Genomic DNA, 57671 nt, shown 5'->3' with positions numbered 1-57671 from the left:
GGATTCTCCAACCAATCCACATTCAACAGGGTCTTTAAGCAAATAGAGGGAATTACTCCTTCAGAATACATACAGCAAAACTTAAAAACGGATACCAACGATAGTGCGTAGAAAATATTTATCTTTGGGTAAATTTTTTATATGAAAGTTTTGATTATAAACGGGCCTAACCTGAACCTTTTAGGCACCAGAGAACCTGAAATCTATGGAACGATTTCCATGGAAAGCTATTTGGAAAATTTAAAATCCGAGTTTCATACCTATGAATTAAAATACTATCAATCCAATATTGAAGGAGAGCTTATTAACAGACTTCAGGAAGATGATTTTGATGCTGTAGTGATGAATCCGGGAGCTTTCACCCATTATTCTTATGCGATTGCTGATTGTTTGAAAAACATTCAAAAACCGAAAGTGGAAGTCCATATCAGTAACATCTACAAGAGAGAGGAATTCAGGCAGAAATCTGTAACAGCAGCCAGCACGGATGCCGTTGTATCAGGTTTTGGAATGGACGGCTATAGATTGGCTATCTTAAGTTTGAAATAGTTTTAGAATTTATATCTTTCCCACAGATCGCACAGATTTTCACAGATGCATATTGACCATTAGAAAATGATTCATGAAAATAAAGGATAAGATTTAATATAAATACATTGGCTACATCTGTTCGAACAAAAATACAAAAGCCTCATCATTGATGAGGCTTTTGTATGCTATGAGCAACTATTAGATAGTCTGTTCCTGTAATTGAGGCCCTGAAGCAACTAATTTTTTACCTTCCTCAGTATCACAGTACTGCTCAAAGTTTTTGATATATCTTGAAGCAAGATCTTTTGCTTTCTCTTCCCACTCTGAAGCGTTCTCATACGTATCTCTAGGATCTAAAATACCTGTAGAAACGTTTGGTAATTCAGTTGGGATCTCAAGGTTCATGATTGGAACCTGAGTTTTAGGAGCATTATCAATAGAACCATCGATGATAGCATCAATGATCGCTCTTGTATCTTTAAGAGAAATTCTCTTTCCGGTACCATTCCAACCTGTGTTCACTAAATACGCTTTAGCTCCATGCTCCTGCATTTTACCAATCAATGTTTTAGAATACATGGTTGGGTGAAGGGTAAGGAATGCTTCCCCGAATGCAGGTGAAAAAGAAGGCTGAGGTTCAGTGATTCCTCTTTCAGTACCTGCTAATTTTGAAGTATATCCACAAAGGAAGTGGTATTGTGCCTGATCTTCATTGAGGATAGAAACCGGAGGAAGTACCCCGAATGCATCTGCAGACAGATAAACAATCTTCTTGGCATGTCCTGCTTTAGAAGGCAATACAATTTTGTTGATATGATAAATAGGATAAGAAACCCTTGTATTTTCCGTGATAGATCCGTCTGTATAATCTGCTACTCCATTGTTTACAACAACGTTTTCAAGAAGCGCATCTCTTTTGATTGCAGCGAAGATATCCGGTTCTTTTTCTTCTGATAAATCTATCACTTTAGCATAACATCCACCTTCATAGTTGAATACTCCATTGTTATCCCAACCATGCTCATCATCACCGATAAGGTATCTTTTCGGATCCGCAGACAAAGTGGTTTTTCCTGTTCCTGAAAGACCAAAGAATAAAGCTACATCACCTTTTTCTCCTACGTTAGCAGAACAGTGCATGGAAGCCATACCTTTTAACGGAAGGTAATAGTTCATCATAGCAAACATCCCTTTTTTCATTTCACCTCCGTACCAAGTACCACCAATGATCTGTAATTTTTCAGTAAGGTTGAACATGATGAAGTTTTCAGAATTCAATCCTTGAGCTTCCCAGTTCGGGTTTGTTGTTTTAGAACCGTTGATTACTGTGAAATCTGGCTCTCCAAAGTTTTCAAGCTCATAGTGAGAAGGACGAATGAACATATTAGTCACAAAATGTGCCTGCCATGCTACTTCAACGATAAATCTTACTTTAAGTCTTGTATCCGCATTCGTTCCGCAGAATGTATCTACTACGTAAATCTTTTTAGATTCAGCAAGCTGGTTCAGCACTAGTTCTTTACAAGACCCGAAAATTTCTGCTGTAGTCGGTAAATTTACTTTACCATCCCAGAAAATAGTATCTCTTGTAACATCATCCTGAACAATATATCTGTCTTTAGGTGAACGACCTGTGAAAATTCCTGTTTTTACTGATACCGCGCCAGATTCTGTAAGTTCAGCTTTCTCAAATCCCTGATTTTCAGAAGAAACTTCAGCCTGGTATAATTCCTCATAAGAAGGATTGTACACTACTTCAAAGTTTCCTTTAATCCCTAATTTCTCTAAATCCTGGATGATTTTAGTGTTTTTCATTTTACTTATATTTTCTATTTCTTTATTGACTTCAACAAAAATAATATTAATTATTTGTTAAAGGTGGTTTAAATATACTGATATAAGTCAGAATGACAAATAAAAAAACAGGATCGTAAAATATTGATTATAAATTAATTATATTTTCCCACTCAAAAATAGTTGTAAAACCTTTCTCCGAAAAATAGTCTTTAAAGCCCCCAAATTTGGCACTCATTACAAAATCTCCGCCCCATGCCCCCAAACTTTTGACAAAAGAAGGGCAGTCAGGGAATATTTTTTCTTTAACTGTAGGAATTTCAAGAAAATCGGCAATTTTCCTCTCATGAATCATCATTAATTCCGAAAAATTATCCAATTCACTGCATAACAAAATTTTCTTTGTGATATTCGAAAATTCATTAACCAATTCAGGATACTTGGTTTTGGACTTATATAAATTGATTCCTTCACGGCTGTCCTGTTTCTGATTCAAATGGATAAAGATCAGTTCATCTTTAAAGGAAGGATCAAAATTTACCTTTTCATATGCAATTTCCGGCTTGCTTTGAAAAAGCACGGCAGATTTTTCTTTTGCAACAGCAATATCATAACCGCTGCCTCCCAAACTGACAGCATTCAGATGAAAAGGATCGATCTGGGCCCATTCCGCCAGATTGTTCATTAAAGTAGAACTGCTTCCGAGTCCATAATCCGCAGGAAACTGAAGATTGGTTTTTAAGTGGTAAGTAAGGTTATCTTTGAATTTAAGTGTCGAAAGCTGCTGAACATTTTGTAATGTTTTAAGAATAAATGCAGCGGCCGAAGGAATATTGGTTTCCAGAACCTGCCATTTTTCATAATCAATAACAGCTGTTAACCATAATGTATTCTGATGGTAAGCTTTCCAAAGAATCAAAGATCTTTCATCGTCGTTTTCTTCAAAGAAAAACTCTTGTCCTAGCCTGGTAGGTACCGCTAAGACAAGAGCTCCATCGATTGCGAAATATTCTGATGTAAGCATAAGCTTACCCGGTGAAAAAATCGCGCTCATATTTTTTTATAAAATGGCGGAGGCAGCTTCTACCGATCCGTCAATTTTTTTGATCAATCCCTGAAGGGTTTTTCCCGGTCCTACTTCCACAAAGTTGGAAGCACCGTCTTTAATCATATTCTGAACGGACTGCGTCCACTTTACAGGCCCCGTAAGCTGAGCGATCAGGTTTTGTTTGATCTCATCCGGATTGGTTACTGCAGTAGTCGTTATATTCTGATAGACAGGAATGGTTGCTTTTCTGAATTTTGTTTTTTCAATAGCTGCCGCCAGTCTTTCCTGTGCCGGTTGCATCAATGGTGAATGAAAAGCCCCGTTTACCGGAAGCAACAGTGCTCTTTTCGCCCCTGCCTCTTTCAGTTTTGCACAAGCCTCTTCTACAGCAGGAGTTTCTCCTGAGATCACCAACTGTCCGGGACAGTTATAATTGGCAGGAACTACTATGCCACTGATTTGAGCACAGATTTCTTCTACCTTAGCATCGTCTAAGCCTAAGATCGCTGCCATCGAACTTGGATTGGCATCGCAAGCATCCTGCATCGCCTTAGCTCTTTCTGATACCAGCTTCAAACCGTCATCAAAAGATAAAACGCCATTGGCAACCAATGCAGAGAATTCTCCTAAAGAGTGTCCTGCTACCATTTCAGCGCCAAGACCGTTTACTGCTTTTAATGCTGCTACTGAATGTATAAATATTGAAGGCTGGGTAACCTCTGTTTTCTTAAGATCCGCATCGGTACCGTTAAACATAATGGAAAGAATGTCGAAACCTAAAATCTCATTGGCAGATTCCATCAGATCTTTAATATCTTTTCTGGAATCATACAACTCTTTTCCCATTCCTACAAACTGAGAACCCTGCCCGGGAAATACAAGTGCTTTCATGTATTGAATTAAATATTATGCAAATATAACTATAATGTTAACAATATCCTTTGAAACGGGAATAAATCATTATGGTACCAACCTGATTACTCGATACCCTGTATTTACATAGGCTCCGTTCGCTTTAGATTTTACAAACTCAAATTTTGTGGCAAGTTGAGTCTGAACTTTATTCATCTGTTTAAAGATTTCTCCTTTTTTGTTTTCTCTGGTCAACATATCATTCACCACATCAAAACCTACTATCGCATACTTCGGAGGCGTTTTACAGTATTTGCTTTTATACGCTGCTAAAATTTCTTTCTCAAAGCTTCCGTCAGTATTGATTTTTCTGTCCATCAGATAAACCAGATTGGCCTGGCTCAGCTCATCTACTTTCTTTTCAAAAACCGGAGAATAGAACATACTGAATGCTTTTACTCCCTGAGCTTCTTTGGAAAGAGCAATTACTTTGTTGGCAAAAGCCTCCCCCATATCATCATTGGCCAGAACCGCAATAACAGGAGCAGCCTGCCCCGTCATCATGTTCTGATCCAGCTGAATATCCGCCGGAGAATTGACAATCACAATATTAGGATTTTTCACCGCCTTTTCAAGGCCTGCTTTGATGTAATTTGCATTTTCTTTTTTAGAGTCTGCAACGATATATATTTTCTGATCAGAATATACCCCTTTTACTTCTTCAACAATTTTATCAGCATACGTCTGATTATTGGTTTCTACTATAATCAGGTTGCTGTAATTGTACAGCTCGGGTGTATTGGCAAAAGGAGCCACCACCGGAATTTTCTGATTTTTTGTAAAATCGAGAACGTCAATAACATTGGATTTAAAGAAAGGTCCAATGATCAGGTCTGTATTATCAGGATTGATCTGGGTAAGCGAATTTTTAAATGAAGATTCATTTCCGGAATCCACTACTTTGATATCCAGTTTCTGTCCGCCTCTGGCATTTCTTTCAATGGCAAGCTTAGCTCCTGTCAAAAAGTCAAGGGCCATTGCTCTGTATTGCGTTTCATTGGTACTGTACCCAAACGGAAGCATCAGTATAACGCTCAGGGCATCACCACTTTTCTTTACATAGGCAGCATCCTGCTTTTTGATTTTTAGCACCATTCCTGTTTTCAATCCTTGTGACAGATCAGGGTTAAGCGCAATAAGTTCATCAATGGAAACTCCAAATTTATTAACAATAGAGAATACAGTATCTCCCTGCTGAACAGTATATGTTACATAATCATCTCCCGTTGCCACATGGGAAACAGAAGAGGACTTTTCATTCCCTGACTCTACTTTTACTTTGGAGTGCACAGGTTCAGTAACAACAGCTGTGGCGGATTTTTTTATTGTAATGGTATCACCAGGTTTCAATCCTTTTTCTTCCAATCCCGGATTCAAAGCAAAAAGGTCCTGCTGGCTGATTCCAAACTGTTTTGTAATTCTATAATAATTATCTTTAGCTTGTATCACATAGTTTTCCCCTTCTACAGCGGCCACAGGAGCAGTTACTGTCTTTTCCACAGGAACTTCAGCAGGTTTTTCTGCCACTGCCACCTGTTGTGCGCCTCCATATTTTTTTATGCTGGCGAGAGGTAATGTAATCTCATCTCCGATCTTCATGTGAGAATCCAGTTCAGGATTTAGTTTTCTCAGATCAGTTTCAGAAATTCTATATTGTTTTGTAATTCCGTAAATGGTTTGCTTGGGCTGTAAAACGATGGTCCCCACAGCACCTGCTCCCGTATTTACTTTTTCAGCAGTCGCTGTTTTTGTAACCACCGGAGTTGCTGTTTTTTCTGACTTAATCATTAAAACATCACCAATAGCAAGCTTACCATCTTTATGTTTAGGGTTTAGCTTCAGCAATTCATCTACAGTTATTCCATACTTTTTAGCAATATTGTAAGGATTATCACCTTGTACAACGGTATGTGATTTCTGGGCTGAAACTCCCAAAACCATACATAAACTGGATAGAATAAAAAACCTCTTTATCATATTCGATAATTATAATTTACAAAAATACTTCTTTAAAATTAAATGGCAACAATTATTAATTTGGATTCTTGAACCACCATTTCTTCCAAACAATTTTCAAGCCATGAATACCCGTAATCTGAAAAGAACACACTAAAATTGTATACCCTTTCCTGCCAGGTTTTAGCCGGATGAACATCTAAAAATAGATTCTCTAGCCTTTCCAGCAACTCATTCTGTTTTATTTTTTCAGCATGCAGCAGACGTTTCTTCATTCTCTTAAAAGAGTTGAGTTGTCTTACTTCCTCCGCTTTTACCAGATTTCCAAAAGATCTATCAGTAGCTTCTGCTGAAGTTTTTAATGTTGAAAAATTGTTGATCAATACCCCTTCCTGCTCTTCCAGTAATTGCAGGGTCACATTATCCTTCAAAATTTTATGATTGGTAATCACGGTAAAATTTTGGAAGAAATCTTCTATTTTAAGATTCAGCTTTTCAATCTTCTTCACTGTTTTTTCCTTTAGAAAGAGCATAGAATTTCTCGGGATCAGGATTGGAAAAGGAATATTGACTGCTGAGAAATAGTCTTTCAATTCCAGCCAGTACATGATCTCGGCATTACCTCCGATATAAGCAAGATTGGGAAGTACTTTTTCCTGGTATACAGGACGCATTAATGCATTGGGACTGAATCTCTCAGGATGATTCTCCAGTTCTGCCAGGATTTCCTCCTCTGTAAACCGGATATCGGTATCTACAACGATATATTTCTGCCCGTCGAATTCAATCCTGTCTCTGGTCTCAGAAAGATAGAACAAATTGATTTCGCGGGGATTCACCTGTACTTTACCATATTTCTCTGTCAGAAAATCTACTTTATCTTGTGAGGCTTTTTGTAAACCAAATTGAAGAAGTTCATTTCTGAATATTTCTTTCATCTGACTTTTAAGCGCGCTGGAATCACCATCTACAATCAAAAGCCCAAATTCTGAAAACAGACGGTTGACTAGAATTTTAATAGCCTGTGTAAGCGTGTTTCCCGGCTGATATGCTTCTTTGAGCATTAGAATCAATTCTGTTCCAAAAATGGAATCTTTGAATTCTTTTTCAAACTCAGAAATAAAATAGGTACCGCTGATCTCAATTCTTCCCACGGGGCCACCTGACTTTTCATGGGTCTCGTAATAATTATTTTCTGTTTTAAAATGATTGATTTCTGCAAAATCATGGTCCTCGGATGCCATCCAGTACACCGGAACAAAGTTAAAATCCGGAAAATTTTCTTTAAGATAAGAACAGGTCTTTATGGTCTGTAATATTTTATAGACAAAGAAGACAGGTCCTGAAAAAAGATTCAGCTGGTGGCCGGTTGTAATGGTAACGGTGTTGGGAAGCTTAAGATGCTCCAGATGCGTCTTTTGTTTAGAAGAAAGGTTTAAATCGGAAAGCTGTTCTTCAAGCACCTCAGAAAGTATATTTCTTTGTGCTGAGGCAAAAGAGTCCGTTTTAAGATGAAGCTGCTCTTTGAAATGATCCAAAGAGAATATCTTCTGTTCAAAACCTTCAATTTTTTGATTTAAAAAATCTTTTACCAATTGAGGGATGCTTCCTATATCGTTAAATGGTATTTTATTAATTGTTTTCAACCTGTACTGTTTTTTAGTTGAACAAATACCACACAATCCCAATGTTTAATCTGAAGTCGTACACCGGATAATGTGGAAATGCGTATGCTTTATTGTTGGAAATAACAGTTCCTATTTGCTGTCCTTCTATGAAAAAGAACATTTTCTTAACTTTCATATTGATATAAAGATCCAGGATAGGCTGTCCACCGATTGAAAATGCGTCTGCATTGGGAAGAATATATTCATTAAGAACCGGAAAATAATCTCTGGAAGCAAACTTAGAGAAATAATAAATTTTAAGACCAGCCTGAATTTCCGCTGCTTTTTTAAAAGCCTGAGTCTGATAGAAAATATTGGCTCTACCGATAAAGCCAGGCAGTGGAAGCAGGTTTTTATTAGTCAGGGTATTTTGAAAATGGAGCCTCGTATTCAAATGAAATTTACCATAGCTGAATGTTGCGTCACCTCCGATCTGAGAAATATTCAAGGAGTTTGCACTCTGCTTCGGAGTTCCGTTGCTGTCAAAATAAGCATAATTATCAATTCTGAAATAATTGGCAAAAATTTCTGTTTTAAACCACTTCAGGTTGATGCTCCCTCCCACTTCCATTACTGATTGATTCTTTGCATTTTCAAGGTAATAGTTGAAATTTCTGTACACAGAAGTATTCAGCAGGTAATTGAAAGACGGGTAAGCACTTTGGAAATTCACTTTAGCATTGACAAAATAATCTTTGATGGGTTCAAACTTCAGATTATTTGTGGTTCTAAGATAACTTTTGAACTGGCTTCCGTTGGAAAACTCTAAAAATGAATTCAGCTGAATTTTATCCCAAAGCTTTACCTCTAGATTTCCCACTGCTCCTATTCTGTTTTCTTTAAGTTCACCTGGAAATGGCACACCGTTCACTACAACCATATCTCTTATCCCGAATTTAATCATCTGGTAACGAACTCCGGCATCCAGTTTGAACTTTTCATTATTGAAAACCAGACTTAGCGTATTGCTGAGATTATCAGAATACTTTTTGGTAGTGAGCGGAAAACCATTGACAAGGTCAGCAGGTGCACTGTACCACTTAGTTTCCAGCGCTCCCTGATTATAAAAATATTTATTTCCCTGATGAAAAATCGTGTGTCTGACGCTGAACGGGAATTTTTCCGAATTGAATGGGGTAAACTGATGACTCAGATAATATCTCCTGTAAGAAAACTGTGAACTCGTAGATGCCAGGTAAACCTGGGCATTCTGCCTGTTACTGTAATTACTGTCACCATTCTGAAACAGGTTATCTTCTGTGATCCCACCACTTTCCTGATTGTTTACATTCTGGTGAAGATAGTGCGCAAAAAGCTCATACTTACCGCTTTTTGAAATATAGTGTCCTGAAAATACGGTGTTATTATTGGACGCCAGTGAATTTCTATACAGTCCCTGAGAACGAAGTCCCATGTACTCAAGAGCAAAATTGAATCTTTTGCCAATGTTCTGAGTATAGGTAGATCTTAATGCTGCCCCATTTCTCAAGGCATTATGATAAATGAACGTAGCAGTAGGGGTTTTTACATCATAGTATTTGATATCATTGGCCCCAAGAATCATATAGGATTTATTGGAGGGCAGCAAAGATAAATTCTGCTCTGCATTCACTTCAAAAACAAGCGGATTAAATCCTGCTCCTATATTGGCAGGTTGTATTCTTCCGAAGTTGTCATTATTGTTATACTGAGAAAATATATAGGTTTTATCAAAAGTCATGACCGTATCAAAAACTTTCTTTTCTGCAAACTGGGTCTGAAACTGATAATCGTTAATGGTTGGTTTGAAAATTTTTAAAGAATCTTTCTTTCCTGAGTCTATGACCAGTGTATCTTCTTGTTTTTGCTGAAGCTTTTGAGTCTTTATGGTATCAACAACCTGTGCCTTAGCTGCACAACTGAAGAAGGTGATTATGAAAAGGATATATTTCATTATTCATTATTGTACCGCAAATTTAATAAAAAAAAGGCTGTCTCATTTTTGAGACAACCTTTTTAGTTAAATAAAAAGAAATTTTTCCTTTTTTGACCTTTTCTATAGATTAGAAATGAGGGTTATTTACAATTTCTTCCTGTGGAATTGTTAAAGAAACTCTTGGGTCATTGTAAGGGAAAGCAGTACCTACGAAGAACAAGTGGTTGGAACCTCTTGTAACGGTAGCTTTGTTTCTCTTAAATGCTAAATAAGCTTTACCTTCACCCCAGAACTCAAGTCTTGTTTGGTTGTAGATTTCCGCCTGAAGTGCAGTACCTGTCATAGTATCAAGGAAGGCATTAACAACAGGGTTAACTCCTGGAACAGGAACTGGAGTTGGATCAGTATATCTATTATTTAATACTTGCTTCAAGATGGTTTTTGCTTCAGCATCCTGACCAATCTTAGCTAGAGATTCAGCAGCAAGGAAATAGAATTCGTCCACTCTCATGAAAACATAATCCGCAGTTACCTGTCTTTGTCCCTGAGCAATTCTGTTCAGATCAAAGAATTTATTTCCAGGGAAGTTTCTTGCAGGAGTAGTTGCAATAGGAGTTCCCTCACTATCAGCTATAGTACTCATTACAAACTGATTTCTTCTAATATCTTCAGGTCTCATGCTATTGTAAAGACCTAGATCTATTCCTTTTCTAGTTCCTACAGAAGCATAGCTATAGGTGAACATATCCACCTGACCCCACCAGCTTACAAGATCTAAACCGTTAACAACTGCGATATCAAACCCCCACATCCAGCTTGGTGTTTTAAGATCGTTAAATCCACCTCCACTTACTACGCTAGATCCAGCAGAATGAGCCATTCTTACTGTCTCAGTTTTCGATGTTGATGTATATCCGTAATCATTGATGATCTCTTTAGATAAAGCAGCAGCTTGTGCTGGCTGATCTATAGCAGCATATGTATATGCTAAAAGTCCTTTGGCAACAGACTGATCAATCATCCCCTTGTTTGTTCTTGCGAAACCTTCCAAATAGTCAACCGACTTGGTAAGGTCATCCACGATAAGAGCATAAACCTGAGCCTGAGTCGATTTTGGCTGTGCCGGCATCCCTGCTTTAGTATATACTGGAATGGCAGCCTCTCCTGGAGTATAGCCTTTGGTATAGAATTGCATCAGATAGAAATATGCATAAGCACGAAGCGCTTTAGCCTGTCCCATCGCATATTTATCAGCATCACTAGCAGGAACTGAATTTGTACCACCAAGAGCATCGATAATTTGGTTGGCCCCAGCAATCATTCTGTAATAATATCTCCATGGCTTGTAGTTCATGGTATTGGTAAAGTCTGTCTGAGCACTCATATTGGCCATGGCAACATACCATCCGTAAGATGTCGCCTCAAGCGCCATATCCTGAGAAAGCATGTCACTGTAAATATCGTATCCTTTCTGACCGAAGTCGTCATGATCCAGATCCGTTCCTCCCGTTCCTGTATTAATCATCATCACATACAAACCATTCAGTTTTGTTTGTGCAGGAGCATCAGCAATCGTTTCCGTAGGTGCAGATTCAAGAAATTCTTCACGACATGAAACAGTCAATGCTGATAACGCTATACTTAATAATAATATCTTTTTCATTGTAAATTAATTGTTAGAAGTTAATTTTTGCTCCAAAAGTTATAGTTGAAAGCGGTGCATACGAGTAAGTACTACTCGATCCTGTTTCAGAAACACTTGGATTAAATCCTTTTCTTTTTGTTGCAATCCATAAGTTATCTCCACTTACGAATAAGTTAAATCCTGTAAGACCGATTGCTTTTACAAAGTCTTGTGGGAGGTTATATCCTAAACGGATATTGTTAAGTGCCAAATAGTCAGACTTTACTAAGAATCTGCTTGATCTAGCATTCTGGTTAACATCAATGGCTGCGTTGGATGACATTCTTGGAACATCCGTAACGTCACCTGGGTTCTGCCATCTTTGTCTGATATCAGTATGCCAGTTATTGTTACCTACTACACCATTCCCCATTAATCCAGCGTAAAGCCCGTCATACGCATATCCACCAAGACTGTATAGGAATTGTACGCCTAACGTAAATTGCTTATATCCGAAATCCAAGTTGAATGCACCTCTGATAGAAGGAATAGCAGACTTATCTAAGAATTTCTGAGTAGCCTGAGAATATACAGTAGTTACCCCTGTTCTGATATCTGCGTTAGGATTCAGCTTCTGGAATTCATACAATGATGTGATTTGCTCACCTGCATCGAAGCTTCCGTTTCCGTTGGTATCTACATAGTGAACAGTCCATTGAGCAGCACCGGTAGCAGCATTTACTCCTGCGTACTCTCTCATATAATAATCATATAATGATCTTCCTTCAGCTCTACCAAAGCCAGCTTCAGATAAGTCAATGATTTTAGCAGCTCCTGTAGATTGGTCTAATGGCATCTGAGTAAGTTTGTTACGCAAGATTTCTCCATTTAATCCGAAATCAAGGAACATATTATCCTTATTGATGATATGTGCTTTTAATGTAAATTCAACCCCTTGATTTACAAGTTTACCATCGTTTACTTTAAGAATTCCATTACCTGTAGATGGAGCAAGTCTGTTATCAAAGATCAGGTCATTCGTTGTTCTGTGGTAGTAATCTACTTCAAGCTCTAATGCTCTGTTTTTGAATAATCCTATTTCTACTCCTCCCTGGAAGATGTTTGATTTTTCCCAAGTTAAGTTAGGATAACCGTCTCTGTCATAAGTGGCACCTGGAAGTCCCATGAAGTTTCCTGGATTATAAACATTATACCCTGGATAGTATCCTCCATTCTGAGCTGAAGCAGCAGCACTTCCTACAATTGCCTGGTCTCCTACCGTACCATAACTTGCTTTTAATTTTAAATGCTTGACGATCTTGTTATCATTAAGGAAGTCTTCTTTCGTAACTAACCAGCCAATACCTGCAGACATGAAGGTATCCCACTTGCTGTTCAGGAATCTAGAAGTACCGTCTCTTCTGATTGTTCCATTGAAGAAGTATTTCCCTTTGAAATCATACGTTAACTGACCGAAATAAGACTCAAGCGTATAGTTGTATATATAAGAGTTTGCTAATGACTCTCCTACCCCCTGATTCAATTCAGGAATCATGTCAATAATAGTTGGTCTTCCTGCAGAAAGAAACTTTTGTTCCCAGCTGTTACTTTCATGGGCAGCAAAAGCCATAATATTATGGTCACCAAATCTTTTCTGATATCTTAATAACTGTAGCCAGTTATAAGCCATCAATTCAGTTTTAGTTTTGTAGATATATCCGTTCTGACTGGCAGCATTCCCATAGTACGGGTTGTCTACCTGGTCATTACTGTTGTTATAGTACTGACCACCAACTCTTGTTTCAAAGCTTAAATCTTTTGTAATATCCGCTTTCAAGAACATGTTGGCATTGATCTCGTGCTTGTAGAAGTTATTGATATTGTTGGTTGCATCACCAATTGCATTGGTAAGACCTCCAAATCCTCTACCATAATCTCCTAAACCATAATCAAACTGGTAACCGCCAAAATATGGATCTGCAATTCTGTTTCCTGCAGCATCACGTGAAAATAAAGGATAAATAGAAGGGATATTATCTACGAACCAGAAGATACTTCCTGAATCACTTGTCTGACCGTTTCTTTTTGCTTTTGAGTAAGCATATCCTAAATTAAATTCTCCTTTTAACCAAGGTCTTGCCTGGTGTGTTAAGTTTAATCTACCGTTATATCTTTCGAAGTTTGAATTGATAGAATATCCTTTATCACTTAGGTAACCAATGTTTGTATAATATGTTGTTTTACCGCTACCTCCACTGATGGATAAGTTGTTTTCTGTCCTCGCAGAAGTCTGGAATGCATAATCTTCCCAGTTTTCCGGATCGTATATTCTACCTATTCCAGGTCTAATCTGACCTGTAGCAGGATCGATCAGGTTGGCTGCCGGTGTACCCCAGATGTTATAATCCGGGCTGATCCCTGCAGTACTGAAAAGTCTTGTATTAGCATATGCATCTGGATTAGCATTTCCAGCAAGTCTACCCTGATTTCTCAAAGCCTGCCAGCTTAACCCCAGATATTCTTCAGGAGAACTAATTCTTGAATATCTTGGAAGTAATGACATGTTGAAACCAACTTTTGATTCCAACTGGATTACAGATTTATTAGATCTACCTTTTTTAGTATTGATAACAACAACCCCATTCGCACCTCTTGCACCATAAATAGATGTAGCGGTAGCATCTTTAAGGATTACCATATTCTCGATATCCTCAGGGTTGATTGAACTTACGTTCCCTGTAAAAGGCATACCATCTAGTACGTACAATGGGCTTCTGTTTCCACTCATTGAACCAAAACCTCTGATACGGATCGTTGCATCTGTTCCCGGCTGTCCAGAAGTATTGATTACTCTTACCCCTGCAGCCTCTCCTGCAAGCGCCTGGCTCACAGTAGATACGTTTTTCGAATCAATTGACTTAGCATCAACTTTAGATGCTGTTCCAACATAGCTTTCTTTTGGAACCTGGCTATAACCTATCACAACAACTTCCTCAATCGCTGTTTCTCCAGCTGTTGTATCTTTAGGCTTTTGCTGTGCGTAAGCAGCCTGCCCTAGAAAGAACAATGCTCCAGCACTTAGTACACGTAGTTTAACATTCATATTAACAAATTTTAATATATTTTAGCGACAAATATGTTAATAAATATTAACACTAGCAAATTTTTAACTCAGTTTAGACTGTATATTTTTAACAACAACCGTACAAAACAATGCAAATTATAAATATTTCACAATTTAAACCTCAAAAAAATACTTAAAATTTAAATCCAAATCAATATTGTACACTTTTGATAACAAATTTATAAATTGATATTTTTTTATTTATAATGATTCTAAACTAAAATATCGAATAAAATTAGCTTTTAAACCCATATTAATGATACAATAAAGTCAAATCCGACTGTATGATTCATAATTTTAACACAATAAACCTACAAAACAACATAAAAAGAAGATTTACACCAGAGCCGTAAACTCATTTGCGACCTTATCACAAACCCGTTCATTTAAAGCATTTTAGAAAAAACTACAGAATAGAGCATCTCAATAAGTCTGCCTTTTACATTTCCTTATATTGTGAAAAAAATTAACATATTAAAAATAAGCAGTTAAAATGTCGTCATCAATCCAGATCGCGACGGCCAGCACAAAAAAAGCACCCTCTTACGAGGATGCTTTTTATTTACTATTTATCTGATTATTATTTCAGCTTTTTCTTCACCGCCACTTCTTCGTAGACTTCAAGAATATCTCCGACTTCAATATCGTTGTATCCTTTAAGGTTCAGACCACATTCATAGCCCTTTGTAACCTCTTTTACGTCATCTTTGAAACGCTTCAAGCTCTCAAGCTCTCCGTCAAATTTAACGATGCCGTCTCTCAACACCCTTACTTTGGAGTTTCTTGTTACTTTCCCGGTAAGAACCATACATCCAGCAATAGTACCCACCTTAGAGATTTTGAATACCTCTCTGATTTCAACATTACCAATTACCTGTTCTTTGATTTCTGGAGAAAGCATACCCTCCATTGCTTCTTTTACTTCATCGATAGCAGCATAGATCACAGAATATGTTCTGATCTCAATTTCCTCTTTATCTGCCAGCTCTTTGGCATTGCCACCAGCTCTCACATTAAACCCGATGATAATAGCATCAGATGCAGTAGCAAGGTTAACATCAGATTCTGTAATCTGACCCACCCCTTTGTGTAAGATATTGACGCTGATTTCCTCAGTTGATAATCTTTGCAACTGATCTGATAATGCTTCAACGGAACCATCCACGTCACCTTTTAAGATAATATTCAATTCCTTGAACTCACCTAAAGCAATTCTTCTTCCAAGTTCTTCAAGCGTAGTGTGCTTCTTCGTTCTGATCGATAGTTCTCTCTGAAGCTGCTCTCTCTTATTAGCAATCGTTTTAGCTTCACTCTCGTCAGCGTATACTTTAAATTTATCTCCGGCAGTAGGAGCTCCATCCAATCCTAAAATTGTAACAGGAATTGACGGACCGGCTTCTTTAAGGTTTCTACCTCTTTCATCCAGCATCGCTTTTACCTTACCGTGGTTTTTACCGGCAACTACATAGTCTCCCACTCTTAAAGTACCGGTCTGTACCAGCATTGTGGCAACATATCCTCTTCCTTTGTCAAGTGAAGCTTCGATAACAACACCGTGAGCAGTCCTGTCCGGATTAGCTTTAAGGTCAAGCATTTCTGCCTGAAGCAATACTTTCTCCAATAGAACATCCATATTGTTACCAAACTTAGCAGAAATTTCCTGCGCCTGTACATTTCCACCCCACTCTTCTACCAGAATATTCATCCCGGAAAGTTGCTGACGGATATTATCAGGATTAGCGCTTGGTCTGTCCACTTTGTTTAATGCAATGATCATTGGAACTCCTGCAGCCTGCGCGTGAGAAATTGCTTCTCTCGTTTGTGGCATTACATCATCATCGGCAGCAATCACGATAATGGCAATATCTGTGATCTGAGCACCTCTGGCTCTCATCGCGGTAAACGCTTCGTGACCCGGTGTATCCAGGAATGTAATTCTTTGCCCGTTTTCAAGTTTCACATTATAAGCACCAATGTGCTGTGTGATTCCTCCTGATTCACCGGCAATAACATTTGTTTTTCTTATGTAGTCAAGTAATGAAGTCTTACCGTGGTCTACGTGTCCCATTACAGTTACAATCGGAGCTCTTGATACAAGATCTTCTTCGTTGTCGATTTCATCTTCAGTATCGTTTTCTTCCAGATCAGCATCGGAGAATTCAATTTTATAACCGAATTCATCAGCTACCAGTAATAGGGTATCCGCTTCAAGTCTCTGGTTCATGGTCACCATTACACCCAGTGAGAAACAAGCAGAGATTACTTCAGTTGGTGAAACATTCATTAAGCTTGCTAATTCACCTACTGTAATAAACTCAGTTACTTTCAGGGTTCTATCCTGTGCTTCAAGCTCCTGCTGACGCTCATCCTGCTCTCTACGGAAAGTTCTCTTGTCTTTTCTGTGTTTTGCAGATTTAGATTTACCTCCTTTGTTGGTAAGCTTTTCTAAAGTTTCTTTAATCTGGTTTTTAACTTGCTCGTCAGTTAATTCAACCGGCATCACTCTCTGACCAGGTCTGTTGTTCTGACCACCTTTCTTGAATCCACCACCTTGGCCTCCCGGACGGTTTCCACCTTGGTTGTTTCCGAAACGGTTTCCACCCTGGCCACCCTGACCTTGAGGACGGTTCCCCTGACCTCCTTGTCCCTGGCGGTTTCCTCCTTGTCCACCGTTATTGTTCTGACGGTTTCCTTGGCCCTGGCCACCCTGGTTATTATTTCCTGAGTTTTGATTATTCCCCTGGCCTTGCTGATTATTCTGCCCACCAGGTTTTTCAATTCTCTTTCTTTTCTTTTTTGCCCCGGCACCTGGTTTCGGTGCAAACTGAGTAAGGTCTATCTTCTCGCCGACAATCTTAGGACCATCGAGTTTTTGATATACAGTCTCTATTTTCTGAGGTTCCTGAGATTCCGGTTCAGCATCTGCTTTTGGAGCTTCCACTTTCTTCTCCTCTACAACAGCAGGCTTTGGAGTTTCTTTTACGGGTTCTACAGGTTTTTCTTCTTCTTTTTTCTCCTCCATTTTTGGCTTGTCTTTTTTAACAGGTCTGTTTCTAGATTCTATTTGAGACAAATCAATTTTATCCAAAACTTTAAATTCCTGCTTTTCAGGAGCTGCTTTTACTTCCGGTTGTTCTTCTTTCACGATTTCTTCTTTCTTTTCTTCAACCGGGGTCGCAACAGGAGCCACAGGAGCTTCAGGAGCTTCTTCTGCTTCAGGCTTCTTAGGTTCTAGATCTATTTTACCTAAAATTTTAGTTTCTGGTTTATTTGCTTTAGCTCTTATCACTTCAGGGGTTTTCTTTTCTTCAATTTCCAGTTTTTCTTCCGGAACTTTAGTAATCACCACCTCATGGGAAGCCTTTCTTTGTTCGCCGTCTTTAGCAAACTCAGCCTCCAATGCAGAATATGCCGCTTCTTCCAATTGAGCGTTAGGATTGCTTTCAACCTCGAATCCCCTTGACTGTAAAAACTCTACTAATCTGGACATCGAAATGTTGAATTCCTTAACCGCTTTATTTAATCTAATTTTTGGCATCTATATTATTTACTGTTTTTTAATTTTTAAAATTAAAGTATTTCCTTTTTACTGTTTATTAAAATTTATTTAAATCTTAATCTTCAAATTCTTCTCTCAGAATACGCTTCACCTCTTCGATTGTTTCTTCTTCAAGGTCTACCATATTTAAAAGACTCTCAGTTTCTTTATCCAATACTGATTTTGCAGTCGTAAGTCCTACTTTTTTAAACTCATCCAAAATCCACTGCTCGATATCGTCATTAAATTCTCTCAATTCAACATCGTCATCCTCGCTGGACTCTCTGTATACATCAATTTCATATCCAGACAACCACGAAGCCAGTCTGATATTCTGTCCTTGCTTTCCAATAACTTTAGAAATCTCTTCAACAGGAGTATATACTAATGCATAGTTTTGTTCCTCATTGATGTCAATTTTATTGATGGTAACATTTCCTAAAGCTCTCTTCACCAAAATTTCAGGGTTTTTAGACCACTGAATAACATCGATGTTCTCATTTCTCAATTCTCTTACAACGCCATGAATTCTGGATCCCTTTACCCCAACACACGCTCCTACCGGATCGATTCTGTCATCATAAGCATCTACTGCAATCTTCGCCTTTTCACCAGGAATTCTCACTACTTTTTTCAGCATGATCGTTCCATCTTGGATCTCAGGAATTTCCAGCTCCAATAATTTCTCAAGGAATTTTGGTGCAGTTCTGGAAATAATAATCTGCGGTTTTGAACCTTTAAAATCTACTGTCTCAACAATAGCTCTGATATTCTCACCCTTTTTAAAGAAATCGGATGGGATCTGATTTTCTTTTGGCAAAATAAATTCATTCTCTTCATCATCCAGCAAAATCACGTGCTTGTGACGGATATGGTGGATTTCCCCAACAACGATTTCCCCAATTTTATCTCTGAACTGCTCGTACAGCATTGCATTATTGTGCTCCTGAAGTTTGGTAGCCAGAATCTGCTTAAGGGTAAGAATATTTCTTCTTCCCAACTGTGCAACAGGAATTTCCATTGTAAAGTCCTCACCTACTTCGAAGGTAGGATCAATCTTCTTTGCTTCAGAAATTTCAATTTCCAAATCATCATCCTCAGACATTTCGTCCTCTACAATTGTTTTATTTAAAAATATCTGAAAATCTCCTTTATCCGGGTTTACAATCACATCAAAATGATCATCTGAATCAAATCTTTTTCTCAAAAGGGTCTTCAGTGAATCTTCAATAATTGCCATAAGATCAATCTTACTGATCCCTTTTTCGTCTTTAAAATCACCAAAGGATTCAATCAACGCTATATTATCCATCTATTCTTTTTTCTTTTTAAAATTTAATTACTACTAATGCTTTTTTGATCTCAGAGTACGCAATTTCTTTCTCCTCTTCCACATCCACTTTACCTTTCCCAATATCTTTTGGCTTACGGTAACGCAGAACAAGTGTGATCTTTTCATCGTCTACTTTTGACAATTCGCCTTCAATTTCAGAAGAATCCTGCAGCATTACCTCAATCTCTCTTCCTATGTTTTTACCGAACTGTCTTGGTGTAACCAATGGCTCGCTCAGTCCTGCAGACATTACCTGAAGGCTGAAGTCATGCTCTTCACGATCCATATTGAATTCTATTGCACGGCTTGCATCAAGGCAGTCCTGCAGTGTAACTCCATTATCACCATCTAAAATCACTGTAACATCATCCCCTGCAGAAATTTTCAGATCAATAAGAAACAGATCTTTTCTGGTCTCAAGGAATTCATTTAATAATTCTTCAATTCTTTTTCTAAACTCCATATGTTGTATCTTGATTTACAGTACGAAAAAAGGCTTTCTTCCGAAGCCTTCCCATTTTTTCCGTAAATCCAATGCAAATATACGCATTTTTTCTAAAGTTGCAAAATTATCTTAGTATCAAGCAAATAGCGAAGATTTCATTTACAATAAATTAAACAGGCATATGAAGGGATTTTTATTATTTTTGTCTCTGAATTTAAAAACCAAACATTTTGAATATAACAATTGTAGGAACAGGTTATGTGGGACTGGTGACAGGAACTACCCTTGCAGAGCTTGGCAATTCAGTATACTGTGTTGATATTGATGAAAAGAAAGTAGAAGGTATGAAAAACGGCGTAGTTCCCATCTATGAGCCGAATCTTGAAGAAATGTTTCTTAGAAACATTCAGTCTGAAAGATTATTTTTCACAACTCATTTAAAAGAAGCCCTAGACAAAAGCGAGGTTATTTATCTTGCACTCCCTACCCCTCCGGGCGAAGACGGGTCTGCAGACCTGTCTTATGTATTGAAGGTAGCTAACGATATCGGTGAAATGATGACAGAATATAAAGTCATTGTGAACAAAAGCACTGTCCCTGTAGGCACTGCCGACAGAGTAAGGGAAGCTATTTCTTCTAAAACAGATATCCCCTTTGATGTAGTTTCCAATCCTGAATTTTTAAGAGAAGGATTTGCCGTAGAAGATTCAATGAATCCTTCACGGGTTGTGGTCGGAGCAAGTTCTGAACGGGCAAAAGATATAATGTCTAAAATCTACCAGCCATTTACCAATACCGGAATTCCGATTATTTTCATGGATGAAAAATCATCTGAGCTTACAAAATATGCCTCCAACTCATTCCTGGCGGTAAAAATTACTTTTATGAATGAGATTGCCAACTACTGCGAAAAAGTAGGAGCAGATGTAGACAAGGTAAGACTGGGAATGGGAAGCGACGACAGAATCGGACACCGGTTCCTTTTTCCCGGGATAGGATACGGCGGAAGCTGCTTTCCGAAAGACGTAAAAGCCCTGATAAAATCAGGAAAACAGGAGAACTTCAATTTCCAGATCCTGGAAGCTACTGAAAACGTAAACACCAACCAGAAAGTGATTCTTGTTTCAGAAATAGAAAAATATTTTGGCGGAAATATCACAGGCAAAAAGATTGCAATGTGGGGACTTGCTTTTAAAGCCAATACAGATGACATCAGAGAAGCTTCATCACTGGACAATATTGCATTATTATTACAGAAAGGTGCAGAAATTATAGCCTATGATTCAATTGCAGAAAGCAATGTCCAAAAGCTTCTTGGTGACCAGATACAATATGCCAAAGGCATGTATGATGCTTTAGAAGATGTGGACGCTTTATTTATCGCTACTGAATGGCCGGAATTCAAAAACCCTAATTTTGAGCTGATGGCTAAAAAAATGAAAAATAAAGTTATTTTTGACGGAAGAAACATGTATCCGCTGGAAGTTCCTGAACAAAACGGATTCTATTATAAAAGTATAGGCAGAAAAACCATTTCAAAATAATGAAAAATATAATTATTACAGGAGGAGCGGGATTTATTGGATCCCATGTTGTAAGAGAATTTGTGAAAAACAATCCGGAAGCAATGATCATCAATCTTGATGCGCTCACCTATGCCGGAAACCTTGAGAACTTAAAGGATATTGAAAATGAGCCCAATTATGTTTTCGAAAAGGCAGACATTACGAAACCTGAAGAACTGAGAAAGGTTTTTGAAAAATACAATCCGGACGCCGTTGTGCATTTAGCTGCCGAAAGTCATGTAGATCGAAGCATTACAGATCCAATGGCATTCATCAACACCAATGTAAACGGAACGGCCAACCTTCTTAACCTCTGCAAGGAGTTCTGGACATTAAATCCAGATCATACCCACGGAAGATTTCCGGATGAAAAAAGAACCAATCTGTTCTATCATGTTTCCACGGACGAGGTTTATGGAAGTCTCGGTGAAACAGGGTTTTTCCTGGAAACAACATCATATGATCCGCAATCGCCATATTCTGCGTCAAAAGCTGCTTCTGACCACTTGGTAAGAGCATATGGAAATACCTATGGAATGCCATTTATCGTATCCAACTGTTCCAATAACTACGGACCCAACCACTTTCCTGAAAAGCTGATCCCGTTGTGTATTTCAAATATTATCAACGAAAGACCCTTACCCATTTATGGAGATGGAAAATATACCAGAGACTGGTTATTTGTCATTGACCATGCTAAAGGAATCCACCAGATTTTTAACGAAGCTAAAACCGGAGAAACATACAATATCGGAGGTTTCAACGAGTGGCAGAATATTGATCTGGTAAAAGAGCTTATCAAACAAATGGATGCTAAGCTGGGGAAACCGGAAGGTTACTCTGACAAGCTTATTACTTTTGTGAAAGACAGACCGGGGCACGACAAACGTTACGCCATAGATGCCACCAAGCTTAATAAGGAGTTAGGCTGGAAACCTTCAGTAACTTTTGAAGAAGGATTAGGAAAGACCATAGATTGGTATCTTGAAAACAAAGAATGGCTTGAAAACGTAACCAGCGGAGATTATCAGAAATACTACAACAAACAGTACCATTAGAATGATAAAGCCAATTTTTCTAATGCTTTTTATAGCGGCAGCTTCTTTTACCCAGGCACAGGCATTCCCTCCGCCTCCTGCAGTGGCTAATTCCTCTCAAAAACAATTGATTGATGAGTTTTTAGAAGTTTCCCGATATAAAGAAGCATTGATTAATTATGCCAAAGAGTATCTTGAGCTGAAAATGTTTGATTACAACGTAGATCCTCCTAAGGAATTACTCACCAAAGAACAGGCACGTACCATCATCAATCGTTTTGATTTTGATGATTTTAAACCATCATTACACAGCTCGCTTTCTTTTATTTCAGAAAAAAACTTAAAAGAACTGATCCAGTTTCATAAAGGTATAGGAAGTACATTATCCCGTGACAATTCTGTATTTCTGATCACACCTTCTATTGATCTGAATATTAAAAACCAGATCGATTATGCCATCGAAAACATAAAAAAATAAAAAAAGATGAAAGGAATAATATTAGCCGGAGGATCCGGAACAAGACTTTACCCTCTTACCATTGCAGTGAGTAAACAGCTGATGCCTGTTTATGACAAACCCATGATCTACTATCCGCTTTCTACGCTACTTTTGGCGGGAATCAAGGATATTTTGATTATTACAACACCCCATGACCAGGCAGGATTCATCAAACTTTTGGGAGATGGCTCGCAGATTGGCTGCAACATCGAATATATTGTACAGCCAAGCCCTGACGGATTAGCCCAGGCTTTTATCCTTGGCGACCAGTTCATCGGAGATGATTCAGCAGCTCTTGTTTTGGGAGACAATATTTTTTACGGATCGGAAATGGGAACGCTTCTGAAAAACAAGACCAATCCTGATGGCGGGGTTGTTTTTGCTTATCATGTTGCAGATCCTGAGAGATACGGCGTTGTAGAGTTTGACAACAACTTGAAAGCTGTTTCTATTGAAGAAAAACCTTTGAAACCCAAGTCAAATTATGCCGTTCCCGGACTGTACTTTTATGACAATGATGTAGTGGAGATCGCCAAAAACATCCAGCCTTCTGCAAGAGGAGAACTTGAGATCACAGACATTAATAACGTCTACCTGCAAAACGGAAAACTTGAAGTGGGAGTATTAGACAGAGGTACAGCCTGGCTGGATACCGGTACTTTTGACTCTCTTCATGATGCTTCAGAATTCGTGAGTGTCATCGAAAAAAGACAAGGTTTTAAAATCGGATGTATTGAAGAAATTGCTTTCAGAAATAAATTCATCAACGAAGAAAAACTGCTGGAAACTGCTGTAAAGTACGGGAAAAGTGGTTATGGGGAATACCTGAAACAACTCGTCAGCAAATAACAACACATTTTATAAAATTCATACACTATTGGCTTTATGGCCAATAGTTTTTGCTTATAACAGCAAATATCAATATATTAGTTGTTGCTTTTTGTTTTTACGTGAATAATAATTCACAGACATAAAAAAATGGTAAGAATTAATTATTATAAATTTGCAAAAACTTACACAAATGAATGAACCACAGCAAAAGTGGACAGAGACGATTGATGCTGATCATTCGCTATTTGACTTGAAGCTAAAAGAAGTCTGGAAATACAAAGATCTTGTCTATATGTTTGTCAAGAGAGATTTCGTATCCAGTTTTAAGCAGACGATTTTGGGACCGGTCTGGTTCTTTATCAATCCTATTCTGACAACGATCGTTTATCTGATTATTTTCGGAAGGATTGCTAAATTGCCTACAGACGGAGCCCCACCACTACTTTTCTACCTCGCCGGCGTTACGCTGTGGAATTATTTTTCCACTTCACTGCTGGCCACCTCCTCTACATTTTCCGGAAATGCGGGAATATTTGGGAAGGTATATTTTCCACGACTGGTTACCCCTATTTCGATCGTTATATCCAATCTTATGCGATTGGGAGTTCAGTTTCTGCTGTTTCTTCTCGTATGGGGATATTACCTGAGCCAGGGGAAAGTTCAACCCAATTTATGGATTCTTGCCACTCCTTTTCTGATTCTGCTGATGGCCTTTTTCTCTCTCGGACTAGGCATGATATTTTCTGCACTTACGACAAAGTATAAGGATCTCAATATGCTTTTAGGATTTGGGGTAAGCTTATATATGTATACTACTCCGGTTATTTATCCTACTTCTTCATTGAGGGGTGTTTTCAAAGATATTGCGTTATATAATCCTTTAACGGGTATTTTCGAATGCTTTAAATATGCATGGTTGGGTGTGGGTAATTTCTCTCCTGTGATGCTTGGTGCAAGTACAATCAGCATCCTCATCATCATGGCTGTAGGAATTGTGATCTTCAATAAGGTTGAGAAAACCTTTATGGACACGGTTTAGTAATTCCCTTATTTAAAAATATAAATTGAAAAAATATGCTGGCTTTAAAAGCAGAAAATATATCTAAACAATATCGCCTAGGACAAGTGGGAACGGGAACGCTTTCTCATGACCTGAACCGGTTCTGGTATAAAGTGAGAGGAAAAGAAGATCCTTATCTGAAGATCGGAGAAGCTAATGACAGATCAACAAAAGGGGATTCTGAATATGTATGGTCTCTGCGTGACATTAATTTTGAAATAGAACAGGGAGATGCGGTAGGAATTATCGGCAGAAACGGGGCAGGAAAGTCTACTTTGCTAAAATTACTGAGTAAGGTAACCAAACCTACTACCGGGAAAATATATACCAACGGAAGGATTGCTTCTCTATTGGAAGTAGGAACCGGTTTTCACCCGGAGATGACAGGCAGGGAGAATGTCTTTCTGAATGGGGCCATTTTAGGAATGACCCGTAAGGAGATTAAACGCAAATTTGATGAAATTGTTGCTTTTTCCGGGGTTGAAAGATATATAGATACACCTGTTAAGAGATATTCGTCAGGAATGTATGTGCGTCTCGCCTTTGCTGTAGCTGCCCATCTTGAATCTGAAATCCTTATCGTAGATGAAGTATTGGCGGTTGGAGATGCTGAGTTTCAGAAAAAATGTCTGGGTAAGATGAACGATGTCACCAAAGGAGAAGGCCGTACAATTCTTTTTGTGAGTCATAATATGGCAGCGGTAAAGCAGCTTTGTACCTCTGGTATATTGCTGAAAAACGGACAGGTGGCCCATCGGGGAGACATCAACAGTGTTCTTGAAAATTATATTATCAATGAGCTTTCTCCGAATAGCGAGTTCAGATATATTGAAGACCTCAACAAAAAAGCCCAGATCCGCAAAGTAAAGGTGTATAACAACAATGGTGTAGAAACTACAGAGTTCGGCCATAGCGATGATATCAATCTTGACATCAGCTTTATCAACCGGGAGGTAAAAGGCGGTATCAGAGTCAACATTGCCGTTTTAGATAAGTTTGAAAATGTAATCTTCGTCACCAGGAAAGTGTTTGAAGAGAAAAATGAAAATAATTTTACCATAAAAATTGAAGGTGGAAAATTAATTCCCAACACCTATATGCTTTCTGTAGCAATCGACACCCCTGCGGTAGAATTGTATGACATCATAAAAGGCGGAATACAGCTGAATATCATTGAAACAGGACATGAAAATTTCCTTACCGGAGATACAGAGAACGGAATTATCACGCCTCCGGTTTTATGGATATAAAAATGAGTAAAAAAGTATTAATTTTATCTACAGGGGATGTAAACGGCGCATACGAAGCGATGTATAAAGTGGCTCATATCATGAAAAATATGGGACACGAAGTAGCCATGTGCGTAAAACATAAAACCAAAAACGAGGAATTTATTAAGGCCTACAGCCACCCTTCTCCTGTTGCAATACAGCCAGGCCTTCTGGCTAAGGTCGTCAATAAAGCTAAAACAAAACTCAGCCTTACAAAACCCCAGGAGGTAAAAAAGACACTCAGTACAGACAAAAAATATTCTTTTTTCAGTAAAGATGAGCTTAGCGAGAATATCCATGTAGAAAGCTTATTGAAAGCTGTGGGCTTTATTCCTGATTTTATTTTTGTAGGGATGACTATCGATTTTCTCAACACCACAGATCTTCTCAATATCTATAATGCTACAAAGGCAAAAATATATAATATTACTGTAGATATGAACCACTTCACCGGGGGATGTCATTTTTCATGGGGTTGTGAGGGGTATATAAGAGGCTGTGATGAAACATGTCCAGCCATTATAAAAGAGGATGAAAAGATAATTGCTAAAATTAATTTCGACAGAAAATACAGCAATGCCCAAAAAGCAAACTTTCAGATTATCGCAGGTTCAGGGCTGACATTGGAACAGGCTCAGAAATCAAAAATCTACAGGGAACAGGAAACCATTTATAATATCAACAGTTTAATTGATACCCAATTGCTCAATGACAGGAATAAATCCATAGCCAAAAGGATCTTTTCGCTGTCTGATGACCGCTTTTATATTCTCACAGGAGCTCAGAATATGGAAGATCCCAGAAAAGGTTTTGTGTACCTGATGGAGGCGCTGGAAATACTGGACCGGGAACTACCTCAGGAACTAAAAAATAAGATCGTTCTGCTGGTGGTTTCCAATAGCGTCAACGAAGAGTTTGACCGCGTTACCTTTACCAAGCAGAAAATCGATTATATTAAAGATTACAGGCTGCTGGCTTTACTGTATCAGGCTGCCGACCTTTTTGTCAACTCCTCTATTGAAGATTCCGGACCGATGATGGTCTCGGAGGCCTTAGCCTGCGGAACACCTGTGGTAGGTTTTGATACCGGAGTTTTAATCAATATGGTCATCGATGATTATAACGGGTATAAAGCACCATTAAAAGACAGTAAAAAATTAGCAGAAGGAATCAAAAAGATCTTTGAGCTCAATAAAGATGCTTACCAGACCTTTTCTAAAAATGCTGTACAGCAGGTAGAAGAATTCTCTTCTTATGAATATGCTGAGGAAATTTTTGCCAACATTTTAAAATAAGCAATGATCAAAAAACTTTATAATAAAAAAATCTCAGGCCTCGGACTTTCCATATTCAGGATAGTCTACACGGTGGTATTGCTTTGTGAAGTGATCCAGTTCAATTACTTCAGGCATCTGATCTTTGATAAAATACCTTTTCTTGATCCGGCGGAAATAGATTTTGGCATTCCTATAAAGATATGGATGGTGGCCCTGGTTTTTATTATATTCGGGCTTTTTACGAGGCTGGCAACGATTATTAATTATCTGATGACCATTATTCTCGTAGGAAGTATCAATACCTATGAGTACCATATGTTCTATGCTTACTTGGGAATTAACTTTTTGATGCTGTTTTTACCCGTTTCCAGAAACCTATCGCTGGACCGGCTTATCCAGAAGTATAAGTACTCCAATACGCGGTTCCAATATGACCCTCCAAAAAAGGTAAGTATTTTATGCTATTATATTCCCATGTTTATAGGAGTAGCATTTGTCTATTTCGATTCTATATTTTATAAATTTACTTCCGCGTACTGGACTCAGGGCTTAGGGATGTGGTATCCGACAAGCATACCTTTTACCAACTTTATTTCGATTCCTACTATACTGGATCAGAAATATCTGATGTTGTTCTTCGGCTATCTTACGCTTGTTTTTGAACTTGTTTTTATTTTCACGTTCTTTCGCAAAAAATGGAGAGTTCCTCTATTGATTATTGGAATGGGCCTGCATCTGGGGATCCTGATCTGCTATCCTATTCCATGGTTTGGATTGGGAATGTGTGCCATTTACCTTTTAATGGTTCCTGTTTCCTGGTGGGAAAAGCTATTCAGTGTCCGTAAAAAACCTGCAAAGCTTACTTTCTATTACGATGGAGAATGTCCTTTGTGCAACCGTACAAAGATTACAATTCAGCATTTTGATATTGCAAAAAGAATAGACTTTAAAACAGTACAATATTATGCAGAACAGAATCCGCTATTGAAAGATATCCCAATGGATGAGCTTTTAGATGACATTCATTCTGTACAGGATGGCAAAGTATACAAAGGACTGGATACCTACATCAGGGTATTTAATGCCATCACCTACTTAAAGCCACTTAGCTGGATATTGCGTATTCCCGGGATCTACCATATTGGAAAAGCAGTATATACTTTTGTTGCCAAAAACAGAAATACCGAAAGATGTACGGAAGACAATTGCGGATATACACCGCCCGCACTTCCTGTAAATGATGATCAATTTAAAATTCTCCAGAACTATACCTTAAGTGACCTTAAAATTTCACTGATCAGCCTGGGGCTGGGAATAGTAATCCTTCTACAGATTATTGTGTCTTACAACTCCATCGGAAATAAAGGTGGTTTTGAGAGAACTGCTTTAGGAAAAAAAATAAGCAGGTTCTCTGACAGGGTGGAAAAACCATCAAAAACCTACCTTGGAATTACCCATCATGCTGTTTTTATGGATTATCACTTCAATGAATACAACCATATTATCTCCCTTGCCTATCTCGATAAAAATGAACAGGAAATCTGGCTGCCAATCATTGAAGAAGACGGTACTTCAGGAAAGTATCTCTATGGACCAACCTGGATCAAATGGTCTTTCCGTACCACAGATAATGTGATCAATCAGAAAAACCTGAAAACCGGGATCCGGGATTTCACAGCCTTCTGGGCAGCAAAAAATAATGTCGATCTACGGGATGCGAAATTCATTATCAAAGTCAAGAAGATCGATACGACACCTCATCATTGGGAAAAAGGCTTCCTTTTAAGGCAAATGAATAAACCTTGGCATAACATCGGAACAGCTGAATGGAACAATAAGGAATTTTCAATACAGGTTCCGGAAATTGAAACGTTATAACAAAGTACCTCTTCAAATTTAAATATCAGTTAAATAGTGAAAAAAATTGCAATATTAGGAGCCAGCTACTTACAAATACCTCTTGTGCAAAAAGCAAAAGATAATGGGTTAGAAGTTCATTGTTTTGCCTGGGATGATGGTAAAGCAGTATGTAAAGAATATTCAGACTATTTTTATGATGTTTCTGTTCTGGAAAAAGATATTATTCTTGAAAAATGTACAGAAGTAGGGATTGACGGCATTGTTACCATTGCTACCGACATCTGCGTTCCCACAATAGCCTATGTAGCCAATAAGCTCAATTTACCCGGAAATAGCATTGAATGTTCATTACTCACTACCAATAAATCGTTGATGAGAAAATGCTTTACAGAAAACAATATTGCATCGCCTCGTTCAATTACTGTCGTTGAGTTTGATCCCGCTGCTGTGCAAGACTTTACGTACCCTGTAATTATAAAACCTTCTGACAGATCGGGGAGTTTAGGTGTTATAAAGGCTGATTCTCTTGAAGAGTGTAAAACAGCAATTGAAAATGCAGTAAACTATTCTTTTTCTAAAACATGTGTAGTTGAAGAATATATTAAAGGGAAAGAAGTAAGTGTAGAAACAATCAGTTGTAATGGTGAACATAAAATTCTAACAATTACGGACAAAGTGATTACTTCAGAGCCCTATTTTGTAGAATTGGCACATCATCAGCCCAGTTCGTTTCCTGAACATATTCAAAATAAAATAGTGGATATCACTTATTCAATACTTAAAGCTACAAAAGTAGAAAACGGAGCGTCTCATGTGGAACTTATGATTACTGCTGGTGGAGATGTCTTCTCCATTGAAATAGGAAGTCGGATGGGAGGAGATTTTATAGGGTCAGATCTGGTCCAGCTTTCTACAGGATTTGATTACGTGCAGGCGGTTTTAGATATCGCATTAGGACAATTTAAACTCCCTGTTGAATTAACACAAAAGAAATATGCAGGAGTATATTTCTTATCTGAGAATACCAAGTATCTATTGCCTTTTTTTGAAGACAACAGCTTTGACCAATATATCGTAAAGAAAGTGATTACAAATCCATCATTGCAAAATATACATTCAAGTAATGATCGATCAGGATATCTGATTTATCAGTCTGACAAAAAAATTGATTTTACATGAAACGTATCGCCATCATAGGGTCAGGCCATCTTGGGCAACAGATTTTGTATCACATCCACTCTGATACAGAAGATAAAGTAGTGGGGTTTTTTGATGATTTTCAGGAAAGAGGAAATCATGTAAAAGACATTGCGGTATTAGGTGGCAGAAAGGACGTCCTGGACTCTTTTCAGCAGGATCATTTTGATGAATTGGTCATTGCCATAGGATACAAGCATCTGGATTTCAAAAAACAGGTATTTGAAGACTTTAAAAGCAAAATCCCTTTTTATACCTTTACTCATTCCACGAGTATTATTGATCCCTCGGCAAAAATTGGTCAGGGAACCGTTATCTATCCCAATTGCATGATCGATCAGGATGTGGAAATCGGAGAGAATGTGCTGATGAATATTTCCTGCTCCATTGCCCACGATTCTGTGATAGGAAACCATTGTTTCCTTTCTCCATCTGTAGCGATAGCAGGTTTTGTAAAGATTTCCGAATCTTGTATTCTTGGAATAAACTCTACCATCATTGACAATATCAGTATTTCTGAAAAAGTACAGCTGGGAGGAGGTGCTGTAGTCATCAAGGACATTTATATTCCAGGACTATACGTTGGGAATCCTGTAAGATTTATACGGTAGTTTCATATGGGATCAAAGAAAAGCATTTTTTTTGGTGGATTAAACGAATTAAGGGCAATTGCTGCTCTTTCTGTAATTCTACATCATATTGAACTATTCAAACACCGTGATCACATGGGTAGTTTATTTGATTCAAAATACACGGCGTACTTTATAGGGCATTTAGGAAAAAACGGTGTATATCTTTTCTTTGTGCTTAGCGGGTTTCTGATTACTTATCTCTTACTAGCCGAAAAAGAAAAAAATAATTCTATTAATCTTAAAAAGTTTTATTTAAGAAGGATTTTCAGAATTTGGCCATTGTATTATATTATTATTTTTATATCTTTTATTGTTATACCGCTTTTAGCATTTACCTTTCCCATTTTTTCTATCACACCGTCTTATTATCAAATAATAAAGGACACCTCTAATTATGATATAATGTCTGTATTTCTCCACATACTCTTTCTTCCTAATATTGCTTTACAGGCAGGAAAAGTTATTGTAGGAGCTTCACAATCATGGTCCGTAGGCGTTGAGGAGCAGTTTTATATTATATGGCCAATTATTGTTTCATTTTTTAACAGGAGAATAATGATTTCCGCTTTTGTATGTATTTTAATTATATTCATTGCTATTAATCTTAGATATCCACGTTCATTGATTGGTACTGTTGTAAGTATAATTCCTTTTGAATTTATGGCTATTGGTTCGTTGGGAGGGTATTTTTATTCAGTACAGGCCAATAAAATCACAGAATATACAAAAGGTAAAGCCATTTATTTGACCTCATTACTATTAATATTGGTTCTTATTTCTATTCCTGTTTTTACCCTGTATATTCAAAATATTACTTTAGGCTTTGTATTCCTTCTACTCATTATTATAAGTATAAACCCCTTAAATAAAAGCGTTTTTAGGAACCGGTATTTTTCATTTTCAGGAGGTATATCCTACGGGATTTATATGTACCATCCGTTTATTATGTTTTTAATATTCCCAGTCTTTTATAAGCTATTAAAATTTTATAATAATATATTTGTATTTAATATTGGTGTATTTATCTTTATTCCAGGCCTTACTATTTTAGTGAGTTATGGTTCTTACAGATACATTGAGAAAAAATTTATAAACATCAAAGATTCAAAATTCAAAACACTATGATTCCATTCAATAAACCGTTCATCATTGGTAAAGAGCTTGCCTATATTGAAGAAGCCGTAAAAAGCGGGAAAATTTCAGGAGATGGAATATTTACGAAGAAATGTCAGCATTTTTTTGAGCAGAAATATCATTTTCCCAAAGTGCTGATGACCACTTCATGTACAGATGCTCTGGAAATGGCAGCCATACTATGCAATGTGGAGCCTGGTGATGAAGTTATCGTTCCCAGCTACACCTTTGTATCCTCAGCCAATGCTTTTGCTCTTCGCGGAGCCAAAATAGTTTTTGTAGATTCCTGCCACGACAATCCAAATATAGATCCTGTAGAAATAGAAAAGCACATTACGGAGAAAACCAAAGTAATTGTTCCGGTGCATTATGCAGGAATAGCATGCGATATGGAAAAGATTATGGAGCTGGCACAGAAACACAATCTTTTTGTGGTTGAAGATGCAGCCCAGGCTATTGACAGCTATTACACGTTCTCAGACGGCACCAAGAAAGCACTGGGATCTATAGGACATTTTGCAGCTTTCTCTTTCCATGAAACCAAAAATATAATTGCCGGGGAAGGCGGAATGCTGGCCATCAATGATCCTCAATACTTTGACCGTGCGGAGGTGATCCGCGAAAAAGGAACCAACAGAAGTGCCTTTTTCAGAGGTGAAGTGAATAAATACGGCTGGGTGGACCTTGGCTCGTCATTCCTCCCTTCCGAAATTATATCTGCCTTTTTATATGCGCAGCTGGAGAACATTGAAACCATTCAGAAGAAAAGACTGGAAATATGGTACAAGTATCAGAAAGGTTTATCCACATTACAGGAGCAGGGATTTGTCTCCCTACCGGATATTCCTTCCTATGCAACCAATAATGCCCATATGTATTATATTGTGTGCAGAAGCTATGACGAAAGAACCCAACTGATCCAGTACCTGAAAGCTCAGGATATCCATCCTGTTTTCCATTATTTGAGTCTGAATAAAAGTGATTTTTTCTTAGCCAACAACCCGGAAATAGACATTCCCAATTCTGACCACTTTACAGACTGCCTGTTAAGACTGCCATTCTATTATGAATTATCTGACAATGAACAAAATACAATCATTGAACAAATCAACAGTTTTTTCACAAAATAAGATAGGGATCATCTCACCTTCAATCTAAAAAATATGAATTTTTTAAAAAAACATATTGTAAACTTCCTGTTTGATGTACTGAATTCCAATGCTTACAAGGTTCATCAGCAAAACAAACTGAATGAATGGGCTAAGAAAAGCTTTAAAAAATTCGGGGCAAATTCAGCAATCCCTGAAGAACATTGGATCAAAAATCCCAAGTACATTTCGATAGGAGCTAACTTCAGCGCTTTATATCATCTCAGGCTGGAGGCATGGGACCGTTTTCAGGGTGAGACCTTTAACCCCGAAATAGTGATCGGTGATGGGGTAAGCTTCAATTCTGATGTCCACATCGGGGCAATCAATAAAATCATTATTGGCAACAATGTCTTGATGGCCAGCAGAATCTACATTTCAGATCATTCCCACGGAGATATTACAGCTGAAGCTTTGCAACAAATTCCGGGCATGAGGCCATTGTATTCCAAAGGCCCGGTCATTATTGAAGATAATGTATGGATAGGGGAAGGCGTATGCATCCTTCCGGGAGTTACCATTGGTGAGAATTCCATTATAGGCGCCAATGCAGTTGTGAATAAAAGCTTTCCTAAAAATTCAGTCATTGCAGGGATTCCTGCCAGATTAATAAAAACATTAGAAGAAAACCGGTTATGAAAAAAATAAAGCCACTTGCATTTTACCTCCCTCAATACCACCCTGTTCCCGAAAATGACGAATGGTGGGGAAAAGGGTTTACTGAATGGACCAATGTGGGGAAAGCCAAACCTTTATTTGAAGGACATGATCAGCCTATATACCCTGCAGACCTTGGATATTATGACCTGCGGGTACCGGAAGTAAGGGAACAGCAGGCCCAGATGGCCAGAGACTATGGGGTGCACGGATTTATCTACTATCACTATTGGTTTGGCCACAATAAACAATTATTGGAGCGTGTAGCCAACGATGTATTGAAATCCGGAAAGCCGGACTTTCCTTTTTGCTTCTGCTGGGCCAATGAAACCTGGTCCGGCATATGGCATGGCCTTTCTGAAAAAATTCTGGTAAAGCAGGAATACCCTAATGAAGAAGACCTGATTGCCCATTTTGAATACCTTTTACCCTTTTTCAGAGACGAGCGGTACATCAAAGTGGATCATAAACCTGTTCTGATTATTTACGATTCAAACCACCTGAACGACGGCGACCCGTTTTATATCTCAAAATTCAGAGAGTTGGCGAAGAAAAACGGATTTGATGATCTGTATGTAATGGCTTCCAATAAGCTACGTGATGATATCGATTTTCAATCGATGGGATATGACGCTAAGATTTCGAATGCCTTTCAAAAAGCATGGGCGCCTTACGTTCAACATAAAGACTATATTTCTGCTTATACCTATTATAAGAACAGAGTGAAGGGACTTGTGGGGATCAAAAAGAAAGAACAAAAAAAAGTACGGATACAGGATGCCAATATGGTGGTAAGAGATATCAAATTTGAGGAACATACCATTCCGAATTTCCCATGCGTACTGCCTAATTGGGACAATACCCCAAGAAGTGGCTACAATGGCATTATTTTGGGTAACAATTCACCGGAATTATTTGAAAAGCAAGTAGAAAAAGCAATGAGCTATCTTGAAGATAAAAAGGATTACCCTGAACGGTTTTTAATCGTGAAATCCTGGAACGAATGGGCAGAAGGGAACATCCTGGAACCAGACAGAAAATATGGTTTCGCTTATCTGAACGCTCTAAAGAAAATATTGAACAAACACCCTTAGAATGAGTAAATTCAGTGTACTTATCGCCAATTATAACAATGGTCATTTTTTTGAAGAATGCTACCAAAGCTTAATTGCCCAGACAGAAACAGACTGGGAAACGGTTATCCTGGATGACGGCTCTACTGATAATTCTATGGAAATCCTTCATTCAATTGCAGAAAAGGATCCCCGGGTGAAGGTCTATCAAAATGAAAAAAACAGAGGGATCGGATATACCAAAAAGAGGTTAATAGACCTTGCTGAATCTGAAATATGTGGTTTCCTTGATCCTGATGACGCTTTGGTTCCTCATGCCCTGGAAATTATTTTAAAAACCCATGCCGAGAATGAAGAGGCTGGTCTGGTATATTCCAACCTTGTATTTTGTGATGAGCACCTCAACCCAAAATCTGTGCACAAAGCAAAACAGATCACGGCATTAGATCAGTCATACTATAATTTCAAAGGTGAAATTTCAAGTTTTGCGACGCTAAAGAAAAAGATTTACCAACAGACCTCCGGCATTGATCCTTTTCTAAAAATTGCTGAAGATAAGGACTGGTATATGAAAATGTGTGAAACAGCACCCGTAAAATACATAGATGAAGATCTCTACCTGTACAGAATCCACAAAAATGGGATTTCTACAACACAAAATATGGAAAAGGCCGTATTCTGGCACTGGGTAGCGATGATCAAGATGGCGGAGCGAAGAAACATTGATATTGAGGACCTCTTCTTTGAAAACTATGTTTCAAAAAACAAATATCAACAGCTTGTTCATAAGCTGGATTTGGTAAAAAAATCAAAATGGACGAGACTTGGAGACAAACTGGGATTGTTTAAAATATTTAAATATCTGTAACGGCTTTTGCCACAATATAAACCCGCTTAATTAGACGAAAAATATATGATTATTGGCAATGGAATTCTGGCAAATGCTGTAAGACCTTATGACAGAGAAGATGTACTGTATTTTGCATCAGGAGTTTCCAATTCTCTGGAAACAGACCACGCTCAGTTTGAAAGAGAATTAAGTCTTTTACAATCAACCATAAACGACTACCCTGAAAAAAAACTGATCTATTTCTCCACATGCAGCATTTACGACCCTACGAAGGCGGAAAGTCCTTATGTAGCCCATAAACTGAATGCAGAAAAGATGATTATGGAGCAGTGCAGAAATTTTATTATTTTTCGGATAGGAAATGCCGTAGGCCATGGAGGGAATCCTAATACGCTGATTAATTTCCTTAAAAACTCGATTTTATCAGAAAAACAGATCACCATTCACAGCCACGCAAGAAGGATCCTGATTGGCACTGATGATATTGCATTATTTGCAGAACGCCATCTGGAGGACTTCAGCAATGAAATTATAAACCTTACGTACCCCCACCAATATTCCCTATCGGATATCCTGTCACAACTGGAAATCCATCTTGGAAAAAAGGCAGTGTACGAAAATGTAAATGAAGGTTCAAATTATAATATCGAGTTTAATCCTCTTACAGAATCTTTTTTTGCGGGGATATCCTCAGAAGAATACCTGAACAAATTATTTAAAGCGTATTTATAAATATTAAAAAATCTTAACCCGGATAGATACATCCTAAAGAAGACCTGCAGAATATTAGAAAAACTATACCTTTATCCCCGATAATTGTGGCGGAAAGGGCAAAGAAAAAATAATTTATATTTCCCTCACGATAAACCATAATACAAATGATTATAAAAACCAAAACAGCAGTTCCTGCTCCCGAAATTGAACAGAAAGAACAGCCGAAACTGTTTTTAGATAGAGAATATACACCATATTGAGCTGTGATAAGTTTTTCATAACAAATTCAGTGATCTTTCACACTAAAAAACATATTGAATGACCCCTAAAGTTTCCATCATTGTACCCTGCTTCAATCATGCAAAATATCTGAATGAGTGTGTAGAATCTGTCAGAAACCAATCATATACCAACTGGGAATGTATAATTGTAGACGATGGTTCTACAGATGATACCGAGGCAGTCTCCCGTACGCTTGAAAGCGACAGAATACGATATATTCATCAGGAAAACAGAGGTTTGTCCGGAGCGAGAAATACAGGCATCAAAAATGCTTCAGGAGAGTATATCCTGCCTTTGGATGCCGACGATACACTGAACCCGCTTGCCTTAGAAAAAATGATTGCGGTTCTTGACCAGGATCCTGACACTCTAATTGTTTTTTCAGATACCGTAACCTTTGGGCATACCAGCAAAAAATCCAATCTGCAGGAGAAATTTACTCTGAAAGAACTGCTGCTGGGAAACAAGCTATACTGTACTTCCCTGTTTCCAAAAAAATACTTTGATGAGGGGATTGTCTATGACGAAAAATTAAGACATGGCTTCGAGGACTGGGAGTTCTGGATACAGCTGATTTCCACCCATAGAAAACAGCCCATTACTAAAATTGATTATCCAGTCTTCAATTACAGATCACATCCGGAAACCTCTATGATCAAGGAAATCACTGGAAATACCGATAAAAAAGAGTTTATATACCATGCGGTATATGAGAAGCATAAAGCCCTCTTCCACGAGTTCTTTCCAAGCTATATTTCGCTCTTAAACAGAAAAACCTTTTATGAAAAAAAACTGGAGAGTATCTATTCCAGTAAACCTTACAGAATATACAACTTTTTAATAAATTTATTCAGATGAGTCAGTTTGTACACGTGATCATGACAAGATTCAATGTTCCCACAAGAGGCTGGAACGAAACCCGTTCGGGCTTTAAACCCCTTACGGAAGAATGGCTGGATGACAGGTTCAGACTATTCAGAACCTACGTACTTCCTTCCTATAAAAATCAAACCAATCAGAATTTTGTCTGGCTTCCTTTTTTTGACGTCAACACTTCAGATAAGTTTAGAAAAATCATCAAAGAGATTGAAGAGGAATATCCTACTTTCAAACCTGTTTTTGTAGAGGATTTTGATGAGATGAAAACAAAAGCGGTGGAAGTGATTCCGCAGTTCTTTACTCCCGAGACAAAATTTGTCATCACCAGTGAGCTGGATAACGATGACATGCTTCACCAGGATTATGTAAAAACCGTACAGCAATACTTCAAACCCGTACATGATCTTGTTATCGATCTGAGAAGAGGATATCAGCTTACGGTACAGCCCAATCACAAAGCTGTCGTTACCGTATACAATGCAGTAGCGAATCCATTTGTAAGCCTGGCAGAAAGTGTAGACAACTTCAGGACGATGCTGAAGGAAAGAGCCCACAACAGCTACCGTGACTATGAAAACTTTTCTGTAGAAGACAGCAAAGAAATGTACATTCAGATCGTCCACCAGTTTAACCTGATGAATTCCACCTTCAAACATAAGGCTGTTCCGGAAGTTGATTTCTCGGAGTATGGAATGACGGAAAATACAAAGTTTACGATAGACCGTTTCAAAACGCTCCAGCATAATATTTCCCGTGTACCGTTCGTTATGGGTCTTATCATGAAAAAAATATTTAAGATCAAATAATCCTAAGACTATATTTACCCTCTCAGCACAATGAAAATTTCAGTAATTATCCCCGTTTATAATGCAGAACACTATGTCTCCAGAGCTGTAGAATCTGCTCTTCAGTTTGAAGAAGTCTATGAAGTGGTCATGGTAGAAGATCAATCTCCTGATAATGCACTGCAGGTCTGCCGGGAGCTTGCTGAAAAATACAGCAGGGTAAAGCTTTACCAGCATCCTGACAAGGGTAACCATGGTGCCGGAGCCAGCAGAAACCTGGGAATGGAAAAAGCGGAAGGAGACTTCATCTCATTCCTGGACGCGGATGATTATTATCTTCCTAACCGTTTTGATGCGGAAAAGGAACTTTTCAAAAATAATAAGGTAGACGGAGTTTACGGAGCCATTGGGGTACATTACTATTCCGAAAAGGCAAAAGAACAGTATTATAAAGTTTTTGGAGACCGTTTAACTACCGTTTACAAAAAACAACAGCCCAGGGATCTCTTCCCCGGATTGCTTAATATGAGAGGAACTTTCGGACTGTTCAGCCTCGATGCGCTGACCGTTCGGAAAAGCTCTCTGGACAGCATGGAGCACCTATTTAAAACCCATTTACGACTTCACCAGGATACCGAATTTTTATTCAGGCTCTCCTATTATCTTAATCTATATCCGGGAATTATCGACGCTGCCGTCTCTGTGAGAGGTGTACACGAGAACAATAGGATCACTAAAGTAGAAAGCAAACAGATAAAACCAGCCTCAACACGGGTGGTACTCTGGGCGGAAGTCAACAGATGGGCAGAAAATGAAAAGACTTTGCCGCCGGAGATCAGGCTGCACATCAAAAGAGTATACAGAAGTTTTGTCATTGCCAATGCTCCCTTCCTGAAAAAATGGGGAATGATCACAAAATATTTGGTAACAGATTATCCGAGTATGCGTTCAGGACTGTATAACATTAACTTTAGAAAGCATCTATTGTAATCTCCTTTTATAACCTAAGTATCTAGTTTATCTTAATCTGCTAATTCTTTTTAAAACTGATCCTTCGTAAAAGATCACGCATTGGTTTTTCAATCCCCTGATAAAACAATGCTGAAGAGATCAGCAATACCATCACATAGATCACAAACACGGTATCAATATCTAAGTTATATTCCTGTATTCTTAAAAATTCCCTGAGCAAATAAAGAACAGGAATATGTGTAATATAGACGGCATAGCTGATCTCGCCAAGATATTCAAGCGGTTTTTTTGAAAACAGCCTGGTGATCCATCCATTATTACAGGAAATCATAATAATGGCGGGAACAAAAAGCAAAGCCATCAGACCATTGTGATAAAACAGCGGAACGAACATCAATACCAACACAATCAACAGAAAAAGAAGGATAATCTGGATATCATATTTTTTGGGTCTGAAGTTTTTTATAAAATACAAACCGGCAAGGTTTCCGATCAGGAATTCGTTAAGATGCCACACCGGAAAATAATACAAGAATTCATGGCTTTTTGTGTGCGGGCCTTCATATGCGTCCAAAGCAAGATACCAGTTTGAAAAAATCTGGGTAGCCAGCCAGATAGCAATCGCGAAGATCCATATGATCTTATTTTTTCGGGAATAAAAGTAATTATACAGAAGGGGAAAAAGCAGATAAAAAAAGAATTCTACGGAAATAGACCAGCCGGGAAAGTTTAAGATCATCGCTTCGCCTGGAATCCAGCTCTGTAGTCCAAGTGCATACAAAAGCACCTTATATCCGTCAAACAGATGAGATCTGGTAAGAAAATACAGCAGAAGCCCCAATACATACAACGGATAAATTCTTGCAAACCGGTTCTTATAAAATTCGAAGTAATCTATCTTGTTCTTTTGGCCGTACGCCACAATCATGATAAAACCTGAGAGAATAAAAAAGTAACTGACTCCCACATTGGCTCTCAAAAAAAGATTGGATATATACTCTATCTTATATAAAAACAGATCTTTATTGAAATGGGAAATAACAATTGCCATGGCAGCAATAAATCTGGTAAATGTAATCTGACCTATCTTCACAGAACACAAAATGCTTTACTTTATCAAAACATATCTGCCCCAAGCTGCTGACAGTTGTATTTCATTTAAAGTGTTAATTTTAAGGCACAAAAATAAGATTTATTCTTATAATTCTGTAAAACAAATTATATTTGTAAATACAAATGGGAAATAAATTTAAATATGCTCTATGAAATCCTAGCCAAACTTCAACGAAAAAGCCAGATTTCACTTCTCAGAAAACACCCTAATGTTTCCTTTAAGGGAATAAAGCTTGGAATAAACGATCATTTTATTCTTCATGGAAATTTAAAAAAGGTTAGTATAGGAGAGGGGGTCAGCTTCAGGAATTATGTTCATGTGCTTGTGGAGCAGAATGCCAGTCTGGAAATTGGCAATAACTTCTTCATGAATAACTTCTGCTCTATCAATTGCCTGGACAGCATTTCTATTGGCGATAATACATTATTCGGGGAGAATGTAAAGCTATATGATCACAACCATGCATACGAAACCCAGCCTCAGTATAAGCTACATTCTTCTAAGTTTACCACAGCACCTATTAGCATAGGAAAAAACTGCTGGCTTGGAAGCAATGTTACCGTACTGAAAGGCGTTAGCATCGGCGACAACTGCATTATAGGAGCAGGCTGCACGATCCATAAAGATGTTCCATCCGGCACAACCGTAGTCAATCATCAAGAATTAATATTCAAGTCCCATCAATAATGAAGTTCTCTATCCTTATTGCCCATTATAATAATGCGCTCTTTTTCAAAGACTGCTTTGAAAGTATCCTGAACCAGACCTACACCAACTGGGAGGTCATTATTGTAGACGATTGCTCTGATGAATCAGAAAAGCAGGCGGTAAAAGAAATGATCGCCCATGATCCACGGTTTTTCTTTTATGAAAATACCGTGAATAAAGGCGTGGGATATACCAAAAAGAGATGTGCCGAACTGGCAACCGGTGACCTATGTGGTTTCGTTGATCCGGATGATGCTTTGACCAGTAATGCTTTAGAAGAAAGTATAAAAGCCTTTTCAAACAACAACACGGTAGCCACCTATTCTCTTTTTGATGTCTGCAATGAGCAGCTGGTTCCGGAAAAGCTATTTTCGTACACAAGAAAGATAAAAAATGGTGATCCAAACTTTTTTAATATCCGCTTTGAGGTAGCTCACTTTTTCACGTACAGAAAAAAAGCTTACGATCAGACGGAAGGCATCGATGACGGCCTTACCTCATCAGTAGATCAGGATCTCTATTTGAAATTATATGAAAAAGGAGACTTTCATTTTATAAAAAAATCCATCTACCTGTACAGAACCCATGCTAAAGGAGTTTCTCAGGATAAAAAAAAGAAGGAGAAATTATATAAGAACTGGCATATTGTCCTTTATAATACCCTCAAAAGAAGAAAGACAGACTCCCTGTATGGTACAGAAATTGATAAAATTGATGATCTGCCCAACTATATCTTCAATAAGCAAAACACATTGCTTTCAAGAATTATAAGAAAGTTCTCATGACTTTACATAAAAAAATAAAAATTTTGTTCAGGCATCACTCTATGGAAATGGGCGGTGTGGAAAAAGTCCTGCTGGGACTTCTGAACAATCTCGACACAGAAAAGTTCGAAATGACAGTATGCCTTACCCTCAATCAGGGAAAACTGCGTGATGAACTTCCAAAGCACATCCGAAAGGTTTATCTTACAGATGGAAAAGAGGATTTTTCAGGCAATTCAGTAGTGCAGAAGCTGCAGCTGATCGCCAGGAGAATGAAGCTTAGAAAACTAAAAAGAAATCCTGTTCTCGCTGACCGCATCATCAATGATACTTTTGATATAGAAATAGGCATGGATTACAGAGATTACAATGTAATTCTCAATTCTACCCACAAGAATTCTAAAAAAATAGGATGGTTTCATTCCGAGATCAACGTCCCGAAATTCCAGCCTCTGGTACCGGGTGTACTGAAAAGCTTTCCCCAATTCGATCATATGGTGTACTGCTCTCACAAAATAAAAGACATGATGCACCAGTATTATCCGGAGCTGAAGTATCCTGCAGAGAGTGTGATCATCAATCCGATCCCTATTGAGGAGATTAAACGCAAGGCAGAAGAAAAGCTGGACAATTTCCCGGAAGGTCCTGTTTTTGTCTCGATTGGAAGACTGCATTCAAGAAAAGGCTATCATAAACTTATTGAAGCCCACAAAAGGCTTATCGACGAAGGTTTTCATCACAGCATTGTCATCATCGGAGACGGTGGAGAAATGAAGAATCTGAAAGCCCAGGCCGCCAGTAGCAACGTAGAAAAAACGTTTATTTTAGCCGGCAACCAGATGAATCCTTATCCATATATCAAAAAGGCAGATTACTTTGTTCTTCCTTCCGAATCTGAAGCGTGGCCGCTGGTCATTGCCGAAGCGTTGGTTCTTCAGAAGCCTATTGTAGCGACCAATGTAGGGGATGTGGGATTGATGATTAAAGATCGTGAGACAGGATACCTCATCAACTATGAGGTGGACGAAATGTATGAAGGAATGAAAGCCTTTCTTACAGATCCGGACCTTGTTCTACATATCAGGGAAAATCTTAAAAACATTGAGAGTCAGTTTGACAATCAAAATATATTTGACAGTGTGGAAGAGATTATCGAAACTCTTCATAAGCAATAGAAACTACTGTGCAGAATATCCTCCGTCGATCACAAGATTGGTCCCTGTGACCCACCTTGCGGCATCGGAAAGAAGAAATATACATGCATTCGCTACATCAATAGGTTCACCTATTCCCAGCGGATGCTTTTTTATTATTTCGGAAGAAGCTTCATCTCCGATATCTTCAAACATTCTTTCTAAAATCGGAGTATTTATCATTGCAGGACTAATACTGTTGACCCGGATATTCCCTCTGGAGAGTTCCATTGCAAGTGAGCGAGCGCCGGCAATTACAGCACCCTTGCTGGCAGAATATGCCGCTTTTCCAGCCTCTCCTACCATCCCTGCGACGGATGAAATAAATACAAAACTGGATGTATCATCCTTATATTTCTTTAAAGATAGAATCTTTGCAATTTCAAATCCGGCAATCACATTGATTTCAAAGATATCATGATACAGCTGCGGACTGTGCTTTTTCAACGGCAGTGTTTTTTCTATTCCTGCACAGTGAATGAAACCTGATATTTTCCCTAAAACGGCAACCCGGTCGGCAATAAGCGCCTCAATCTGTTCAGAATGGGTAATATCTTCAGCAATAATTGCTACTTTTGTATCTGGACTTAACTGCGAAGCGGTTTTAATGAGTTCTTCCTCATTGCGTCCCACAAGGATCAGGCTGGCTCCACTTCTGCTGCATTCTACAGAACAGCTTCTCCCGATCCCGGAAGAAGCCCCTGTAATAAGAATTGTTTTATTTTTTAGCGAGAAAGCATCCATTAATCTTCAAAGTTTTCTTTCCCAATCACATTCATCAGATCCGAAACAGTATTGATATCTTTAAAATGCTTGGTATCGATCTTTGCATTGAAATTCTCATCTACGAACGCAATGACAGAAAGCAGACTAATAGAATCATAGCTCTCTAAAGATTTTAAATTTGTTTCAACGGTAAGCGTTTCATCTTCCTCCAGCTCTTCTTGTAGTTTTTCTAAAAAAACGGATGTTTTCATATTGACAATTTTATTTTAAATGTTGTTAATCTTATATTTCCATAATGGTGGCACCCCACGAGTACCCTACTCCAAATCCGGCCATTAAAACTTTATCCCCTGTCTTCAGCATTCCTTTATCCATCATATTTTTCAGAGCAATAGGAATGGTCGCCGAAACCGTATTCCCGGTGGTTTCCATATCAATATAGAACTTTTCTGCCGGTATTTTGGTTTTCTTTCTTAAATAATTCAGCATAAAGGAATTTGCCTGATGAAAAACAAAATGATCAATATCATCCATTGTCATTCCGTTTACCTCAAGCGTTTCTTTTACCAGCCCTGGAATATTTGCAATGGTGAAGTTGAAAATTTCAGGACCATTCATATAAATATTTTCAGCACTGAACTCATGGTCCGGATTCAGTTCAAAATCTTTTTTAAAAGCACCTTTTTTTACGATCAGATTCTCTGCACCACTCCCATCTGTTCCCAGACAAAACTGGTAATCATGGGCACCTTCTGCTTTTTCAACAATTGCTGAAGCGGAAGCATCTCCAAAAATACTGCGGTTTCCTTTATCCTCAGGATGAATGTGCTTGGTATAGGTTTCTGAGGTCACCAAAAGAATGCTTTTCGCAATACCTGCAGAGATCAGCCCCTTGGCAAAAGCCAGTCCATATACAAACCCTGAACATCCAAGATTAAAATCTATGGCTCCTATGTTTTTTCTGAGCCCCAATCTGTCCTGCAAAATACAGGCCGTTGTAGGCAGGAAATACTCAGGGCTTTGGGTACAGAACAGAATAAAGTCTACTTTGTCCCTGTCGTAAGTTTCAAAAATCTTCTCTGAAGATTGCACGGCCATATCCAGTACCGTCTCATTGTCCGAAGAAATGTGGCGCTGGCTGATCCCCACTTTCTCCTGAATTCTCTCAGAGCTCCATTCAGGAAACAAACTTTCCAGATCATGATTAGTGAGCACCTGCTGAGGCAGATAATATTCTATTTTTGAAATTTTCATCATATTAATAAATTCTCTTTCTTTGCAAAAGTAAATAAAAACAAATTTACACCTGTGATGATTTTTATATTTAGAATCCTGTTAAAAATAGACTCTCTCTATCAATCTTTTTTGAATAGGGCCAGTCTTGAAGCGGCAAAGTACAGGGGCATGAAAGTGGGCAAAAGCTTCAATATGCCCGATAAAATTTATTTCGGAACAGAACCCTACCTCATTGAGATTGGCGATAACGTGAATATTGCCGGCGGCGTAAGGTTTGTGAACCACGGCGGGACCACTACCCTGCTGAGAAGACTTCCCGGATATGAAGATGCAAGAATCCTGGGAAGGATCAAGATCGGAAACAACTGTACAATCGGTCTGAACTGCGTCATTATGCAGGATGTACAGATCGGGAATAACTGCATTTTAGGGGCCAATTCCGTATTGTCACAATCGATGCCGGACAACACCGTTTTTATCGGAAATCCGGCGCAGTTTCTCTGTACCATTGAAGATTATGGTGATATTGTTCTTAAAAACAACCCGGAATATCCCCGTGAACTTGAGAAAGACAGGAAAAAACTTGATGCCTATATCAAAGAAAATCTTCCTTACAAATATAAAAAAGCAAGAAAAATTAAATAATTTAGTCTTGTAAAAATTATAAAACAACAAAGCAAATTGAAAAAGAAAAAACTCCTCATTCGTATAGGTTCTTTACGCCACGGCGGGGCTGAAAAAGTTTTGATCAACTTTCTGAAAAACCTTCCCGCTGATCAATATGAAGTGGACCTGCTGGTGAATCTATATTCAGGGTTATACATAAAAGAAGTTCCGTCCTGGGTAAATCTATACTATCTTCTGAAAGGCGAAATGATCACAACCAACAGGCCACAGGAGATTCCCGTGAAAGCATTCAGGGTTCTTTATCAGAAAATGTTTCTTTGGTTTCCTTCCCTGCTTTATAAATTTGTTTTAAAAAATAAAAAATATGATGTAGAGATTGCTGCGATTCATGCCATGTACCGGGAAATTCTTTCCAGTCCGCAAAAAGACTCGAAAAAGATCATCTGGGTGCAGAATGACATCTTCAACCTGAAAGACTATACACCGGACGTCATCAGACAATTCTTTAAGTTTGACAGGATCCTTGTGATCTCCAATAAACTTCAGGAGGGGATGTACCAGCTAGCAAAAAATGATGCTGAAAAACAATCGGTGATCAAGATATACAACCCCATCGATAGAGAGGACACGTTACAGAAAGCAAATGTATCCATTACCGACTATCCTTTTACGGCTGATCTTCCCACTTTTGTGACCGTAGGTACTGTTTACCCGCAGAAAGGGTATGACAGACTACTGAATGTACATAAAAAACTGATTGATGAAGGGTTGAAGCACCAGCTTCTCATCATTGGCGACGGATATGACTTTAATAACATCCAGGAACAGCTCAACACTTTAGGCCTTCAGGATACGGCAAAAATGCTCGGTTTCAGCAGCAATCCATACCCGTATATGAAGAAGGCGGATTTTTATATCATGTCTTCGCGACACGAAGGTTTTCCCACCATCATTGCTGAAGCCCTTATTCTCAACAAACCTATTTCCGCCACCGATATTTCCGGGATCAGAGACCTTCTACAGGATGGAAAACTGGGAAATATTACAGCTAACTCCGAGGAAGGAATTTATGACGGAATGAAAAAGTTTCTCACGGATCGCGCGGCTGCGGAGCAATACAAAAAACAAATTTCAGAAACTGAACTGCCATTTGTTTTGGAAAAATCTGTAGAACATCTTCAGAAAATAATTGATGAAGTTTAAAATATTGACCATGGCTGATTATTCGATTATTCAAAAAGACTTTTACCGGGAAAGTGGAAAATGGCTATCCAGGTTTGAGATCTGGAAAAAATGCATTAATCCCAATCTCCATTTCGTGTACATCCTGAGAATGGCTCAGAAGTATCAGAAAAAGCCTTTTCTGAATACTTTCTGGCGAATCGTTCTAAGGCATTATCAGATTAAATACGGGTTTCAGATCTATCCTGAAACACAGATTGGAGAAGGCTTCTACCTGGGACACTGGGGAAGTCTGGTCATCAATCCCAAAACCATTATAGGAAAAAACTGCAACATCGCGCAAGGCGTTACGATCGGCCAGCAGAACCGGGGCAAAAACGAAGGCAGCCCGGTGATCGGGGACGAAGTATGGATCGGCACCAACGCTGTAATTGTAGGTGCTGTAACGATCGGCAATAATGTATTGGTGGTGCCCAATTCGTATGTGAATTTTGATGTCCCTTCAGATTCAGTTGTTTTGGGAAACCCTGCCAAAATCATTCCTGCCAGCGATGCCACAAAAGAATATATCAACCGTAAAGTATAGAGTCTCCAACAGTTATAGTAAAAAATCTATTGCATAGAATACTTATTTCGTTTACATTTGTCAAAAATAACATGATTTGATGATTAAAGACATGACTATAGCGTTTCCTGAAACGTTATGAATCTGGCTGGCATGACCCATCTCTATCATGTTACTTTCTGAAAAACAAGCTCAATAAAAAAACACACTCCAGGATTTGAAAACAATACTTATGATGAAAAAAACACCATTTTAGTCCCCCCTTTATCTGAATATCAGTTCTAAAGTTTCACCTTTTACCATCACGAAAATCTAAGCAGGAAAAATTCTGCTGTGAAACTTTGCCGACGATCTATCAGCAGTTTCCCATCGGAACTGTGCATTATCTGTACTGCTAAAAAATAGCTGGCACTACAGCGCAAAGCCCGTCAGTTCACCTTGCTCCGGAAACTCTTGAGACAGATTATAAAAATCATCTTAACTGTAAAGGCAATTATCTACACCATGTTCAAAAAAATATTTCCAGCTCTTATTATCCTAATCTATATCACAGGCTTTCTCCTTTCCTTTCCGTATCTGTTTGACAACCTTTCCGGCGCTGAGAAATGGGAAAGCATCCGGAATATTTTTGAATATGGGATCATGTTCTTTTCCTTCCTTATTTTCAATGCATTTCTGTTCAAAAATAGCTATACAAAAATTATTGCAGTTCTTCTCTGCATATTCTTAGGCCTCAATTTCTTGATTTCGGTATCCTGTTATTTTATCTACCACTCCGGATTCAACGTAGGAATGGCGATCAGTATACTGGAGTCGAATGCAGATGAAGCAATCAGCATGTCTTACATGTTTATTCTACCGGGTATTTTATTTTTCATTTTTATGGGATTGCTGTTTTATTCTGTCAGTTCCCTGAAGGATCGCGTGAAATTTGATTTCAAATATACCAGCATTGCCTTGCTGTGGCTGATCATGCCATTCGCTTTTTTTATCAAGCACAGATATGTAAGCAATAAAGGAGGCGGAAAGATGATCAAAAGTGTATTCTATCATTTGTCCGACTTCAATACGGCTTTCAAAATCCAGCAGGATATCACGATGATCCAGAAAAACATTCCCGTTTTTAGCATTAAACCAGCACAGCCAGGGATAGAGAATGTTATTCTGATCATTGGAGAATCGGAAAGAAAGCAAAATATGTCATTATATGGGTATTCCAAGAAAACCACTCCTAATACGGATCTCGAAGCCAAAAACATGATGATTTATGATCAGGCGGTTTCCCCTGCGGGAATTACCAATCTGAGTGTTCCCCTTATTCTTTCCAGCATACATCCGGATGAGTTCAGATACCGGTATGATAAATTGTCACACAACATCGTTAATCTTGCCAACCAGGCTGGCTATAATTCCTTTTGGATCAGTACACAAGCCAGTGCTAAAGGAATAACCGCCATCGCTTCAATGGCCAAAAACAAAAAATGGGTAAATGGATATGACGAAGCCATTATCCCGGAATTGCATAACGTCATCCGGAAAAGGGATCCTAAATTCATTGTTTTCCACATCATGGGAAGCCACCCTAATCCATGCAACAGACTGCCGGACACCTGGAAATCCGGAAATATGGACTGCTATGACAATTCTATACAATATACTGATTATGTGATGAAGGATATTTTCAGTACCCTAAAGAATACAAACTCTGTAGTCATCTATGCCTCAGACCATGGTCTTAAAATTCAAGGCGACAAACTCCTGCATACGGACTCCAAAGAATCAACACAAGTACCTTTCTTTGTATGGTATGGAGATAAAGTCTCTTCTGCCTACCGCATTACCGGACGTGATCCAAAGCTGATCCAGACTACTTACATCTATCCGCTCATCATGAAATATATGGGATTGGAAGAACCGCAACATTATAAAAACGAAGAGAATAAATATTTGAATCTGAATATGAAGAGTATGGAGTATGACCAACTGCCAGAATAAGTAAGCACTCAACCTTACGTCTTTGCGGTATTTTTATTAATAAAGTAGGCGACTAATACATTAGGCACCCAACATAGCCATGCCACAGCAAGATAAGAATTGACAGGATCATGGGTAAGATTTTTCAATAAAGGGAACCATAGCCTTAGTGTAACGGCAGCCAAAGTACAGGCGTAGCTATAGATCATGAACTGTTTATGCTTTGCCACAGATTCTTTTCTTATATATATCAACCCCAGAAGCGTGGTAACCAACCAGATTATTCCTAAACAAATAAATCCCATACCCGAAATAATTCCACCATTGGCATAGAATCCAATATATATCCCGGACACTGAGCTTATAAGCACTGATAGTATATAAAGCTTTCCAATAATTCTGTGTATTCCGGTATACTTAGTCCGGAATGAATCGCCAAACTGTCGCCAGCCAACAAACAGAGCGAGCCCTCCGAAAATAATATGGGCAAAAAATAAGGTTTTCCAGATTATACTCTGAAGTAATTCAGGGGACTTTGAGCCCAGAAAAGTGTATTTATGCTCAACGAAGGCATACATCAGTGGATATACTCCTATAACCAACGCCAATACACCCATCATGACAAACAGCAGCTTTTTCATAATTGTCAATTTTTTTCCTGTAAAAATGAGCATTACAGCGGCTTCAATTGTTCCGGAATGAAAGGTGAAACTTATTTATAAACTGATAGTAAGGAGCTACTTACCGTGAAACCTTGTGAAAATTGGGCTGAAAGGATTATTCTCTATCAATACGCTGACTTTTCAGAAACTCTCTTGGTGAACAATTCATAAACTTTTTAAAATTCCTGTTAAATGAGGTTTTTGAATTAAATCCACTTTCAAATGCTAATGAAAGAATCGTAAACTTTTCATTTTCCGAAAGTATTACTATCCTTTTAAACTCTTCAATCCGCTGGCGATTCACATAATCATAAAAATTTTTCTTCTCCATTGAATTAATTACCTGAGACAGGATATTAGGATGAACTTCCAACAGCTCAGCGGTATAATTCAGGTTCAGTTCAGGATCCTTATACAGCTTTTCTTTCTCCATCTTATAGACAAGTTTCTCGTAAATATCCAATATAGCCGTTTCTCCGGGAGAATTCTTCTGATATTTTACCACTTCTCCTTCAGTTTCTTTTTCCTGGATACCTGTAGTTATGCCAGGCATATTCAGAATTCCCACACGACTGATCCCAAAATAGGCTGCAACTACAATAAAAATAACGACTATAGAAAAAATAAGTATGTCATTTCTAATGATTACCGCCAGCCATATTAAAGCTAATCCTGCTATAAGGTAATACAGCCAATTGCGGTTAATTTTTTCAGTATTTGAATACTGTTCAACAATTCCTTTTGTATACTTTCTAACCGCTAAAAAGCTCACAATAACATAAAGTATTCCTGACAGGTTCATCATATATTTGAGAATGTCACTGATTACTTTATACTCGTTGGCTCCCCTCTGATAAATAGCCAATCTTTCCCATGGAGACATCATCAATAGTCTAAATAATATCAAAAAGGCCACCAGGACAGGAATAAAATGTAACAGTCTGCTTTTTGTATCCGGACTCTTTCCCGTCACACACAACACATATATATACAACATGGGCCCATGAACAAAAGGAAAGATCACTTCATAACCCAGGAAATGAGGAAACTTCTTATAATATCCCGAAAAAAAATAAACAAATAAGATAAGGTGTATTCCTATGATCAGAAACCATACAGCTAGCACGTAATCAGCTGTTATCTTTTTCTGTTTCCCCAGAATCAGGAATGAGGAAAAGCAGGCTATGAAAACTCCTGCCAGATAAAATATCGAGGGTAAAGATTGCAAACCAGGATCAGACATCAGACTGTTAGATTAATCGGAGCTTTAAATTATTCATTTTTTGACATATACAAAGCAATTTTCATTAACTATTCACAAAAGATATTTCTGACTGTCTAAAAAAATTAAGAATATTTTAATTCACAAATTCTGCTTTCTGATTTATACTTTGTAATTTTATACAACCATTTTTATTTAAAAAAATTAGAATTAGCAAAGAAAACGACTGAATTATAAAGCAGAAAACCGCTTATAGAACATGATTTTAAGCATATTTTAATATTAAACTTTGTTAAAAGTGGTTCATTTTTCGGCAAAAATTATATTTTTGCATAATTATTGATCTGGTCTATTGATTTTGAAAATAATTTAAACGAAATAAATAATTATAAACGATAAAATTTAAAATTATGTCACAATCGTACGAAGTTATTTTTGAAAACAATAAAAGATGGGTAGAATCCAAAGTGTCAGAGGATCCTGATTTCTTCCATAATTTAGCCAAAACTCAGACACCTGATTATCTGTATATCGGATGCTCAGACAGCAGAGCAACAGCGGAAGAACTAATGGGTGCAAAACCAGGGGAAGTATTTGTTCACAGAAACATTGCCAATGTTGTCAATACTTTAGATATGAGTTCCACAGCGGTTATACAATATGCCGTAGAACATCTTAAAGTAAAGCACATTATTGTTTGCGGACATTACAACTGCGGTGGCGTAAAAGCAGCAATGACTCCTCAGGATTTGGGTTTACTGAATCCCTGGCTGAGAAACATCCGTGATGTATACAGGCTGCATCAGGCTGAGCTGGATGCTATCCATGACGAAAACCAACGTTATGACAGACTCGTGGAACTTAATGTTCAGGAACAATGTATCAACGTGATCAAAATGGCCTGTGTGCAGGAACGATATATCTTAGAAGAATATCCTGTGGTACACGGCTGGGTATTTGACCTTAGAACAGGTAAGATCATTGATCTGGAAATCGATTTTGAGAAAACCTTGAAAGATATCCAGAAAATCTACAACCTTACAGGTTCTGATTGGGTAATGAGCAGAAAAACAGATTAGTTTTTCTAAAAAGAATGCAAAATGAAATTCTGGAGTATTATTGTATTAACGATTTTTCTTAATTTTACAGCGCTGCCAAGCATTGCTGCGGTAGCAGGCTGGGATATTCTGAGAACGAATATAATAGTAAATGAAGAAGAACCCCATTCTCACCCATCCTCCTTTATTGTATACGAAAAGACCCTTCCAAAACCTCTGGATGTTTTTGACTACCTGAAGTTTTCAGAAACTGATTTCCAGGGAATGTCTTTTGTCCTGATTGATGATTCTTTTCATCTTTCACCTTTACTCACCATATTTTCTCCCCCTCCTGAAGCTTAATTCGTAGAGTTAGATTTTTTTTGTGACTATTCCATATCAGTTTCTGATATCGGATACACCCGTATTTTTAAAAAATTAAATTTTTCAAACTTTATAATTGACTTATTAAAGCAAATAAGCCGGTTATATCTCACAGCTTCACATTATGAAAAAGACATCATTGATAGGAGGAATCAAGGAGAATTTCCCTTCGGGACTCGTTGTATTCTTAGTAGCACTTCCTCTATGCCTGGGAATCGCTCTGGCATCGGGGGCACCACCATTATCAGGAGTTATCGCCGGGATCGTAGGTGGTATTGTAGTAGGATTTCTGAGTAACTCAAATATATCCGTATCGGGGCCTGCAGCAGGACTTACAGCGATCGTACTAACGGCCATTACAGACCTTGGTGTATTTGAACTGTTTTTGTGTGCCGGTATTATTGCGGGACTCATTCAGCTCATTCTTGGATTTATACGGGCAGGAAGTATTTCCAACTATTTCCCGAATAATGTGATCGAGGGAATGCTCGCCGCCATCGGAATTATTATTATTCTAAAGCAAATTCCTCACGCGCTGGGATTTGACAAAGATTATGAAGGTCATGAATCTATTTTTGACAATGGAATCAACTTTGGCTATTTTTCGGAGTTATTCGGAGCAATACATTCCGGAGCTATTATTGTAACAGTAGTATCGGTAGGTATTCTTATCGCCTGGGACAGAATTCCCGCCTTGAGAAGAATGAAAATGCTTCCAGGTGCATTAGTAGCGGTAGTAGTTGGTATTCTGCTGAATGAAGCGTTCAAATTATCCGGAAGCTCTTTGGCCATTGGCACGGAACACCTGGTTTCATTACCTGTTCCAAAGTCTCTGGATGACTTTAAAAACCTCATCACAATGCCGGACTTCGCAGGATTTACCAATCCTAAAGTATGGATCGTAGGAGCCACGATCGCGATTGTAGCTTCTATTGAGACCTTACTTTGTATCGAAGCTTCGGACAGACTGGATAGGCAAAGGAGAATTACAGATACCAACCTTGAGCTCAAGGCTCAGGGAATAGGGAATCTGATCAGCTCATTTATCGGAGGACTTCCTATGACTTCTGTAGTGGTAAGAAGTTCTGCAAATGCCAATGCCGGAGCCACTTCTAAATTGTCTGCAATGATCCATGGTGTCCTGCTGCTGGTATGTGTACTGACCATTCCTGTTATCCTGAATCTTATTCCTTTGGCAACGCTTGCTGCGGTATTGATTCTGGTGGGATATAAACTGGCTAAGCCTGCTACCTTCAAGCATTTCTGGCAGCTCGGAAAGTTTCAGTTTATCCCGTTCGTTGCAACGGTGGCTGCTGTAGTGGCTACAGACCTGCTGAAAGGAGTAGGAATTGGTCTTGCCATTTCAGTATTCTATATTTTGCAGGGGAATATGAAAAGGGCGTATTATCTGAGCAGGGAAAAACTTGATGATGCCGATGGCATTAATATAAAGCTGGCAGAAGAAGTATCCTTTTTAAATAAAGCGGCGATCAAAAAAACATTGAAAAATATAAAATCTAACTCAAGTGTGATCATTGATGCAAGAGGCACCTCATATATTGCTACCGATGTACTGGAAATGATCCAGGATTTCGCCAATATCAGGGCAAAAGAAGAAGACATCACGGTGGAACTGTTAGGATTCAAAACGTCTTATAAAGATTATGAAAAAGATGAAAACTCCCACATTCTGATCACCCACAAAAGAGCAATGTAAATTTCACTGCACATTAATTATTTTTTTAACTTTAAATTAAATTCAAAAAACAATCAAATTATATGAAAGCACATACATCCGAAACTCAATCGACGATCACTCCTGAAAAAGCATTAGAGTTCTTAAAAGAAGGAAACCAAAGATTTGTAAACAACCTTAAAGCAAACAGAGACCTTCTGGAGCAGGTAAATGCCACCCGCGAGGGACAATGGCCATTTGCTGTGGTACTAAGCTGCATCGACAGCCGTACTTCTGCAGAACTTATTTTCGATCAGGGATTGGGCGATGTGTTCAGCATCAGAATTGCCGGTAACTTTGTGAATCAGGATATTCTTGGATCAATGGAATTCGGTTGTAACGTAGCCGGTTCTAAACTTATCGTCGTATTGGGTCACACCAAATGCGGAGCTCTGAAAGGAGGTCTTGATGCCGCACAAATTGAAGGACTGGGAATGGATAACCTGAACCATCTGATTAACCATTTCGACCCGATCATCAATGAGGTGATTGAGGAGAATGAAGAGCGTTCATCCAAAAACAGTTCCCTGTTGGAAAGACTTAACCAACAGAACGTGAGAAGCGCCATTGAAGATATCCGTAAGCAAAGTTCAACGCTTAGAAACCTTGAAAGCGAAGGTAAAATCAAAATCGTTGGTGCAAACTACGATGTGGAGACCGGTGCTGTAACATGGTTATAAGAATTCAAGCTCATTATATTTCAATTATCATACAGAAAATGCCATCGAAATTCGGTGGCATTTATTTTTTATAGTACAGTGCAATCTGAAAGAAAGGTAACAACGAGCCAACTATCTGATAAAAATACAGAATTGATCGCTGCCCTGTTTTAATTTTCGATTATTTTTAAAACCGAAAAATTTCACTTTTGGGATTCATCATCATCAAAAACATCGCTTACTTCCCATTGAATGCAGACATGGTATTGTTCAAGCCTGCAAAAACGAAAGAAAGGCTGGCCTTGGAAAAGGTTTCGATCCTTTCAGTAAGCTTTTCTGTTTCCTCTTCATTCCATGTGCCAAGAACATAGTCTACCTGACGTCCTGCTGAAAAATCTGCAGAGATTCCGAAACGAAGCCTCGTATAGTTCTGGGTCTGCAGTACTTCGTTGATATTCTTAAGGCCATTGTGGCCTGCATCAGACCCTTTTCCTTTCATCCTCAATGTCCCGAAAGGAAGAGCGAGATCATCTGTTACAACGAGAACATTTTCCAAAGGAATATTTTCTTTCTGCATCCAGTATCTTACAGCATTTCCAGATAAATTCATATAGGTATCAGGCTTCAGGACAAAAACCTTCCTTCCCTTATATTTACCTTCTGCCATCCACCCGAAATTTGCGGTATTAAATGATACTTCAAGGGTTTCAGCAATTTTTTCAGCGACTTTAAAGCCTATATTATGTCGTGTATTTTCATATTCAGAGCCTTTGTTGCCAAGCCCTACTATTAAATATTTCATCAGAAATTTTTTGCAAAATTAAGGCATAAAAAATAAAAAAACTCAACCTTATGAAGATTGAGTTTAATATTGTTAAAAAATTATTTTACTGTGGCTTGTAGATATAATTAATTCCATAACCTTTAGTCATATAAGTCTGTACGTCATACACATAATTTGTACTCTTTACGATAGGCGTAGGAATTGGTGGCGTAAGATCTGTTAATGACCATCTCTTCGGATTGTTTGGAGACAGGATCAGACTCTCTTTATCATTAATTACCGTAGATAAAATTCTGGAAATTTTATAGCCCATCGGTAATAAAGTGAACGGACTGATCTGGTCATCGTATGCATAGTATTCATAGCTGTACTTCATGGTCGCTGCTCCAAATACATTCCCTGCCATAGGACCGTAGGTTCTCAACACCTTGGATACATTATCTCCTACATAAGTGTAGGCTGTTTTTGAGTAGGCATTGTAAGCAAATGGTACTCCCGTTGCGTCCGGACCGTTTCGCATAATGATAGAATCCAGTTTTGCCGTTGCCGCATTAAACTTAATGTTATAAAGTGTTTTTTCTTTTCTTAATAAGGTCTGCGGACCTGGCGTAGTTGCTGGTGGAACCGGTGGTGGTCTTCTGAAAATTGAACGGTTTTCAGAGATCGTCTGCAATTGGCTGTTATTGGCATAGGTAAACAGCTGAGTGTAGGATACACTGTCTTGATCAAGCTTTCCGTTGCCGTCAAGGTCAAGAAAGCCGTTAAAGTTGATCTGACTTATTTTGTCACCACTGTACATGATATCGGTAACGGAAGCACTGTCTGTAATCACTTTCGTTACGAGAAGGCCGCTATAATGATATTCTGCGATGGTATCTTTATCTGTAATTTCTCTGTATAATGCCCGGGGACCATTCAGTCCGCCTGTATTATTAAGATCCAACAATGGATTCCCGTCTTCATCCAATAAATCCTTACAAGAATGGATTGAGGAAAAACCTGCTATTAGTAAAATAAAATAGAAAATTCGTTTCATTTCCTGGTAATTGATTAATTTTTTGACAAATATAATTTTTTTTAACCTAAAAATTATATTATAATTGATATTCTGCGAAGATTAATCCCTATAGTTTTTCAACATTTTTATAGGTGTAGGTTACATTCTGGTTTTTTTCAACAGCGGGATATCCCTCCTTATCATATGAGTAGCTCTGTGCCGTATTCACTGATGCTGCCGGTGGTGGCATCTGAATGTACATAGAGGTAGGATTGTTTGGTGATGCTTTGTAGAAATTAACCGGATCTATCAGACTTCGGATAATAAGAAAAGTTTTCGGAAGTTTAGAATAAGCGCCTTTTTGAGCATCGTAATTCTGAAAACTATATTTCGTCTGTACTGCGGTTCCCATATTGGGAGCTCCGTTGATATCCAATATTCCTTTTGAGCAGATCACCTGGGAAATATTCTCCCCGGAATAGATAAAGGCAT

52 protein-coding genes (2 of these 52 running past the window's edge) are annotated in these 57671 nt (G+C 38.3%); 32 read left to right on the top strand and 20 right to left on the bottom strand.

All coding sequences use genetic code 11. The features are described 5' to 3' along the window. Together DRF67_RS05460 and DRF67_RS05455 are read left to right on the top strand one after the other, a co-directional pair. Positions 1-111: the final stretch of a helix-turn-helix domain-containing protein gene (locus DRF67_RS05460; RefSeq protein WP_115927325.1), read on the top strand. 924 nt of this gene lie to the left of the window's left edge; the window shows 111 of its 1035 coding nt (coding positions 925-1035); its start codon lies off the left edge, out of view; the stop codon is at positions 109-111. Between the two features lie 30 nt (positions 112-141). Beyond that, complete coding sequence (locus DRF67_RS05455) at positions 142-549, top strand: type II 3-dehydroquinate dehydratase (RefSeq protein ID WP_115927324.1); 408 nt, start codon at positions 142-144, stop codon at positions 547-549. A 180-nt stretch (positions 550-729) separates the two neighbouring features. Here the strand turns inward: DRF67_RS05455 and pckA are convergent, their stop codons facing one another. The 11 genes from pckA to rimP form a co-directional block, all read right to left on the bottom strand. Next, positions 730-2346, bottom strand: coding sequence for a phosphoenolpyruvate carboxykinase (ATP) (gene pckA / locus DRF67_RS05450; RefSeq protein WP_115927323.1), 1617 nt, complete (start codon positions 2344-2346; stop codon positions 730-732). A 127-nt stretch (positions 2347-2473) separates the two neighbouring features. Beyond that, positions 2474-3379, bottom strand: coding sequence for a GYDIA family GHMP kinase (locus tag DRF67_RS05445; RefSeq protein ID WP_115927322.1), 906 nt, complete (start codon positions 3377-3379; stop codon positions 2474-2476). Between the two features lie 6 nt (positions 3380-3385). After that, a complete protein-coding gene (gene fabD, locus DRF67_RS05440; protein ID WP_115927321.1) occupies positions 3386-4264 on the bottom strand; it encodes an ACP S-malonyltransferase in 879 nt (292 codons plus the stop codon). 69 nt (positions 4265-4333) lie between these two features. After that, a complete protein-coding gene (locus tag DRF67_RS05435; RefSeq protein ID WP_228435741.1) occupies positions 4334-6262 on the bottom strand; it encodes an amino acid ABC transporter substrate-binding protein in 1929 nt (642 codons plus the stop codon). A gap of 38 nt (positions 6263-6300) precedes the next feature. Beyond that, positions 6301-7887 carry a bacillithiol biosynthesis cysteine-adding enzyme BshC gene (bshC, locus tag DRF67_RS05430; protein ID WP_115927319.1) on the bottom strand — a complete coding sequence of 529 codons (1587 nt, stop codon included), beginning with the start codon at positions 7885-7887 and terminating at the stop codon, positions 6301-6303. A 13-nt stretch (positions 7888-7900) separates the two neighbouring features. Further along, a complete protein-coding gene (locus DRF67_RS05425; RefSeq protein WP_115927318.1) occupies positions 7901-9841 on the bottom strand; it encodes a putative porin in 1941 nt (646 codons plus the stop codon). A gap of 109 nt (positions 9842-9950) precedes the next feature. Beyond that, positions 9951-11486, bottom strand: coding sequence for a RagB/SusD family nutrient uptake outer membrane protein (locus DRF67_RS05420; protein ID WP_115927317.1), 1536 nt, complete (start codon positions 11484-11486; stop codon positions 9951-9953). 13 nt (positions 11487-11499) lie between these two features. Beyond that, positions 11500-14550 carry a SusC/RagA family TonB-linked outer membrane protein gene (locus DRF67_RS05415; protein WP_115927316.1) on the bottom strand — a complete coding sequence of 1017 codons (3051 nt, stop codon included), beginning with the start codon at positions 14548-14550 and terminating at the stop codon, positions 11500-11502. Positions 14551-15151: 601 nt separating this feature from the next. Then, the gene (infB, locus tag DRF67_RS05410; RefSeq protein ID WP_115927315.1) at positions 15152-18109 is read right to left on the bottom strand and encodes a translation initiation factor IF-2; all 2958 of its coding nucleotides are present in this window, start codon (positions 18107-18109) and stop codon (positions 15152-15154) included. A gap of 76 nt (positions 18110-18185) precedes the next feature. Continuing rightward, complete coding sequence (gene nusA, locus DRF67_RS05405; protein WP_115927314.1) at positions 18186-19421, bottom strand: transcription termination factor NusA; 1236 nt, start codon at positions 19419-19421, stop codon at positions 18186-18188. 16 nt (positions 19422-19437) lie between these two features. Next, positions 19438-19905, bottom strand: a complete 468-nt coding sequence (gene rimP, locus DRF67_RS05400; RefSeq protein WP_115927313.1) for a ribosome assembly cofactor RimP — start codon at positions 19903-19905, stop codon at positions 19438-19440. Positions 19906-20117: 212 nt separating this feature from the next. Between rimP and DRF67_RS05395 the strand changes: the two genes are divergently transcribed. The 19 genes from DRF67_RS05395 to DRF67_RS05305 all read left to right on the top strand — a co-directional run bounded on the left by DRF67_RS05395 (position 20118) and on the right by DRF67_RS05305 (position 39628). Beyond that, the gene (locus tag DRF67_RS05395; RefSeq protein WP_115927312.1) at positions 20118-21431 is read left to right on the top strand and encodes a UDP-glucose dehydrogenase family protein; all 1314 of its coding nucleotides are present in this window, start codon (positions 20118-20120) and stop codon (positions 21429-21431) included. Then, complete coding sequence (rfbB, locus tag DRF67_RS05390) at positions 21431-22510, top strand: dTDP-glucose 4,6-dehydratase (protein ID WP_115927311.1); 1080 nt, start codon at positions 21431-21433, stop codon at positions 22508-22510. Before DRF67_RS05395 ends, rfbB begins: the two co-directional genes overlap by 1 nt. A 1-nt stretch (position 22511) precedes the next feature. Next, positions 22512-22967: a hypothetical protein gene (locus tag DRF67_RS05385; RefSeq protein ID WP_228435740.1), complete on the top strand. Its 456-nt coding sequence runs from the start codon at positions 22512-22514 to the stop codon at positions 22965-22967. A 6-nt stretch (positions 22968-22973) separates the two neighbouring features. Then, complete coding sequence (gene rfbA, locus DRF67_RS05380; protein ID WP_115927310.1) at positions 22974-23837, top strand: glucose-1-phosphate thymidylyltransferase RfbA; 864 nt, start codon at positions 22974-22976, stop codon at positions 23835-23837. A 172-nt stretch (positions 23838-24009) separates the two neighbouring features. Beyond that, on the top strand, positions 24010-24858 hold the full coding sequence (locus tag DRF67_RS05375) for an ABC transporter permease (protein WP_115927309.1): 849 nt from the start codon (positions 24010-24012) through the stop codon (positions 24856-24858). A gap of 35 nt (positions 24859-24893) precedes the next feature. Beyond that, a complete protein-coding gene (locus tag DRF67_RS05370; protein WP_115927308.1) occupies positions 24894-26129 on the top strand; it encodes an ABC transporter ATP-binding protein in 1236 nt (411 codons plus the stop codon). Positions 26130-26131: 2 nt separating this feature from the next. Further along, entirely contained in the window at positions 26132-27445 is a 1314-nt protein-coding gene (locus DRF67_RS05365; RefSeq protein ID WP_165851748.1) for a glycosyltransferase, read from the top strand. A gap of 3 nt (positions 27446-27448) precedes the next feature. Beyond that, positions 27449-29305 (top strand): DCC1-like thiol-disulfide oxidoreductase family protein, encoded by a 1857-nt coding sequence (locus tag DRF67_RS05360; protein ID WP_115927306.1) that lies wholly within the window; start codon positions 27449-27451, stop codon positions 29303-29305. A gap of 36 nt (positions 29306-29341) precedes the next feature. After that, complete coding sequence (locus tag DRF67_RS05355) at positions 29342-30466, top strand: ATP-grasp domain-containing protein (protein WP_228435739.1); 1125 nt, start codon at positions 29342-29344, stop codon at positions 30464-30466. Beyond that, positions 30463-31095, top strand: a complete 633-nt coding sequence (locus DRF67_RS05350) for an acetyltransferase (protein ID WP_115927304.1) — start codon at positions 30463-30465, stop codon at positions 31093-31095. The genes DRF67_RS05355 and DRF67_RS05350 overlap by 4 nt, the downstream gene beginning before the upstream one ends. 6 nt (positions 31096-31101) lie before the next feature. Continuing rightward, positions 31102-32241: an acyltransferase family protein gene (locus tag DRF67_RS05345; protein WP_115927303.1), complete on the top strand. Its 1140-nt coding sequence runs from the start codon at positions 31102-31104 to the stop codon at positions 32239-32241. Continuing rightward, positions 32238-33380 carry a dTDP-4-amino-4,6-dideoxygalactose transaminase gene (gene rffA / locus DRF67_RS05340; RefSeq protein WP_115927302.1) on the top strand — a complete coding sequence of 381 codons (1143 nt, stop codon included), beginning with the start codon at positions 32238-32240 and terminating at the stop codon, positions 33378-33380. The genes DRF67_RS05345 and rffA overlap by 4 nt, the downstream gene beginning before the upstream one ends. A gap of 33 nt (positions 33381-33413) precedes the next feature. Continuing rightward, on the top strand, positions 33414-34037 hold the full coding sequence (locus DRF67_RS05335) for a DapH/DapD/GlmU-related protein (protein ID WP_115927301.1): 624 nt from the start codon (positions 33414-33416) through the stop codon (positions 34035-34037). Further along, positions 34034-35149 carry a glycosyltransferase WbsX family protein gene (locus DRF67_RS05330; RefSeq protein ID WP_115927300.1) on the top strand — a complete coding sequence of 372 codons (1116 nt, stop codon included), beginning with the start codon at positions 34034-34036 and terminating at the stop codon, positions 35147-35149. The genes DRF67_RS05335 and DRF67_RS05330 overlap by 4 nt, the downstream gene beginning before the upstream one ends. A 1-nt stretch (position 35150) precedes the next feature. After that, positions 35151-35996: a glycosyltransferase family 2 protein gene (locus DRF67_RS05325; RefSeq protein WP_115927299.1), complete on the top strand. Its 846-nt coding sequence runs from the start codon at positions 35151-35153 to the stop codon at positions 35994-35996. Between the two features lie 45 nt (positions 35997-36041). Continuing rightward, positions 36042-36710 carry an NAD-dependent epimerase/dehydratase family protein gene (locus DRF67_RS05320; protein WP_115927298.1) on the top strand — a complete coding sequence of 223 codons (669 nt, stop codon included), beginning with the start codon at positions 36042-36044 and terminating at the stop codon, positions 36708-36710. A 300-nt stretch (positions 36711-37010) separates the two neighbouring features. After that, the gene (locus DRF67_RS05315; protein ID WP_115927297.1) at positions 37011-37832 is read left to right on the top strand and encodes a glycosyltransferase family 2 protein; all 822 of its coding nucleotides are present in this window, start codon (positions 37011-37013) and stop codon (positions 37830-37832) included. Next, positions 37829-38659 (top strand): glycosyltransferase, encoded by an 831-nt coding sequence (locus DRF67_RS05310; RefSeq protein ID WP_115927296.1) that lies wholly within the window; start codon positions 37829-37831, stop codon positions 38657-38659. The genes DRF67_RS05315 and DRF67_RS05310 overlap by 4 nt, the downstream gene beginning before the upstream one ends. Positions 38660-38689: 30 nt before the next feature. Then, entirely contained in the window at positions 38690-39628 is a 939-nt protein-coding gene (locus tag DRF67_RS05305; RefSeq protein ID WP_115927295.1) for a glycosyltransferase family 2 protein, read from the top strand. 40 nt (positions 39629-39668) lie between these two features. Here DRF67_RS05305 and DRF67_RS05300 read toward each other — a convergent pair whose 3' ends face one another. Continuing rightward, positions 39669-40703 (bottom strand): acyltransferase family protein, encoded by a 1035-nt coding sequence (locus tag DRF67_RS05300; protein WP_115927294.1) that lies wholly within the window; start codon positions 40701-40703, stop codon positions 39669-39671. A gap of 162 nt (positions 40704-40865) precedes the next feature. Between DRF67_RS05300 and DRF67_RS05295 the strand changes: the two genes are divergently transcribed. The 3 genes from DRF67_RS05295 to DRF67_RS05285 are packed head-to-tail and all read left to right on the top strand — an operon-like array spanning position 40866 to position 43371. Next, complete coding sequence (locus tag DRF67_RS05295; RefSeq protein WP_115927293.1) at positions 40866-41411, top strand: acyltransferase; 546 nt, start codon at positions 40866-40868, stop codon at positions 41409-41411. Next, positions 41411-42217, top strand: a complete 807-nt coding sequence (locus tag DRF67_RS05290; protein WP_115927292.1) for a glycosyltransferase family 2 protein — start codon at positions 41411-41413, stop codon at positions 42215-42217. Before DRF67_RS05295 ends, DRF67_RS05290 begins: the two co-directional genes overlap by 1 nt. Then, positions 42214-43371 carry a glycosyltransferase gene (locus DRF67_RS05285; RefSeq protein ID WP_115927291.1) on the top strand — a complete coding sequence of 386 codons (1158 nt, stop codon included), beginning with the start codon at positions 42214-42216 and terminating at the stop codon, positions 43369-43371. Before DRF67_RS05290 ends, DRF67_RS05285 begins: the two co-directional genes overlap by 4 nt. A 3-nt stretch (positions 43372-43374) precedes the next feature. On the opposite strand, the gene DRF67_RS05280 is transcribed toward DRF67_RS05285, so the two are convergent. Genes DRF67_RS05280 through DRF67_RS05270 form a run of 3 tightly spaced genes read right to left on the bottom strand, consistent with a single transcriptional unit; the run spans position 43375 to position 45372 of the window. Beyond that, complete coding sequence (locus DRF67_RS05280) at positions 43375-44133, bottom strand: SDR family NAD(P)-dependent oxidoreductase (RefSeq protein WP_115927290.1); 759 nt, start codon at positions 44131-44133, stop codon at positions 43375-43377. Continuing rightward, positions 44133-44366, bottom strand: a complete 234-nt coding sequence (locus tag DRF67_RS05275; RefSeq protein ID WP_115927289.1) for a phosphopantetheine-binding protein — start codon at positions 44364-44366, stop codon at positions 44133-44135. The genes DRF67_RS05280 and DRF67_RS05275 overlap by 1 nt, the downstream gene beginning before the upstream one ends. 31 nt (positions 44367-44397) lie before the next feature. Further along, a complete protein-coding gene (locus tag DRF67_RS05270) occupies positions 44398-45372 on the bottom strand; it encodes a 3-oxoacyl-ACP synthase III family protein (protein WP_115927288.1) in 975 nt (324 codons plus the stop codon). Positions 45373-45426: 54 nt separating this feature from the next. On the opposite strand from DRF67_RS05270, the gene DRF67_RS05265 reads away from it, so the two are divergent. The 4 genes from DRF67_RS05265 to DRF67_RS05250 all read left to right on the top strand — a co-directional run bounded on the left by DRF67_RS05265 (position 45427) and on the right by DRF67_RS05250 (position 49720). Next, positions 45427-45996 (top strand): acyltransferase, encoded by a 570-nt coding sequence (locus DRF67_RS05265; protein ID WP_115927287.1) that lies wholly within the window; start codon positions 45427-45429, stop codon positions 45994-45996. 36 nt (positions 45997-46032) lie between these two features. Continuing rightward, complete coding sequence (locus tag DRF67_RS05260; protein ID WP_115927286.1) at positions 46033-47181, top strand: glycosyltransferase; 1149 nt, start codon at positions 46033-46035, stop codon at positions 47179-47181. Positions 47182-47191: 10 nt separating this feature from the next. Continuing rightward, complete coding sequence (locus tag DRF67_RS05255; RefSeq protein WP_165851746.1) at positions 47192-47746, top strand: serine O-acetyltransferase; 555 nt, start codon at positions 47192-47194, stop codon at positions 47744-47746. Between the two features lie 483 nt (positions 47747-48229). After that, positions 48230-49720, top strand: a complete 1491-nt coding sequence (locus DRF67_RS05250; protein ID WP_115927284.1) for a phosphoethanolamine transferase — start codon at positions 48230-48232, stop codon at positions 49718-49720. A 14-nt stretch (positions 49721-49734) separates the two neighbouring features. Here DRF67_RS05250 and DRF67_RS05245 read toward each other — a convergent pair whose 3' ends face one another. Continuing rightward, on the bottom strand, positions 49735-50340 hold the full coding sequence (locus DRF67_RS05245) for a DUF2306 domain-containing protein (RefSeq protein WP_185142057.1): 606 nt from the start codon (positions 50338-50340) through the stop codon (positions 49735-49737). A gap of 136 nt (positions 50341-50476) precedes the next feature. Continuing rightward, on the bottom strand, positions 50477-51604 hold the full coding sequence (locus DRF67_RS05240) for a helix-turn-helix domain-containing protein (protein WP_115927283.1): 1128 nt from the start codon (positions 51602-51604) through the stop codon (positions 50477-50479). A 389-nt stretch (positions 51605-51993) separates the two neighbouring features. On the opposite strand from DRF67_RS05240, the gene DRF67_RS05235 reads away from it, so the two are divergent. The 4 genes from DRF67_RS05235 (at position 51994) to DRF67_RS05220 (ending at position 55419) form a co-directional block, all read left to right on the top strand. After that, a complete protein-coding gene (locus DRF67_RS05235; RefSeq protein WP_115927282.1) occupies positions 51994-52662 on the top strand; it encodes a carbonic anhydrase in 669 nt (222 codons plus the stop codon). 21 nt (positions 52663-52683) lie between these two features. Next, positions 52684-52983 (top strand): hypothetical protein, encoded by a 300-nt coding sequence (locus DRF67_RS05230; protein WP_115927281.1) that lies wholly within the window; start codon positions 52684-52686, stop codon positions 52981-52983. A gap of 145 nt (positions 52984-53128) precedes the next feature. After that, entirely contained in the window at positions 53129-54721 is a 1593-nt protein-coding gene (locus tag DRF67_RS05225; protein WP_115927280.1) for a SulP family inorganic anion transporter, read from the top strand. A gap of 62 nt (positions 54722-54783) precedes the next feature. Next, complete coding sequence (locus DRF67_RS05220) at positions 54784-55419, top strand: carbonic anhydrase (protein ID WP_115927279.1); 636 nt, start codon at positions 54784-54786, stop codon at positions 55417-55419. A 217-nt stretch (positions 55420-55636) separates the two neighbouring features. Here DRF67_RS05220 and pth read toward each other — a convergent pair whose 3' ends face one another. The 3 genes from pth to DRF67_RS05205 all read right to left on the bottom strand — a co-directional run. Continuing rightward, a complete protein-coding gene (pth, locus tag DRF67_RS05215; protein WP_115927278.1) occupies positions 55637-56200 on the bottom strand; it encodes an aminoacyl-tRNA hydrolase in 564 nt (187 codons plus the stop codon). Positions 56201-56285: 85 nt separating this feature from the next. Next, positions 56286-57218, bottom strand: a complete 933-nt coding sequence (locus DRF67_RS05210; RefSeq protein WP_115927277.1) for a hypothetical protein — start codon at positions 57216-57218, stop codon at positions 56286-56288. An 88-nt stretch (positions 57219-57306) separates the two neighbouring features. Beyond that, positions 57307-57671, bottom strand: partial view of a hypothetical protein gene (locus DRF67_RS05205; RefSeq protein ID WP_115927276.1) — the 3' portion only. The gene runs 514 nt beyond the window's last position; 365 of the gene's 879 nt are visible here — the last part of the coding sequence; its start codon lies beyond the right edge, outside the window; the stop codon is at positions 57307-57309.

Source organism: Chryseobacterium pennipullorum, assembly GCF_003384725.1.
In the GTDB taxonomy this organism is placed as follows: domain Bacteria; phylum Bacteroidota; class Bacteroidia; order Flavobacteriales; family Weeksellaceae; genus Chryseobacterium; species Chryseobacterium pennipullorum.
This window is presented reverse-complemented; position numbering and strand designations above follow the sequence as displayed.

Bases quoted from the DNA above. Each gene is read 5' to 3' on its own strand.
- DRF67_RS05455 (WP_115927324.1), top strand. From the start codon at position 142: ATGAAAGTTTTGATTATAAACGGGCCTAACCTGAACCTTTTAGGCACC.
- pckA (WP_115927323.1), bottom strand. From the start codon at position 2,346: ATGAAAAACACTAAAATCATCCAGGATTTAGAGAAATTAGGGATTAAA.
- DRF67_RS05445 (WP_115927322.1), bottom strand. From the start codon at position 3,379: ATGAGCGCGATTTTTTCACCGGGTAAGCTTATGCTTACATCAGAATAT.
- fabD (WP_115927321.1), bottom strand. From the start codon at position 4,264: ATGAAAGCACTTGTATTTCCCGGGCAGGGTTCTCAGTTTGTAGGAATG.
- DRF67_RS05435 (WP_228435741.1), bottom strand. From the start codon at position 6,262: ATGATAAAGAGGTTTTTTATTCTATCCAGTTTATGTATGGTTTTGGGA.
- DRF67_RS05425 (WP_115927318.1), bottom strand. From the start codon at position 9,841: ATGAAATATATCCTTTTCATAATCACCTTCTTCAGTTGTGCAGCTAAG.
- DRF67_RS05420 (WP_115927317.1), bottom strand. From the start codon at position 11,486: ATGAAAAAGATATTATTATTAAGTATAGCGTTATCAGCATTGACTGTT.
- DRF67_RS05415 (WP_115927316.1), bottom strand. From the start codon at position 14,550: ATGAATGTTAAACTACGTGTACTAAGTGCTGGAGCATTGTTCTTTCTA.
- infB (WP_115927315.1), bottom strand. From the start codon at position 18,109: ATGCCAAAAATTAGATTAAATAAAGCGGTTAAGGAATTCAACATTTCG.
- nusA (WP_115927314.1), bottom strand. From the start codon at position 19,421: ATGGATAATATAGCGTTGATTGAATCCTTTGGTGATTTTAAAGACGAA.
- rimP (WP_115927313.1), bottom strand. From the start codon at position 19,905: ATGGAGTTTAGAAAAAGAATTGAAGAATTATTAAATGAATTCCTTGAG.
- rfbB (WP_115927311.1), top strand. From the start codon at position 21,431: ATGAAAAATATAATTATTACAGGAGGAGCGGGATTTATTGGATCCCAT.
- DRF67_RS05385 (WP_228435740.1), top strand. From the start codon at position 22,512: ATGATAAAGCCAATTTTTCTAATGCTTTTTATAGCGGCAGCTTCTTTT.
- rfbA (WP_115927310.1), top strand. From the start codon at position 22,974: ATGAAAGGAATAATATTAGCCGGAGGATCCGGAACAAGACTTTACCCT.
- DRF67_RS05375 (WP_115927309.1), top strand. From the start codon at position 24,010: ATGAATGAACCACAGCAAAAGTGGACAGAGACGATTGATGCTGATCAT.
- DRF67_RS05370 (WP_115927308.1), top strand. From the start codon at position 24,894: ATGCTGGCTTTAAAAGCAGAAAATATATCTAAACAATATCGCCTAGGA.
- DRF67_RS05365 (WP_165851748.1), top strand. From the start codon at position 26,132: ATGAGTAAAAAAGTATTAATTTTATCTACAGGGGATGTAAACGGCGCA.
- DRF67_RS05360 (WP_115927306.1), top strand. From the start codon at position 27,449: ATGATCAAAAAACTTTATAATAAAAAAATCTCAGGCCTCGGACTTTCC.
- DRF67_RS05350 (WP_115927304.1), top strand. From the start codon at position 30,463: ATGAAACGTATCGCCATCATAGGGTCAGGCCATCTTGGGCAACAGATT.
- DRF67_RS05345 (WP_115927303.1), top strand. From the start codon at position 31,102: ATGGGATCAAAGAAAAGCATTTTTTTTGGTGGATTAAACGAATTAAGG.
- rffA (WP_115927302.1), top strand. From the start codon at position 32,238: ATGATTCCATTCAATAAACCGTTCATCATTGGTAAAGAGCTTGCCTAT.
- DRF67_RS05335 (WP_115927301.1), top strand. From the start codon at position 33,414: ATGAATTTTTTAAAAAAACATATTGTAAACTTCCTGTTTGATGTACTG.
- DRF67_RS05330 (WP_115927300.1), top strand. From the start codon at position 34,034: ATGAAAAAAATAAAGCCACTTGCATTTTACCTCCCTCAATACCACCCT.
- DRF67_RS05325 (WP_115927299.1), top strand. From the start codon at position 35,151: ATGAGTAAATTCAGTGTACTTATCGCCAATTATAACAATGGTCATTTT.
- DRF67_RS05320 (WP_115927298.1), top strand. From the start codon at position 36,042: ATGATTATTGGCAATGGAATTCTGGCAAATGCTGTAAGACCTTATGAC.
- DRF67_RS05315 (WP_115927297.1), top strand. From the start codon at position 37,011: ATGACCCCTAAAGTTTCCATCATTGTACCCTGCTTCAATCATGCAAAA.
- DRF67_RS05310 (WP_115927296.1), top strand. From the start codon at position 37,829: ATGAGTCAGTTTGTACACGTGATCATGACAAGATTCAATGTTCCCACA.
- DRF67_RS05305 (WP_115927295.1), top strand. From the start codon at position 38,690: ATGAAAATTTCAGTAATTATCCCCGTTTATAATGCAGAACACTATGTC.
- DRF67_RS05295 (WP_115927293.1), top strand. From the start codon at position 40,866: ATGCTCTATGAAATCCTAGCCAAACTTCAACGAAAAAGCCAGATTTCA.
- DRF67_RS05290 (WP_115927292.1), top strand. From the start codon at position 41,411: ATGAAGTTCTCTATCCTTATTGCCCATTATAATAATGCGCTCTTTTTC.
- DRF67_RS05285 (WP_115927291.1), top strand. From the start codon at position 42,214: ATGACTTTACATAAAAAAATAAAAATTTTGTTCAGGCATCACTCTATG.
- DRF67_RS05280 (WP_115927290.1), bottom strand. From the start codon at position 44,133: ATGGATGCTTTCTCGCTAAAAAATAAAACAATTCTTATTACAGGGGCT.
- DRF67_RS05275 (WP_115927289.1), bottom strand. From the start codon at position 44,366: ATGAAAACATCCGTTTTTTTAGAAAAACTACAAGAAGAGCTGGAGGAA.
- DRF67_RS05270 (WP_115927288.1), bottom strand. From the start codon at position 45,372: ATGATGAAAATTTCAAAAATAGAATATTATCTGCCTCAGCAGGTGCTC.
- DRF67_RS05265 (WP_115927287.1), top strand. From the start codon at position 45,427: ATGATTTTTATATTTAGAATCCTGTTAAAAATAGACTCTCTCTATCAA.
- DRF67_RS05255 (WP_165851746.1), top strand. From the start codon at position 47,192: ATGGCTGATTATTCGATTATTCAAAAAGACTTTTACCGGGAAAGTGGA.
- DRF67_RS05250 (WP_115927284.1), top strand. From the start codon at position 48,230: ATGTTCAAAAAAATATTTCCAGCTCTTATTATCCTAATCTATATCACA.
- DRF67_RS05245 (WP_185142057.1), bottom strand. From the start codon at position 50,340: ATGAAAAAGCTGCTGTTTGTCATGATGGGTGTATTGGCGTTGGTTATA.
- DRF67_RS05240 (WP_115927283.1), bottom strand. From the start codon at position 51,604: ATGTCTGATCCTGGTTTGCAATCTTTACCCTCGATATTTTATCTGGCA.
- DRF67_RS05235 (WP_115927282.1), top strand. From the start codon at position 51,994: ATGTCACAATCGTACGAAGTTATTTTTGAAAACAATAAAAGATGGGTA.
- DRF67_RS05230 (WP_115927281.1), top strand. From the start codon at position 52,684: ATGAAATTCTGGAGTATTATTGTATTAACGATTTTTCTTAATTTTACA.
- DRF67_RS05225 (WP_115927280.1), top strand. From the start codon at position 53,129: ATGAAAAAGACATCATTGATAGGAGGAATCAAGGAGAATTTCCCTTCG.
- DRF67_RS05220 (WP_115927279.1), top strand. From the start codon at position 54,784: ATGAAAGCACATACATCCGAAACTCAATCGACGATCACTCCTGAAAAA.
- pth (WP_115927278.1), bottom strand. From the start codon at position 56,200: ATGAAATATTTAATAGTAGGGCTTGGCAACAAAGGCTCTGAATATGAA.
- DRF67_RS05210 (WP_115927277.1), bottom strand. From the start codon at position 57,218: ATGAAACGAATTTTCTATTTTATTTTACTAATAGCAGGTTTTTCCTCA.